Here is a 57,671-nt window from a genome sequence, read left to right on the forward strand (position 1 = left end):
AGGAGGGTCGTGGGATTACCGTCGCTGAACAGATCGATACGCCCTTCGCGAAATACCGAGCGATAGGTGTTTGGATCATCGTAGCTGTCGAGAAGGTTGATGTAGTCGCGCCCTTGCTTTCCCCAGGCAGCCAACAGCGGATGTGCATGCTGATGCAAAGTCTGCGAATCCAGGACATTTGGCATGCCGCTTTTTCGTGCCTGCCGTTTGTATTGGTGACGAAGCAGGTCCTTGTCGGCGACGATGTCCGCCCAATGGTAACGACAGGGGTTGTGAACACACAGTAAAACCTGGCTGAACCGTGAAAGACCGGCCAGGGCCTCAAGCGCTTGGGCTGGCAGTGAAGAAATACCGAACACGATTACGCGAGCCGGTAGGCCTTCGGGAGCGGCTTCAAGATGATTGATGCGCTCAAGATAGCGCTGGTGAACGCCGGCACGGCTTTGAGCCATGCCCTCTTCACCCACATCCAACAGCAGCGCTCGCCACAGCTCCGCTTGCCAGCAATTTGCCGGCGCGAGCGGCTTTGTTTCACCACGCACGCTCCTTGTCTGGTGCCGTCCCTGCGCCCAATCTTCAAGCCAGTCGGCTCGGTACACCTGATACTGGTCGAAAAGATCAGCCAGACGCTCGGACAATTGGTAGCGCTTACGTAAATCAGTGTCGTCAGACAGGAAACGTCGCAACGGTTCGAAATGACGCTGTTCAATTAGCTGCGGCAGGAGACGCATCAGCCTCCATGTGAGCGGCGCCTTATCCAGTAAGGATTTAGCCGGAATTTCATCACGGCCAAGCACCATTCGATAGAGCTGCCACATGAAACTGCCGGGCAGCTGCACCTCGATGGCAGCCGCAATTCCGCAGCCGCCACTGTCATCGTCTTCAGGATCTTCAGCCAGTGCCAGCTTCAGCCATTGGGCGATGCCGTTGCTTTGAACGAGGGCGATTTCATTTTCAAGCGGGCCTAGCGGATAGCGTCGCATCAGGCTGATAACCAGGCTGCGCAACTCATCAAGGCGATTCCCATGAACCACCATGAAAGCAGGGCTGAGGGACGTCGCGTCCGGCATAAAGGCATCCTTGAAAAGTGCAAAAGCTAGGGCAGAACCTTAGCACTGTCGGTGGGCTGTGGCAGCCGGGAGCTGTCCGCGCTTATCGTAAGAACTTTCCTGCGGGCAAAACAAAACCCCTACCTGCATCAGCAGATAGGGGTTTCGGAATTTAATCTTGACGATGACCTACTCTCACATGGGGAAACCCCACACTACCATCGGCGATGCATCGTTTCACTTCTGAGTTCGGGATGGGATCAGGTGGTTCCAATGCTCTATGGTCGTCAAGAAATTCGGTAGCCAGCGCGTGCCTTACGGTCACGTTCCAGCGAATGGGTATGTGATAGCGTGTTGCTTGTGAGTATCTCGAACTTTCGGTTCGTTTCGTCTTCACAACACCGCAATCTGGCCTCTTTCGAGTCTACAAATTGCTTGGGTGTTATATGGTCAAGCCTCACGGGCAATTAGTACAGGTTAGCTCAACGCCTCACAGCGCTTACACACCCTGCCTATCAACGTCGTAGTCTTCGACGGCCCTTCAGGGAGCTCAAGGCTCCAGTGAGATCTCATCTTGAGGCAAGTTTCCCGCTTAGATGCTTTCAGCGGTTATCTTTTCCGAACATAGCTACCCGGCAATGCCACTGGCGTGACAACCGGAACACCAGAGGTTCGTCCACTCCGGTCCTCTCGTACTAGGAGCAGCCCCTCTCAAATCTCAAACGTCCACGGCAGATAGGGACCGAACTGTCTCACGACGTTCTAAACCCAGCTCGCGTACCACTTTAAATGGCGAACAGCCATACCCTTGGGACCGGCTTCAGCCCCAGGATGTGATGAGCCGACATCGAGGTGCCAAACACCGCCGTCGATATGAACTCTTGGGCGGTATCAGCCTGTTATCCCCGGAGTACCTTTTATCCGTTGAGCGATGGCCCTTCCATACAGAACCACCGGATCACTAAGACCTACTTTCGTACCTGCTCGACGTGTCTGTCTCGCAGTCAAGCGCGCTTTTGCCTTTATACTCTACGACCGATTTCCGACCGGTCTGAGCGCACCTTCGTACTCCTCCGTTACTCTTTAGGAGGAGACCGCCCCAGTCAAACTACCCACCATACACTGTCCTCGATCCGGATAACGGACCTGAGTTAGAACCTCAAAGTTGCCAGGGTGGTATTTCAAGGATGGCTCCACGCAGACTGGCGTCCACGCTTCAAAGCCTCCCACCTATCCTACACAAGCAAATTCAAAGTCCAGTGCAAAGCTATAGTAAAGGTTCACGGGGTCTTTCCGTCTAGCCGCGGATACACTGCATCTTCACAGCGATTTCAATTTCACTGAGTCTCGGGTGGAGACAGCGCCGCCATCGTTACGCCATTCGTGCAGGTCGGAACTTACCCGACAAGGAATTTCGCTACCTTAGGACCGTTATAGTTACGGCCGCCGTTTACCGGGGCTTCGATCAAGAGCTTCGCGTTAGCTAACCCCATCAATTAACCTTCCGGCACCGGGCAGGCGTCACACCCTATACGTCCACTTTCGTGTTTGCAGAGTGCTGTGTTTTTAATAAACAGTCGCAGCGGCCTGGTATCTTCGACCGGCGTGGGCTTACGCAGCAAGTGCTTCACCCTCACCGGCGCACCTTCTCCCGAAGTTACGGTGCCATTTTGCCTAGTTCCTTCACCCGAGTTCTCTCAAGCGCCTTGGTATTCTCTACCCAACCACCTGTGTCGGTTTGGGGTACGGTTCCTGGTTACCTGAAGCTTAGAAGCTTTTCTTGGAAGCATGGCATCAACCACTTCGTCACCCAAAGGGCAACTCGTCATCAGCTCTCGGCCTTAAGATCCCGGATTTACCTAAGATCTCAGCCTACCACCTTAAACTTGGACAACCAACGCCAAGCTGGCCTAGCCTTCTCCGTCCCTCCATCGCAATAACCAGAAGTACAGGAATATTAACCTGTTTTCCATCGACTACGCTTTTCAGCCTCGCCTTAGGGACCGACTAACCCTGCGTCGATTAACGTTGCGCAGGAAACCTTGGTCTTTCGGCGTGGGTGTTTTTCACACCCATTGTCGTTACTCATGTCAGCATTCGCACTTCTGATACCTCCAGCAAGCTTCTCAACTCACCTTCACAGGCTTACAGAACGCTCCTCTACCGCATCACTTACGTGATACCCGTAGCTTCGGTGTATGGTTTGAGCCCCGTTACATCTTCCGCGCAGGCCGACTCGACTAGTGAGCTATTACGCTTTCTTTAAAGGGTGGCTGCTTCTAAGCCAACCTCCTAGCTGTCTAAGCCTTCCCACATCGTTTCCCACTTAACCATAACTTTGGGACCTTAGCTGACGGTCTGGGTTGTTTCCCTTTTCACGACGGACGTTAGCACCCGCCGTGTGTCTCCCATGCTCGGCACTTGTAGGTATTCGGAGTTTGCATCGGTTTGGTAAGTCGGGATGACCCCCTAGCCGAAACAGTGCTCTACCCCCTACAGTGATACATGAGGCGCTACCTAAATAGCTTTCGAGGAGAACCAGCTATCTCCGAGCTTGATTAGCCTTTCACTCCGATCCACAGGTCATCCGCTAACTTTTCAACGGTAGTCGGTTCGGTCCTCCAGTCAGTGTTACCTAACCTTCAACCTGCCCATGGATAGATCGCCCGGTTTCGGGTCTATTCCCAGCGACTAGACGCCCTATTAAGACTCGCTTTCGCTACGCCTCCCCTATTCGGTTAAGCTCGCCACTGAAAATAAGTCGCTGACCCATTATACAAAAGGTACGCAGTCACCCAACAAAGTGGGCTCCCACTGCTTGTACGCATACGGTTTCAGGATCTATTTCACTCCCCTCTCCGGGGTTCTTTTCGCCTTTCCCTCACGGTACTAGTTCACTATCGGTCAGTCAGTAGTATTTAGCCTTGGAGGATGGTCCCCCCATATTCAGACAAAGTTTCTCGTGCTCCGTCCTACTCGATTTCACTTCTAAGATCCTTTCGCGTACAGGGCTATCACCCACTATGGCCGCACTTTCCAGAGCGTTCCGCTAAAATCAAAGAAGCTTAAGGGCTAGTCCCCGTTCGCTCGCCACTACTAAGGGAATCTCGGTTGATTTCTTTTCCTCAGGGTACTTAGATGTTTCAGTTCCCCTGGTTCGCTTCTTGCACCTATGTATTCAGTACAAGATAACCATCTTATGATGGCTGGGTTCCCCCATTCAGACATCTCCGGATCACAGTCTGTTTGCCGACTCCCCGAAGCTTTTCGCAGGCTACCACGTCTTTCATCGCCTCTGACTGCCAAGGCATCCACCGTATGCGCTTCTTCACTTGACCATATAACCCCAAGCAATCTGGTTATACTGTGAAGACGACATTCGCCGAAAATTCGATCTGGCTCTAAGAGCCACTCACAAATTTTACCTTAGCCTGATCCGTTACCAGTGAAAGTAACGTTCAGTCTATCTTTCTATCACATACCCAAATTTTTAAAGAACGATCTAATCAAAAGACTAGAAATCAACATTCATCATCCCGCGGATGGAATGCTCATTTCTAAGCTTTAAACGTTGGAACCAATCTGTAATGGTGGAGCCAAGCGGGATCGAACCGCTGACCTCCTGCGTGCAAGGCAGGCGCTCTCCCAGCTGAGCTATGGCCCCGTATCGCTACAGGGTACACCATGAAATTGGTGGGTCTGGGCAGATTCGAACTGCCGACCTCACCCTTATCAGGGGTGCGCTCTAACCAACTGAGCTACAGACCCAATCGTCTTCTTCAATGAATCAAGCAATTCGTGTGGGAGCTCATGGAGCCGCTGCTGTCGTCGATTAAGGAGGTGATCCAGCCGCAGGTTCCCCTACGGCTACCTTGTTACGACTTCACCCCAGTCATGAATCACACCGTGGTAACCGTCCTCCCGAAGGTTAGACTAGCTACTTCTGGTGCAACCCACTCCCATGGTGTGACGGGCGGTGTGTACAAGGCCCGGGAACGTATTCACCGCGACATTCTGATTCGCGATTACTAGCGATTCCGACTTCACGCAGTCGAGTTGCAGACTGCGATCCGGACTACGATCGGTTTTGTGGGATTAGCTCCACCTCGCGGCTTGGCAACCCTCTGTACCGACCATTGTAGCACGTGTGTAGCCCAGGCCGTAAGGGCCATGATGACTTGACGTCATCCCCACCTTCCTCCGGTTTGTCACCGGCAGTCTCCTTAGAGTGCCCACCATAACGTGCTGGTAACTAAGGACAAGGGTTGCGCTCGTTACGGGACTTAACCCAACATCTCACGACACGAGCTGACGACAGCCATGCAGCACCTGTCTCAATGTTCCCGAAGGCACCAATCCATCTCTGGAAAGTTCATTGGATGTCAAGGCCTGGTAAGGTTCTTCGCGTTGCTTCGAATTAAACCACATGCTCCACCGCTTGTGCGGGCCCCCGTCAATTCATTTGAGTTTTAACCTTGCGGCCGTACTCCCCAGGCGGTCAACTTAATGCGTTAGCTGCGCCACTAAGAGCTCAAGGCTCCCAACGGCTAGTTGACATCGTTTACGGCGTGGACTACCAGGGTATCTAATCCTGTTTGCTCCCCACGCTTTCGCACCTCAGTGTCAGTATCAGTCCAGGTGGTCGCCTTCGCCACTGGTGTTCCTTCCTATATCTACGCATTTCACCGCTACACAGGAAATTCCACCACCCTCTACCATACTCTAGCTCGACAGTTTTGAATGCAGTTCCCAGGTTGAGCCCGGGGATTTCACATCCAACTTAACGAACCACCTACGCGCGCTTTACGCCCAGTAATTCCGATTAACGCTTGCACCCTCTGTATTACCGCGGCTGCTGGCACAGAGTTAGCCGGTGCTTATTCTGTCGGTAACGTCAAAACACTAACGTATTAGGTTAATGCCCTTCCTCCCAACTTAAAGTGCTTTACAATCCGAAGACCTTCTTCACACACGCGGCATGGCTGGATCAGGCTTTCGCCCATTGTCCAATATTCCCCACTGCTGCCTCCCGTAGGAGTCTGGACCGTGTCTCAGTTCCAGTGTGACTGATCATCCTCTCAGACCAGTTACGGATCGTCGCCTTGGTGAGCCATTACCTCACCAACTAGCTAATCCGACCTAGGCTCATCTGATAGCGCAAGGCCCGAAGGTCCCCTGCTTTCTCCCGTAGGACGTATGCGGTATTAGCGTCCGTTTCCGAGCGTTATCCCCCACTACCAGGCAGATTCCTAGGCATTACTCACCCGTCCGCCGCTCGCCACCAGGTACAAGTACCCGTGCTGCCGCTCGACTTGCATGTGTTAGGCCTGCCGCCAGCGTTCAATCTGAGCCATGATCAAACTCTTCAGTTCAAACATCTTTGGGTTTTGAGAAAACCCTAAACTTGGCTCAGCAATCGTTGGTTACATCTTTGATTTCTCGCGGAGTAACTTGTGATGCTGATAATCTGTTGACTAGCAGTCTGACTCCACAAGCACCCACACGAATTGCTTGATTCAGTTGTTAAAGAGCGGTGGGTTGAGCCTTTCGCCTCAACCGAGGCGCGCATTCTACAGCGCCCCGTGTATCTGTCAAGCGGTTATTTTAAGAAGTTTTCAAAGTTTCGCTTGGAAATCCTTAACAACTTCAACCACTTGCGCTTCCGATCTCTCGTTAGCGGGAGGCGAATTCTACAGCGTTACTCGCTGCTGTCAACACCTCTTTTTTACCGCTTTCGACCGAGAGGATCGAACCGTCGATAGCGCCCGAAAAACCGGCCTACCCACTCCTTCCGCGCTTCGATGAACTGAAGCAAAGCACTTACCGAAACTTGGTTAACTCGTTGAAACTCAAGGAGTTTTCCGTTTCGACTGCGCCGGAAGTGGGGCGAATTATAGACATCCAGAATTTGCCGTCAACCCTTTATTTTCATAATTCTGTCATATCAGTCAGAAACCCCGGAAATACAGAGGCCGACGCCCAGGGGCGCCGGCCTCTTCACTTACATGTTACAAACTGGGAAATGCAAACTGCGAAGCCTCATGGCTGGCACGCTGCGGCCAGCGTTGGGTAATGGCCTTGCGACGGGTATAAAAACGCACCCCGTCCGGACCATAGGCATGCAAGTCACCAAAAAGTGAACGCTTCCAACCACCGAAGCTGTGATAGGCGACAGGCACTGGCAATGGAACATTGACGCCAACCATACCGACTTCAATCTCATCGCAAAACAACCGCGCCGCTTCGCCGTCACGGGTAAAGATGCAGGTGCCGTTGCCATATTCGTGATCGTTGATCAGTTGCATCGCCTCTTCCAAGCTATTGACCCGGACGATACACAGCACCGGCCCGAAGATTTCTTCCTTGTAGATGCGCATCTCAGGCGTCACGCGGTCAAACAGGCAGCCACCCAGGAAAAAGCCTTCCTCGTGCCCAGCAACGCTCAAGCCACGACCATCGACAATCAATGATGCCCCCGCCGACACGCCCTCCTCTATATACCCACTGACCTTGTCGCGGTGCTGCCCGGTAACAAGCGGCCCCATGTCCAGTCCGCAAGAAGTCCCCGCACCGATCTTCAGTGCCTTGACCTGCGGCACCAACTTGGCCACCAGGGCATCCGCTACTTGATCGCCGACACATACCGCTACCGAAATCGCCATGCAGCGCTCACCGCACGAACCGTACGCCGCGCCCATCAAGGCGCTGACTGCGTTGTCCAGATCTGCATCCGGCATCAGCACCGCATGGTTCTTCGCCCCACCCAGCGCCTGGACGCGCTTACCTCGACGAGTACCTTCGGCATAGATGTATTCAGCGATTGGTGTCGACCCGACAAAACTCAGCGCTTTTACCTCCGGCGCCTCGATCAAAGCATCCACCGCCGCCTTGTCGCCATGGACTACGCTCAATACACCTTTGGGCAAACCGGCTTCCAGCAAAAGCTGGGCGATCAGCAGTGTCGAACTCGGATCGCGCTCCGACGGCTTGAGAATGAAACAATTCCCACAGACGATAGCCAGCGGGTACATCCACAACGGCACCATTGCCGGGAAATTGAACGGCGTGATACCCGCCACGACACCTAAAGGCTGGAAATCTGACCAAGCATCGATATTCGGCCCTACATTGCGACTGTATTCGCCCTTCAGGATTTCCGGCGCCGCACAGGCAAACTCAACGTTTTCGATACCCCGTTTGAGTTCCCCCGCCGCGTCTTCCAGGGTCTTGCCGTGTTCTTCGCTGATCAACTGGGCGATGCGCGACTCGTTCTGCTCCAGCAGTTGCTTGAAACGGAACATTACTTGGGCGCGCTTCGCCGCCGGCGTGTTGCGCCAGGCCGGGAAAGCGGCCTTGGCGCCATCGATCGCCTGCTGGACAGTTGCGCGATCCGCCAGCGGTACTTGATGGATTGCCTGGCCGGTGGACGGGTTGAACACATCGGCTGTACAGGCGTTATCGCTCAACAGTTCGCCATTGATCAAATGCGGGATGAGGCTCATGGGGACTCCAGGAAATTGATCACCAGACGCCCATTAACGAGCGTCTCTCTATATAGAAGAAATCAGTCGATCTTGTTCAGCACTTCACCAACTGCGTCGAACAGGCGATCCAGGTCCTGCGGCTTGCTGTTGAACGTCGGCCCGAACTGCAAGGTATCGCCGCCAAAGCGCACATAGAACCCAGCCTTCCACAGTGCCATTCCCGCCTCGAAAGGACGCACGATAGCGTCACCGTCACGGGGGGCGATCTGGATCGCCCCGGCCAAGCCAAAGTTGCGAATATCGATAACGTTTTTCGAGCCTTTCAAGCCATGCAATGCGGTCTCGAAATGCGGCGCCACCTCGGCCACACCCTGCACCAGATTCTCTTTTTGTAGCAGGTCCAACGCCGCCAGTCCCGCCGCGCACGCCACTGGGTGCGCCGAGTACGTATAGCCATGGGGAAATTCCACGGCATATTCAGGTGTCGGCTGGCTCATGAACGTCTGGTAGATTTCGCTACTGGCAATGACCGCCCCCATCGGAATTGCACCGTTGGTGACTTGCTTGGCGATGCACATCACGTCCGGCGTCACGCCAAAGCTGTCGGCACCAAACATCGCGCCGGTACGACCGAACCCGGTGATCACTTCGTCAAACACCAGCAAGATGTTGTGCTGGTCGCAGATTTCCCGCAGACGCTTCAGGTATCCCTCTGGCGGCACCAGCACACCGGCGGACCCAGCCATCGGCTCGACAAACACGGCGGCGATATTGGAAGCGTCGTGCAGCTCGATCAACTTCAACAGCTCATCGGCCAAGGCGATCCCGCCCTCCTTGGGCATGCCGCGGGAATAGGCGTTACTGGCCAGCAAGGTATGGGGCAAATGATCAACATCCATCATGGCTTGGCCGAACAATTTGCGGTTGCCGCTGACCCCGCCCAGGCTGGTGCCGGCAATATTCACACCGTGATAACCGCGGGCACGACCGATCATCTTGGTCTTGGTGGCCTGCCCCTTGAGGCGCCAATAAGCGCGAACCATCTTCACTGCGGTATCGGCGCACTCGGAACCTGAGTCGGTGAAGAACACATGGTTGAGGTTGCCCGGGGTCAGGTTGGTGATCTTTTCCGCCAATTGGAACGACAGCGGATGTCCGTACTGGAATCCCGGCGAGTAATCGAGCGTGCCCAGTTGCTTGCCGACCGCTTCCTGGATCTCCTTGCGGGTGTGCCCGGCGCCGCATGTCCACAATCCCGACAGCGAATCGTAGACCTTGCGTCCCTTGTCATCGGTCAGCCAGCTACCTTCGGCGGCGACGATCAGGCGAGGGTCGCGTTGGAAATTGCGATTGGCCGTATAAGGCATCCAATGAGCGTCCAGCTTGAGCTGGCTGGCCAGGGAACCGACAGCGTGTTCGGGCATGTTCATCGACAAAACCTCGCAAGACATAAACGGTATGAAATCAGGAGCGTTCTTGCGACTACGTTGCCACGGCGATAAAGTCGGTGAAACCCAGCTTTTCTAACCTTCAGTCAGCGGATTACTAAACTATGAGCATGCGTCGTTCCGATCCGCTGGCCCAGGTCAGCGACTTCGATATCCGCTTGCTGCGCATTTTCCGCAGCGTGGTGGAATGCGGTGGTTTTTCTGCCGCCGAAACGGTCCTCGGGATCGGCCGCTCGGCTATCAGCCAGCAGATGAATGATCTTGAACAACGCCTAGGGCTGCGCTTGTGCCAGCGTGGCCGCGCGGGCTTTTCCCTGACTGAAGAAGGCCGCGAGGTCTATCAGTCGGCGCTGCAACTATTAAGTGCGCTGGAAAGTTTCCGTACCGAGGTCAACGGCCTCCATCAACATTTACGCGGCGAATTGATCATTGGCCTGACGGACAACCTTGTCACCCTGCCGCATATGCGTATCACCCACGCCTTGGCCCAGTTGAAAGAACGCGGGCCAGACGTGCAAATCCAGATTCGCATGATCGCACCCAACGAAGTCGAGCAAGGCGTACTCGACGGTCGCCTTCACGTCGGCGTGGTCCCCCAGGCCAGCGCCCTTTCAGGTCTTGAATACCAACCGCTCTACAGCGAACGCTCGCTGCTGTATTGCGCGGTCGGTCATCCACTGTTTTACGTGGACGACCAGCAACTCGAAGACGCTCGCCTCAATACCCAAGACGCCATCGCGCCAACCTTTCGCTTGCCGGCCGACATCCAGGCCCATTACCAGGCACTGAACTGCACGGCCAGCGCATCGGACCGCGAAGGCATGGCGTTTCTGATTCTCACGGGTCGTTATATCGGTTATCTACCAGATCACTACGCCAATCTCTGGGTACAACAAGGTCGCCTACGCGCGCTCAAACCCTTCGCGCGTTTCTACGACCTGAGCCTGGCATCAGTCACGCGCAAGGGACGTCGCCCTCATTTGGTGCTGGAAAGCTTCCTCGAAAATCTCGCGGCAACACGCTGAATTTCTTCAACGTGCCGCTTTTATAGCCGCAGCACTTGTCTGATCCGCGCCGGTGCGCTATGAACGCATTTGCCCGCACCCACAGACCCAGCCCGGAAACGTCCATGACTTTTGAAGTTCCCGCCCATGGCGGCAAGCCTACCGGCCGCATTCGTCAACAGAACGAAGAGACCATCCTCAGGGCCGCCGAGGATGAGTTCGCTCGTCACGGTTTCAAGGGCACCAGCATGAATACGATTGCCTTGAAGGCTGGATTGCCCAAGGCCAACCTCCACTACTATTTCACCAATAAGCTCGGGCTCTACGTGGCGGTATTGAGCAACATCATCGAGTTATGGGACAGCACGTTCAATTCCCTGACGGCCGAAGACGATCCGGCGCAGGCATTGACCCGCTACATCCGCGCCAAGATGGAGTTCTCGCGGCGCCAACCTCAGGCGTCGCGGATTTTCGCTATGGAAGTGATCAGTGGCGGCGAATGCCTGAGCGAATATTTCAACCAGGACTATCAGGCCTGGTTCAAGGGCCGAGCGGCTGTTTTCCAGGCTTGGATCGATGCAGGAAAAATGGACCCGGTCGATCCGGTGCATCTCATCTTCCTGCTATGGGGCAGCACCCAGCATTATGCCGACTTTGCTACCCAGATCTGCCGCGTGACCGGTCGCAGCAAGCTGACCAAGCAAGACATGATCGACGCTGGCGACAACTTGATCCGTATCATTCTAAAAGGCTGCGGCCTGACACCTGACCTCTCATACAGATCCTAGGACTACATGCCTTATACCCTCGCCGGCTTTTGTGAGTACCGTGAAGAAATCCGCAAAAGCCGTTTCATTACCCTTGCCGCCGCCATCAACAGCCCTGCCGAGGCCCAGGCCTTTATCGAACAGCACAGCGACCTGGCCGCCACGCACAATTGCTGGGCCTGGAAATTCGGCAACCAGTACCGCAGCAGCGACGATGGCGAACCAGGCGGTACCGCCGGACGTCCGATCCTGGCAGCCATCCAGGCCCAAGCCTGCGATCAGGTGGTGGTGCTCGTGATCCGCTGGTACGGCGGAATCCAGCTGGGGACCGGTGGGTTGGCGCGGGCGTACGGCGGCGGTGCAAACAAATGCCTGCAAAACGCCGAGAAGATTGAATTGATCAGCCGCGTGGGGCTGCGCTGCGTTTGCGGGTTCGCGGAACTGGCTCTGGTGAAACTGCGCACAACCGAATGCGGGGGTTTGGTGAACGCCGAGCATTTCACCGCCGATGGTGTAGAGCTTCAATTGGCGGTGGGCGAAGAACACATTGAAACGCTGCAGGCACGGCTGGCCGACCTGAGTCGCGGGCACATACGCCTGGAGCGTGAGACCGCCGTGTGACGGCAAAACGCGGATTTGCCCACACGCGCTGTGCACCCGCTTGTGGATAACCTGGGCGTACCACGCTGTAACCCTTCTGTCATGCGGCTTTCGGGAATTTGTACATTTTTCGTACAGGGGCATCCAGACTTCAGAGATCCGTCAGCAAAACAATCACTTGCGGCGCTTTATCACCTTTAGAAGAAAGCCGCACGGGGCTTATTCCCGACCTTGGAGCTTGCGCACAATTACTGTGGAACAAGCTGTGGATAACCCGTTCATGGGTCCAGCAGCCTCAGTAACGGCATGGACCGCAGCCGCTTGATCAATTTTTAATCAATCGATACGTGATACAAACCCGACGCGTTGCGTCACGAGTTGAAACAACGGCTCGGGCAACGTTGTCCATTAAATCCATGGCCTTTTCTTTCAAGGATGCCTTCATGAATTCGGCGAAAAATGCATTGATCATCGGTGCTTCCAGGGGCTTGGGCCTGGGTTTGGTAAAAACGTTGCTCAGCGACGGCTGGAACGTCACTGCTACCGTGCGCAACCCGCAGCACGCGGACGCCTTGAAAGCGCTGGGTCCGGTGCGAATCGAAAGGCTCGACATGGACGACCAGCAAGCCGTCATCGCCTTGAGCCAGCAACTCAAGGGCGAAATCTTCGACCTGCTGTTCGTCAACGCCGGCGTAAAGGGCCCGGCCAATCAGAACCCTGGCGGCGCAACGCTGGCGGAGGTGGGCCAATTGTTCTTCACCAACGCAGTGGCACCGATCAATCTGGCCCAGCGCTTCGTCGGGCAGATTCGCGAACGTAGCGGCGTGCTGGCTTTCATGAGCTCCGTACTGGGCAGCGTGACCATGCCCGACGCGCCGGAACTGGCGTTGTACAAGGCAAGCAAAGCCGCCCTCAACTCAATGACCAACAGTTTCGTCAGTCAATTGGCCGAGCAGTCGCTGACCGTACTGTCCCTGCATCCGGGCTGGGTGAAGACCGACATGGGCGGTGAAGGTGCCGAGATAGACGTCCCGACCAGTACCCGTGGGCTGATCGACCAGGTCTATGCCTTCACCGGCAAGGGCGGGCATCACTTCGTCAATTATAGGGGCGAGACGATTCCCTGGTAAACGCCACCCATTACGTCGCCGGGGACTGGATATGTGCCGAACAACCTGAGTAAACTCCGACCCGCGCCCTCCCATGGCGCCCCTGGATCAGCAGACAGGGCATCACTGAGCTGGCTAACCTGAACCCACTTTCAGAGGAGCCGGCCATCATGCCTGCGACCCGTACCTGGTTAAAAAATCCCCTCGCCGTCTTCACGGCCAACGGCCTCGATGCCCGTGGCGGTCTCGTCCTGCAGGACGGTGCGATCGTCGAACTGCTGGGCCTCGGCCAGCAACCTCGCCAGCCCTGCGACCTAGTCTTTGACGCCCGCGATCATGTAATCCTGCCTGGGCTGATCAACACTCATCACCACTTCTATCAGACCCTCACCCGCGCCTGGGCACCGGTGGTCAACCAGCCGCTATTCCCTTGGTTGAAAACCCTCTATCCCGTATGGGCACGACTGACGCCGGAAAAACTCGCCCTGGCAAGCAAGGTGGCGCTGGCTGAACTGCTGCTCTCAGGCTGCACGACGGCGGCCGATCATCATTATCTGTTCCCGCAAGGCCTGGAAAATGCGATCGATGTGCAGGTTCAAAGCGTTCGCGAGCTGGGCATGCGCGCAATGCTGACTCGCGGCTCCATGAGCCTGGGCGAAGCCGACGGTGGCTTGCCGCCGCAACAGACCGTCCAGCAGGGCCAGGTGATTCTCGACGACAGCCAGCGATTGATTGCCCGCTATCACCAACGAGGCGATGGCGCGCGGATCCAGATTGCCTTGGCGCCGTGCTCGCCGTTTTCAGTCACGCCCGAGATCATGAGCGCCAGCGCCGAACTCGCGGAAAAACTCGACGTACGCCTGCACACGCACCTGGCCGAAACCCTCGACGAAGAAGATTTCTGCCTGCAACGCTTCGGCCTGCGCACCGTCGATTACCTGGACAGCGTCGGCTGGCTGGGCCCGCGCACCTGGCTGGCCCATGGCATTCATTTCAATCCGGACGAAATCGTCCGTCTCGGCGCCGCCGGCACCGGTATCTGTCATTGCCCCAGCTCGAACATGCGCCTGGCCTCGGGGATCTGTCCGACGCTTGAACTCACCGCCGCCGGCGCCCCGCTGGGCCTGGGGGTTGATGGCTCAGCCTCCAACGATGCCTCAAACATGATCCTGGAAGCCCGCCAAGCGCTCTACATCCAGCGCCTGCGCTACGGCGCACAAGCGATCACACCGGAACGGGTACTGGGCTGGGCGACCCGGGGTTCGGCGCAATTGCTGGGGCGCAGCGACATCGGTGAATTGGCGGTGGGCAAGCAGGCTGACCTGGCGCTATTCAAACTTGATGAGTTGCGCTTTTCCGGCAGCCACGACCCGATCTCGGCACTGCTGCTGTGCGGTGCTGATCGGGCGGATCGAGTGATGGTTGCAGGCGAGTGGCGTGTGATCGACGGACAGATCGAAGGCCTCGACCTGAAAGGGTTGATTGCCGATCACAGCCAGGCCGCGCGGGAGTTGATTGCGGCATCGTGACCCAATCAAAGGACGAATGTGGCAGCGAGTCTGCTCGCTCCCACAAGGATTCTGACAAGCTAAAGGCCCAGCAACGACAACATCACAAACGTCGCAAACAACACAAAATGGGTCATCCCCTCGATGGCGTTGGTTTCGCCATCGTTGAGGTTGATGGCGCTGACGATCAGGGTGATGAAAATCATCACCGTCTGCACCGGCGTCATCGCCATCTGGAAAGGTTGCCCGGTGTAGAGCGCCATCGCTTCCATCACCGGCACGGTCAGGATCACGGTGGACAACGACGCCCCCAGCGCGATGTTGACCACCGACTGCATGCGATTGGCCAAGGCTGCGCGCAGGGCCGTGAGGATCTCCGGCGCAGCGGAGATGGCCGCCACCAGGATTGCCGTGACCACCGGCGGCGCGCCGGAGCCCTCCAGCCCCAGGTCGATGGCTTTGGACATGACTTCTGCCAGCGCACCGATTACCACTACGCCAAACACCAATGCGCCGATGGAAAATGCCAGGCTGATGGGTTTCGGCTCGGTTTCCACGGGCTCTTTCCTGCGGCGCTTTTGCGGGTAGCTGTAGCTGAAAAAATAGCTGTGGGGTCCCACCTGCATCCGTAGGAACAAGGTATACAACACGACCATCGCGCCGATGGTGAACGCCGAATAATGTTTCCAGTTTTCCTGTGGAATGAACTCCGGCACCACCATCGACACGCCCATGGCGGTGAGAATCATCACGCTGTAGGTGCGCGCCGAGTCATCGTTATAGACCTGCTCGCCATGCTTGAGCCCCCCCATCAAAGCCGCGAGCCCGAGAATGCCGTTGATGTCGAGCATGACCGCAGAATAAATCGTGTCTCGTACCAGGGTGGGTGATGCCTCGTTACTCATCATGATCGCCAGGATCACGACTTCCACCAGCACCGCCGACAAGGTCAGGATCATGGTGCCGTAGGGATCGCCAACCTTTTCCGCCAACAGTTCCGCGTGATGAGCAACGCGCATGGACGCAGAAACAATAAAACCGATCAGCACCAACCCACTCGCCAGCGCCACGGCCTGCCCGCTGCCCAGAAACCAATGTTCAAGCGGGTAGGCGACGAAGGCGGCGAGCAGGGCCAACAACAGCAGTTTTTCTTGCTTGATCAACGAGAACATCGTGGGCCTGGCAATGGACGGGTCATGAGCTACTAGACTGTGACGGGCCGGGAACGTTTCGTGCGGATGCGGCCTGCGTAGTGGATCAGCCGGTCAGGTTTTACCAGACATCGGCGCCTACCCCTGTAGAATGCCCGCCATCGATTCGCTGATGAGAAAAAGACATGTACGACTGGCTGAACGCCTTGCCCAAGGCTGAACTGCACCTGCACCTGGAAGGCTCGCTGGAGCCCGAGTTGCTGTTTGCCCTGGCCGAACGCAACAAGATCGCCTTGCCATGGAACGACGTTGACACCCTGCGCCAGGCCTACGCCTTCAACAACCTGCAGGAATTTCTCGACCTGTACTACCAGGGCGCCGACGTGCTGCGCACCTCCCAGGATTTCTATGACCTGACCTGGGCCTACCTGCTGCGTTGCAAGGCGCAGAACGTGATCCACACCGAACCGTTCTTCGATCCCCAGACCCACACCGATCGCGGCATTCCATTCGAAGTGGTGCTCAACGGCATCGCCGCCGCCCTCAAGGACGGCGAACAGCAACTGGGCATCACCAGCGGCCTGATCCTGAGTTTCCTGCGCCACCTGAGCGAAGAACAGGCCGAGCAGACCCTCGACCAGGCGCTGCCGTTCCGTGACGCGTTCGTGGCCGTCGGCCTCGACAGCTCGGAGATGGGCCATCCACCAAGCAAATTCCAGCGGGTGTTCGACCGCGCGCGAAACGAAGGTTTCCTGACCGTCGCCCACGCTGGCGAGGAAGGTCCGCCCGAGTACATCTGGGAAGCCTTGGACCTGCTGAAGATCCAGCGCATCGACCACGGCGTTCGGGCAATCGAAGATGAACGGCTGATGCAGCGAATCATCGACGAGCAAATCCCGCTGACGGTGTGCCCGTTGTCCAACACCAAGCTCTGCGTGTTCGACGACATGTCGCAGCACAACATCCTCGATATGCTCGAACGCGGCGTGAAGGTAACGGTAAACTCCGATGACCCGGCGTATTTCGGCGGCTACGTCACCGAAAACTTCCATGCGCTGCATACGCATTTGGGCATGACTCAAGACCAGGCCAAGCGCTTGGCGCAAAACAGCCTGGATGCGCGACTGGTAAAACCTTAAGCCCGTCTCAACGCCTGTGGAAGCGAGCTTGCTCGCGATGGCGGTCGATCATTCAACATTGATGTTAGCTGACCCGGCGCTATCGCGAGCAAGCTCGCTCCCACAGGAGGCTGTGTTCAGTCAGCGACATTCGCTTCGCTCAACTCCTCCAGCGTTTTGCCCCGCGTCTCCATTCCGTACAACCAGACCACACCCGCCGCCACCGCAAAGCACAGCGCGCCCAGGGCAAACACACCGCCTTGCCCGGTGATCGGAAATACCAACCCTGTTACCAAGGGGCCAAGCAGCGAACCGATGCGTCCGACCGCCGAGGCAAAGCCCGATCCCGTGGCTCTCGCGGAGGTGGGGTAAAGCTCCGGTGTATAGGTATAAAGCACCGCCCACATGCCGAACAGGAAGAACTGCATCAACAGTCCGGTGCTTATCAGCAGGCCCACGTTGCCGCCAAACACCGCGCTCTGGCCATACAGAAATGCCATGACCCCGCCGCCCAGCAGCGTGATGATGCACACCGGCTTGCGCCCCCAACGTTCCACCAGCCAGGCCGCCATCAGGAAACCGGGGATCCCGCCCAGGGAAATCAGAACCGTGTAGTAGACCGACTGCGTCACCGCAAAACCCGATTGCTGCAACAAGGCGCTGAGCCAGGACGTCAGCCCGTAGAACCCGAGCAGGGCGAAGAACCAGACGCTCCAGATCATCACCGTGCGTTGGCGGTACAACGGTGACCAAATCTGCGCCAGGGCCGAGAAAAAGTTGCCAGGCACGGTCGCCAGCCTCGGCAGGCGAATGGGCTCGGGCAAATCGCGCGTGCCCAGCGAGGCGCGGACTTTGTCTTCGATCCGCTTGAGCACGGCATCCGCTTCATCGCCCCGGCCAGCCTGCTCCAGCCAACGCGGCGATTCGGGAATGAAAAAACGAATCACCAGGACGAAGACCGCCGGCACCGCCAATACCAGGAAAATGTCACGCCAGCCGATCACCGGCAGGAGGAAATACGACAACACGCCCGCCGCCACAAAGCCCAGCGGCCAGAAGCCGTCCATCAAGGCGATGTAGCGTCCACGGCGCTTCGCTGGAATAAGCTCCGAAAGCATCGACTGGGCGATTGGAAACTCCATGCCCATGCCGACGCCCAACAGGACACGAAACAACGTCAATGTCTCGATGTCCTGGGCGGTGGAACACAGGTAACTGGCCACCCCCCACAGTACGATGCTCCACTGGAACACCGGCTTTCGTCCAAATCGATCGGCCAACATGCCCGACAGCGAGGCGCCCACCACCATGCCAAAAAAGCTCGAGCTGGCCAGCAGCCCTGCCTGGGCCGAACTCAGGCCGAACTCGGTTTTGATCGACCCCAGCAAGAACGTCATCATGGCCAGGTCCATGGAGTCGAAGAAAAACGCCAAGGCGATGATGATGAATATGACCCGGTGATAGCCGCTGATGGGCAATCGCTCCAGTCGTTCCGCGGCACTGTAAACGTGAGTGTCCATTGCATTCCCCAATCCGAAAGAACCCCAGACCGAGTGTGCGCGAACCTCACAGGCGACTATTGCTGATAGCGACCTGCCGACAGCCCTAGAGCGCCATTTCCAAGGTGTCCTGCCTGGCGAACCGATGGATTTCCTGCTGGCCGAGGGTGGTCACCTGCAGGGCCCTCGAGTCATTTGGAAGGCTCAGCCAACCCGATTGCATGAACAACTGCAGCAACGCAGCCCCCAGCGCGCCACCCAAGTGCGGGCGCCGCTCACTCCAATCAGGGCAGGGGCAAGCAATGCGCGCGTTGCGATGAGCCAGTGCCTGGATGAACAGGCCACGCCCGGCCAACTGGTTCGCGCCCTTGTGCGTGACGATTACCCGCTGCTCAACCTGTTCAAGCCATCCGGCATCCAACAATCGCTGATACAGATCCGCCGCCAGGGTACCGCCCAGATGATCATCGCAAAGCCTGGCGCGCATCAGCGAAGCCGGTGCCGTCGGCGCCTTGGTTGGCATGAGGCCGCGTTTGAAAACTTCTGGAACCTGTCGCGGCGTGCTGGCAAGGGTTGCACTCGCCAACGCCTCGACGGCGGCACCGATCTCGGGGGCCGCCAGGCGAAAAAAACGCTTGCGGCCGCGGACTTCGACTTTCAACAGACCGCCCGTGGATAACCGCCCCAGATGGGCGTTGGCCGAAGAGGGCGAAAGCCCGGCCAGCAAAGCCAATTCATCGGCCTGTCGGGCCGTACCATCCATCAACGCCCACATCATCGCGCTACGCTTTGGGTCGGCCAGCAGCGTGGCAATCTGGCTGATGCAAGGTGCATGTTCCATGTATTCACTCCCTGTTGAATCGTCTGTCTACTGCTTTGGGGCATATTGACCCGTAAGAAGGTGCCGCCCAAAGCGGCTGACCGCCTGGAAGACCGGCATGCCCGTGCGGACTTCGCTTGCCGTCGTGCCCGTTTCAACGCTGACACAGGCGGCCGCTAGTATAAGCGTGCGGATCAAGGTTTCCTGTCCTCCAGAAACCTTTGGAGGCGATTGTGCGTGAGGGAAAAATCTCTATTTGCCCGCGACTAATGGTCATTATCAAAAAAACACTGAAAGAGCCTGTTGGTTTGGCCGCTTTTACCCCGCCCCCAAATCGCCAAACATGGGCGCCATCGTCCCTGCTCACGGAGCCGCTTCATGAAAGCCATCGCCTATTACCAATCACTGCCCATCAGCGATCCTCGCGCGCTGCAAGACGTCGAGCTGCCGGAGCCGGTTGCCGGCCCGAGAGACTTGCTGGTGGAGGTCAAGGCCATCTCGGTCAACCCCGTCGATACCAAGGTTCGGCAGAACGTGCAGCCAGAAGGCGGTGCCGGCAAGGTATTGGGCTGGGACGTGGCTGGAGTCGTCAAGGCCGTGGGCAGCGAAGTCACGCTGTTCAAGGCTGGCGACAAGGTGTTCTACGCCGGATCCATCGCCAGGGCCGGTGGCAACAGCGAAATGCATGTGGTGGATGAGCGTATCGTCGGCCACATGCCCAAGACCCTCGGTTTCGCCGAAGCCGCCGCGCTGCCGCTCACGGCGATCACCGCCTGGGAACTACTGTTCGACCGGCTGCAGATAAAAGAAGGCCAGGATGACCAGGGCCAGACCCTGCTGATTGTCGGCGCCGCCGGGGGCGTGGGTTCGATCCTGACGCAACTGGCCAGCCAGCTCACCGGCCTCAAGGTCATCGGTACCGCGTCCCGACCGCAGACAGTGGATTGGGTGCGTGACCTGGGTGCCGACCTGGTGGTCGATCACAGCCAGCCGCTGAGCGAAGTCCTCAAGCAGGCAGGCCAGGCTCAAGTGACTCACGTGGCCAGCCTGACCCAGACCGACCAGCACCTGGATCAATTGGTCGAAGCCTTGGCGCCCCAAGGCAAGCTGGCCCTCATCGACGACCCGAAATCCCTGGACGTGACCAAGCTCAAGCGCAAGAGCCTGTCCTTGCATTGGGAGTTCATGTACACCCGTTCCCTGTTCGAGACAGCCGACATGCTTGAACAGCACAAGCTGCTCAATCGCGTGGCGGGATTGATCGACGCCGGCACCTTGAAAACAACGGTGGGCGAACATTTTGGCGTGATCAATGCAGAGAACCTGCGCCGAGCCCACGCATTGCTTGAAAGTGGGAAGGCCAAGGGTAAGATCGTGCTTGAAGGATTCTGATGCCGGGCAGTCGCCCGTGGCGAGGGAGCTTGCTCCCTCGCCACATAAGCCTGCACCGTCAGTCCGACAATTGACCGTTGTCACAACTGCGCTCGCAATCGGGTCTACACTCGAGGCCTTTGCAACGCAATCTTTTACACGAGGAGGTCAGCAATGAAGATCCTGATAAAAGAGGTGGCAAAATCTCAATGGCAAGTGCGCCTTGACCAGCATGTCGTGACCTTTCGCTCCGAAGCCGAAGCCCAGGCTTTCGCGAACACCCTGCAAGCGCGCATTCGAGCGCCCCATCACTTTCCCGAACATCAGCAGCGCGCGGCCGGTTGAATCAGCTTCGCTGACTCGCCTGGGCAAGCGCCAAAGCGTTTTGCAGACGACGGGTCAGCATTGCCGCGCCGACCACCAACAATCCACAAAGGCTGATGACGATCGCCATCGGCACCGCCGTGCCGTCATGTAGCGCTGCCACCAACGCGGCGGCACCCGCAGCGACGGAAAACTGCAGGCATCCCAACATGGCCGAGGCGCTCCCCGCCCGGGCACCCTGCCCGTTCATGGCGCAAGCCGACGCATTGGGGATGATGCAACCCAGACTGGCGATGCAGATAAAGAGCGGGATCAACAACGGCCACAACCGCTCCGGCTGGAAGGCGCTGATGGCCAACAAACTCAGCCCGGCAATCCAATAGACCCAGACCGCGCGGGCCAGCAGGAAGGCCGGACCGCGTTTGGACAACAGCCTGGCATTGACTTGCGCCACCAGGATGAAGCCCGCCGCGTTGGTACCAAACAGCCAGCCGAAGTGCTCAGCGGGCACGCCATAGAGCTTGATGAAAACGAACGGCGAACCGGCGATGTAGGCAAACATCCCGGCAATCGCGATGCCGCCTGTCAAGGCATGACCAAGGAAAACAGAGTCCTTGAGAAGGCGACCGTATTGGCGCAACGCCCCGGACAACGGTTGCCGTGGCACATACTCAGGCAGGCTTTCCGGCAACCACAAGGCAACCGCCGTCGCCGCAAGCGCACTGAACAACGTCAACCCAATGAAAATGGATTGCCAACCGTAAACGTTCACCAGCAGGCCGCCGAGCATCGGCGCCAGGATCGGCGCCAGGCCCATTACCAGCATCAACTGCGAAAACACCTTGGCCGAGCCCACTGCGTCGCATTTGTCGCTGACCACCGCCCGGGAAATCACCATTCCCGCGCATCCGCCCAAGGCCTGCACGAAGCGGGCGCCGATCAGCCATTCGAGGCTTGGCGCGTAGGCGCAGGCCAGGGATGCCACGGTGAACAAGCCGACCCCCGCCAGCAGCGGGATACGCCGTCCGAAGCGATCCGCCACCGGCCCGTAGGCCAGTTGGCCGAGGGACAGCCCGAGGAAATAAGCCGCCAGGGTCAGTTGGATATGTTTTTCATCGGTGCCAAAAGCGATTGCCATCGCCGGGAACGCCGGCAGATAAAAATCGATCGCCAAGGGACCGAAAGCGCTCAAGGCGCCAAGAATCAGAATGGTACGGAGGTTCATCAGGCGTCCAGATCAGCGTCAGTCGGCAGCCCGACAGTTTAGCCGGGCTGAGCGCTCTTGAACATTCCGATAGGTCGCTAACGATTAAGAATCTCAGGCGGGACTGGCTTCGTAGCCCTCCTCCCTTATCGCATCGATCACCGTCTTCTGCGGCAACGTGCTTTGGACCTGGACGGTCCCAGCCCCCAGATCCACTTGCACCCGCGCGGTTGGATCCTGAGCCTGCACAGCCTGGGTAACGGCCTTTACGCAATGACCGCAAGACATTCCTCGAACATTGAAGATTTGCATGAAATGACTCCTTGGGATTGGAATTGACCACAGTTTCAAGCTTGCCATCATGGCAAGGTCAAGTTTTGGCAAAAACTGCCGGGCTGGCAATCGGCGTCCTGCTCGGCCAAGCTGCACCTATCAGGATTTCATACCGGAGGTTCAGCCATGCGCTGGTCAGCGTTCAGCCTGTTTTGCATGCTCGGTCTTTCAGCAGTGGCCCCCCAGGCATCGGCTGTTGGCGAAGATTATGGTGTGCTGATCATTTCTCGTGAGCGCCTGGAAGTGCCGACCAGTTGCGAAATCGGCATCTACATCGAGGATCAGCTCTCGGCCAGGCTATTCCAAGAGCAAAGCACCTCCTTCAATCTGCCGCCCGGTCGGTTTTCCTTGCGCCTGAAACTGCTGCCTGGCCAGGCCGCGGGTTGCGCCCCGGGCATGCTCGCTCCGGGATCGCAGGACATCACGCTCAAGGCCGGCGACATTCTGAAATACCGAATCGCAGCGAATGGGGAAGGCATGTACCTCAAGCAGGCTGACCTCGGATACTGACGTTGCCCCTAACATGGGGGAGCGAACTTGCTCCCACAGTGCAACGTGCAAGCTTTTGCATTGGCGCTTGACCTTGCCAACATGGCAAGGTTGATCCTGTGGTCGTCCACTACAGGGAGCCTGCCCCATGCCTGAACCCACTATTTTCGATCTGCCGATCTGCGGCATGACCTGCGCCAGCTGCGCCGGGCGAGTCGAGCGAGCGTTGCGCAAGGTGACCGGTGCCAGTGCCGTCAGCGTCAACCTGGCGACGGAACAGGCGCGGGTCCAGGCGCCAGAAGGAAGCCTGCCCGCCTTGATGGAGGCAGTCGAACAAGCAGGTTACGGCGTTCCCGTGCAGACCCTGGAATTGAGCATCGAAGGCATGACCTGCGCCTCTTGCGTTGCACGGGTCGAGCGAGCATTGAGCAAAGTCGCCGGCGTGCATCGCGCCAGCGTGAACTTGGCCAATGAGCGGGCTCACCTCGAATTGCTGGGCCAGATCGACCCGCAAACGCTCCTCGAAGCGGTCAAGCGCGCCGGCTATGACGCCAGTGTCTGGCAGGTGGAACAACCGCGAAAAAACCAGGGCGATCGACTGAACCGCGAGCGGCTGGCACTGATACTGGCAATTCTGCTGTCCCTGCCCTTGGTATTGCCGATGATGTTGCAGCCCTTCGGCGTGAGCTGGATGCTGCCAGCCTGGCTGCAGTTCGCGTTGGCGACGCCCGTCCAATTCATCTTCGGTGCACGTTTCTACGTCGCGGCTTTTAAAGCTGTCCGCGCCGGGGCCGGGAATATGGACCTATTGGTCGCCCTGGGCACCAGCGCCGGTTATGGCCTGAGTCTCTACGAATGGGCGATTGCCCAGCCCGGGAGCATGCCGCACTTGTACTTCGAGGCCTCGGCCGTGGTGATTGCCCTGGTATTGCTCGGCAAATATTTGGAAAGCCGTGCCAAACGACAAACCGCCAGCGCCATCCGCGCCCTCGAAGCCCTGCGACCGGAGCGGGCTGTTCAGGTGATCGACGGCGAGGAACGGGATGTTGCCATCAACGCGCTGCGCTTGAATGACTGGGTGTTGGTCAAGCCTGGCGAGCGATTCCCGGTGGACGGCGAAGTGATCGAAGGCCAGAGCCATGCCGACGAGGCACTGATCAGTGGCGAAAGCCTGCCCGTGCCCAAGCAACCCGGTGACAAGGTCACCGGTGGCGCGATCAATGGCGAAGGTCGTTTGCTGGTGCGCACCCAGGCCCTTGGCGCAGAGACGGTCCTGGCGCGCATCATTCGCCTTGTGGAAGACGCCCAGGCGGCCAAGGCCCCCATCCAGAAGCTGGTGGACAGAGTCAGCCAGGTCTTCGTGCCGGTTGTGTTGCTTTTGGCCCTTGCGACATTGGCGGGCTGGTGGCTCTACGGAGCGCCGCTGGAGACAGCACTGATCAACGCCGTCGCCGTGCTGGTGATCGCCTGCCCCTGTGCCCTGGGCCTGGCGACGCCGACAGCGATCATGGCCGGCACCGGCGTCGCCGCGCGCCACGGCATCTTGATCAAAGACGCCGAGGCGCTGGAGCGCGCCCATGACGTGGACACAGTGGTGTTCGACAAAACCGGAACCTTGACGTCCGGCGCGCCGCGCATTGATCACTTGGCGGCGCTCGAAGGTGAAGAAAATGCGCTGCTGACAATGGCCGGCGCCCTGCAACGGGGCAGCGAGCATCCGCTGGCCAAAGCAGTGCTGGACGCCTGCGCCGAGCGCGGCTTGAACGTACCGGACATCAGCGATAGCCAGTCGCTTACCGGGCGCGGCATCGCCGGCAGCCTCGACGGGCGCCGACTGGCGCTGGGCAATCGGCGTTTGCTGGAAGAGCTCGGTCCAGACCCCGACTCGCTGGCCGAGGCGGCGCAGGCCTGGGAAACCGAAGGTCGGACGTTGTCCTGGCTGATCGATCAAGGCTCGATACCTCGCGTCCTCGGCCTGTTTGCCTTCGGCGACACACTCAAGCCGGGCGCCTTGGCGGCGGTGGAGGCCTTGAACCAGCGTCATATCACCATCCATCTGCTCACCGGCGATAACCGAGGCAGCGCTCGGGTTGTGGCCCAGGCGCTGGGAATCAACAACGTCCACGCCGAAGTATTGCCGGCCGACAAATCCGCCATCGTCGAGCGACTGAGGGGCCATTCGGTGGTGGCGATGGTTGGCGACGGCATCAATGACGCCCCGGCCCTGGCCGCAGCCGACATTGGCATCGCCATGGGCGGCGGCACCGACGTGGCGATGCACGCCGCCGGCATCACGCTGATGCGCGGCGACCCTCGCCTGGTGCCGGCGGCGCTGGATATCAGCCGCAAGACCTACGCAAAGATCCGCCAGAACCTGTTCTGGGCCTTCGTCTATAACCTGGTCGGGATTCCCCTGGCCGCGTTCGGCCTGCTCAACCCGGTGCTGGCCGGCGCGGCCATGGCGCTGTCGAGCGTCAGCGTGGTCAGCAATGCATTGCTGTTGAAGTTCTGGACACCCGCAGATCTGGAGGACAAGCGATGAACATCGGCCAAGCGGCCCGCCAGAGTGGGCTTAGCGCGAAGATGATCCGGTATTACGAATCCATTGGCTTGCTCAAGGCGGCCCATCGCACGGACAGCGGCTACCGGATCTACGGCACCGATGATTTGCACACGTTGGCTTTCATCAAGCGCTCTCGGGACCTGGGGTTTTCCCTGGAAGAAGTCGGCAAACTGTTGACGCTGTGGCAGGACCGCCAACGTGCCAGTGCCGACGTGAAGACCCTGGCCAAGCAACACATCGATGAACTGAACCAGAAAATCCGTGAACTCGCGGAGCTGCGCGATACCCTCCAAGACTTGGTGGAGCACTGCCAGGGCGATCACCGGCCCGACTGCCCGATCCTCAAGGAGCTGGAATCGGGGTGTTGCAAGAAGTGATGCCCGATACCGAACACAAATAAAAAACCCGGCCTGGGCCGGGTTTCTGGGACAACCGATCACTGCATCCAAGGCGGAGGCGGCTCCTCGGTCTTGCCTGGCGGCGCATCGTCGGCGGCGCGCACAGCCTGGCGTCGTTCTTCGTCCAGGCGCGCGGCCTCGATCTCGCGCATGATCCCGCCAACATCCGCCAGCTCTTCGGGCTCGTCGAACTCACCGGTCAACACACTGCCCGGGTGCAACGTGCCGGCTTCATAAAGCGCCCACATTTCCTTGGCGTACCGGGTGCGTTTCAGCTCCGGAGCGAAACGGCCGAAGTAGGACGCCATGTTGCCGACATCCCGCTCCAACATGCTGAAGGCGTGGTTGTTGCCAGCGGCGTCCACCGCTTGCGGCAGATCGATGATGACCGGGCCTGTCGGCGTGAGCAGCACGTTGAACTCCGACAGGTCGCCGTGCACCAGGCCGGTACACAGCATCAGTACGATCTGAGAAATCAGATAGGCGTGATATTCGCGTGCCTGGTCCGGCTCCAGCACGACATCGTTCAGGCGTGGCGCGGCATCGCCATACTCGTCGGCCACCAGTTCCATCAGCAGCACGCCTTCAAGGAAGTCGTACGGCTTGGGCACTCGCACACCGGCGTTGGCCAACCGGAACAACGCAGCCACTTCGGCGTTCTGCCAAGCGTCTTCAGTTTCCTTGCGCCCGAACTTCGAACCTTTTGCCATGGCGCGGGCCTGACGACTGTTACGGACCTTGCGACCTTCCTGGTATTCGGCCGCCTGGCGAAAACTTCGCTTGTTCGCCTCCTTGTAGACCTTGGCGCAACGCAGCTCATTGCCGCAGCGCACCACATAAACAGCTGCTTCTTTGCCACTCATGAGTGGGCGCAGCACCTCGTCGACCAGACCGTCCTCGATCAGGGGTTCAATGCGTTTTGGAGTCTTCATCAGCTTTTATTCTGGGTCCTTTATTACCAAACACGCGAATGACAGGTCGTTATACGGCAATCCTCCCTTCACGGGGAGGGGTTCCGACCTATGAACCCTGAATGCACACACTGTGCCGGATCAGATCAACCGCGCAAGATCATAGCCGAGACCCGGCCCGTCGCAGGTCATTGGATAAGCAAGTATTTGCGACAAGAACTGACAAGGGCTCAATGCGTGAACAGTTCGCCCGGGGTGAAACCGAACAATCCCTTGAATGCCGCGATGAAAGCGGACGTCGACTCATACCCGCAAGACAGCGCCGCGCTGGTCACACTGTCGCCTTTCTCCAGCGATCCCAAGGAGGACAACAGCCGCATGCGTTGGCGCCACGCGCGAAAGTTGAGGCCGGTTTCACGTAGAAACAAACGGGTCAGGGTCTTTTCCGATGTGCCCAGTCGCTCGGCCCAGGCTTGCAGGGTGACGCAGGATTCGGGCTGTTCGATCAACTCGTTGCACAGCTCCAGCAGGCGGGCATGCCGTGGCAGCGGCAGGGAAAAACCCACTTCCGGCAATGCCGCCAACTGGTCCAGCAGCACTTGCACCAGCCGCGCCTCCTGGGTATCGCCTTGCGGGTAGGCGGCGGGAAATTGGCAGAAGACCTTGATCAGCTCTCGCGCCAAGGGCGTGACCTCCAGCACCCGGCAACGCCCATCGCCCCACGGGCAAGCCTGGCGATGCACATAAAGGCTGCGCATTTCCGCACGGGTGGATGTCACGACGTGATGTTCGAGGTCGGCCGGGATCCAGATGCCCCGTTGCGGCGGCGCGAAGAAACTGCCCTCGGCGGTATGAACGCCGAGCACACCGCTGATGGCATAGGAAAACTGCACCCAATCGTGTCGATGCACCTGGGTCCATGAACCCGCATCCAGGCTTTCGACCCGAGCATAAAGTGGCCGAGGCAGTTCCGTCAGATCGGGAATGCGCCGTTCAAGCTGCTGCTGTCCGTTAGTCGGCATTGATTGGCCTTATATCGCAAGACGACTGTTCAGGCCGACGTTAGGCTAAGTAGACTTCTCATACAACTTGCGGTGCCCTATGCACATCCTCAGACACCTCAAACGCCTGGTGACCGACTGGTTCCTGTGCGGCATGTTGCTTGCCACCTTGTTGGCGTATTTCTTTCCCGGATTCGGCGCCACGGGCGGCGCGATGCATGCGGAGTGGGTGGTCAACATCGGCATCTTCGTGGTGTTTTTCCTCCATGGGATCAACTTGTCCGGGGAGCAGGTCCGCCACGGCTTGAAGAACGTCCGGCTGCATTTGATGGTGCAAGGTTTTACCTTCGTCGTGTTTCCCTTGATCTGGCTGATCGGTGATTGGTCATTGGGCCGCCATGTGCCGTCGCTATTGATGCTGGGGTTCTTTTACCTGTGCGCCCTGCCCTCGACCATCTCCTCGTCGGTGGCCCTCACAGGCAGCGCGGGCGGCAACGTGCCGGCGGCGATTCTCAACGCCAGCCTGTCCAGCGTGCTCGGGATTTTCCTGACGCCACTGCTGGTCAGCCTGGTGGTCGGCAGCGGTGCCGGTGGCATCGACCTGGGCTCGACCCTTCTCGATCTGTGCCTGATGTTGCTGCTGCCATTGGTGCTTGGGCAATTCCTGCGGCGCTGGCTGGCCGGTTTCTTCGCCCGATACAAGCGCTATACCAGCATCATCGACAAATTGGTCATCCTGCTGCTGGTGTACGCCGCGTTCTGCAATTCGATGGTTTCCGGGATCTGGCGACAACAAGGCAATGGCGTGCTGGTTAGCGCGGTGCTCGGCAGCGCCGTACTGCTGGCCATTATCCTGTGGATGACCACCCGCACCGCCCGCGCTCTGCGGTTCAGCAACGCCGATGAAATCGCTGCAGTGTTCTGCGCGAGCAAAAAATCCCTGGCCGCCGGGGTGCCGATGGCGGCGTTGATCTTCGGCACCGATCCCGGCCTGGGGCTGATCCTGCTGCCGATCATGATCTATCACCCCATGCAACTGATCGTCTGTTCGATCCTCGCCGAACGCTACGCCAGCCGCCAGCGAGCCCAGGCTGCGCCCACGCGCGAGGCGATGGTCAGCGCTCGATGATCGCCGTCACACCTTGGCCGGCCGCCGCGCAGATGGAAATCAGGCCCCGGCCCTTCCCGGCCGCGTCCAGCAGTTTGGCCAGGTTGGCGACGATACGGCCGCCCGTCGCGGCGAATGGATGCCCGGCGGCCAATGAGCTGCCTTTCACATTCAATCGGCTGCGGTCGAGGGCGCCCAGCGGCGTGTCGAGGCCCAGCCGGGATCTGCAGTAATCCGGGTCCTCCCAGGCCTTCAATGTACACAAGACCTGGGCCGCGAACGCCTCGTGGATTTCGTAGTAGTCGAAATCCTGCAACGTCAGGCCGTTGCGTGCCAACAAGCGCGGCACCGCATAGACCGGCGCCATCAGCAGGCCTTCAGCGCCGTTGACGAAATCCACCGCTGCCGTTTCACCGTCACGCAGGTAGGCCAGGATTGGCAGTCCGCGGGCGTTCGCCCACTCTTCGCTGCCCAACAATACCAGGGAGGCACCATCGGTCAGCGGCGTGGAATTGCCTGCGGTCAGCGTGCCCTTGGCGCTTTTTTCAAAGGCCGGCTTGAGGGACGCGAGCTTGTCCAGGGTCAGGTCCGGGCGCAGGTTGTTGTCGCGGGTCAGGCCCAGGAACGGCGTCATCAAATCGTTATGCCAGCCTTCGGCATAGGAAGCGGCCATTTTCTGATGACTTTCCAGGGCCAGACGGTCCTGCTCGTCTCGGGGAATCTGCCAGGTCTGCGCCATCAACTCGCAATGCTCGCCCATGCTCAGGCCCGTGCGCGGTTCGTTGATGCGCGGCAGGTCGGGAACCAAGTGTTGGGGACGCAGTTGCAGAAAAGCCTTGATCTTATCGGCGGTGGTCTTGGAGCGATTGGCTTGCAGCAGGATCCTGCGCAGCCCCTCATTGACACCGATGGGCGCGTCGGAGGTAGTGTCCACGCCGCCGGCGATGGCGCTGTCGATCTGGCCCAGGGCGATTTTGTTCGCCACCAGCAGCACGGTTTCTAGCCCCGTGCCGCACGCCTGTTGCACGTCATAGGCCGGGGTGCTGGGTGCCAGCCGTGAGCCGAGCACGCATTCGCGAGTCAGGTTCATGTCCCGGGAAAACTTGAGCACCGCCCCCGCGGCCATTTCCCCGATGTGAGCACCGTGCAGGTTGTAGCGCTCGATCAAACCTTCGAGCGCAGCCGTCAGCATCGCCTGGTTGCTGGCGGTGGCATAGGGCCCGTTGGAGCGGGCGAACGGAATGCGGTTACCACCGATGATCGCGACGCGGCGTAGCTGTGCCATGAAGAACTCCCCTGTATGCGCGAATGTGTGAAATTGGCCTGCGGTAACGTGCCCAGCCACAAGCTTAGGCTTTATCCGGGCGATCGAACGACCAATTGCCAAACATGGTCCACACTTGGAACCTCATCAGCCGGAGTGTGTTCCATGTCAGACCGTTACATAGACTTCGCCAACTCGCCCATTGGCCTGCGTCTGGTTGGCGCTCTGGGCTTGCCCTCCCCGGTGCGCCTCGAACGCTGGCAGGCCGGGCGGCTGCGGCCTATCGAGGGCGCCTTGCTGTTGGGCGGTGGCCCCCTGACCGAACAGGTCGCCACGTTCGCCAAGCGCTTGACCGACGCGATTTTCATCTACGGTGGCGAACCGACGCTGGCGACCGAATGGATCCCCGGCCACGGCCCGAAAATCAAGGCGGTGGTGTACGACGCCAGCCATCTGGTGCAGGTCGAGCAGCTCAAGCAGTTGCGCGAATTCTTCCAGCCCCTCATGAAAAACCTCGACCACAGCGCCCATGTCGTCATCCTCGGTCGCGCCCCGGAAAGCCTCGATGACCCGTTTGCCGCCAGTGCGCAACGGGCGCTGGAAGGCTTCAGCCGCTCCCTGGCCAAGGAGTTGCGCCATGGCGGGACGCTGCAGTTGCTTTATGTCGGTGACGGCGCCGAAGCGCAGTTGGAGGGGGCCCTGCGGTTTTTCCTGTCGCCCAAGAGTGCCTACGTTTCCGGGCAGGTTATCCGCCTCAAGGTCTGCCAGACCCAGGTCCAGGATTGGACGCGACCGCTCACCGGGCTCAAGGCGCTGGTAACCGGCGCCGCCCGTGGCATCGGCGCGTCCATCGCCGAAACCCTGGCCCGTGACGGCGCCGATGTGATCCTGCTCGATGTCCCGCAAGCCAAGGCCGACCTGGACGCCCTGGCCGCGCGCCTGAGTGGGCGCAGCGTGACGCTGGACATCTGCGCCGAAGATGCCGCCGCGCAGTTGATCGAACACCTGCCCGACGGCGTCGACATCGTGGTGCACAACGCCGGCATCACCCGGGACAAGACCCTCGCCAACATGACGCCCGAGTTCTGGGACGCGGTGCTGGCGGTCAACCTCAACGCGCCGCAGGTGCTGACCAAGGCCCTGCTCGACAGCGGCACCCTGCGGGACAATGGCCGGATCGTGTTGCTTGCCTCCATCAGCGGCATCGCCGGCAATCGCGGCCAGACCAACTATGCCGCGAGCAAGGCCGGCCTCATCGGCCTCGCCCAAGCCTGGGCGCCTGGCCTGGAGGCGCGGGGAATCAGCATCAACGCGGTGGCACCGGGCTTTATCGAGACACGCATGACCGCCGACATTCCCTTCGCCCTGCGTGAAGCCGGGCGCCGCATGAGTTCGCTGGGCCAGGGCGGCTTGCCCCAGGACGTCGCCGAAGCCGTGGCCTGGCTGGCACAACCAGGCACCGGCGCCGTAACCGGGCAGGCGCTGCGCGTGTGCGGGCAAAGCTTGTTGGGGGCGTGACCATGACGATCCAATGGCAGGAAATAAACACCGCCCCTTCGATGTCAGGGCTGTACGCCAAGGCCGCGACTCGCCGCAAGATCACCGGCACGGTCCTGCCTGACGTCGGGCTGCGCCAAGTGATCCAGGTCGACCAAAAGAACCTGGCGGCCTATCGCAAAGTGTGTGGTTTCAGCGAAAGCGGACTATTGCCGCCGACCTATCCACACGTGCTGGCGTTCGCCTTACAGATGCAATTGCTGACCGCCCGGGATTTCCCGTTCCCATTGCTGGGCTTGATCCACCTGAACAACCGCATCCGCGTGCTGCGGCCCATGGGCGGTGTCAGCCAGGTGCGGGCGAGCGTCAACGTCGAGAACCTGCAGCCTCATGCCAAGGGGGCGGTATTCGATCTGGTGACCCGTATCGAAGATCAGTTGGGCCCCTTGTGGCAGGCACAAAGCCAGATGCTCTGCAAAGGCGTCCAGCTTGACGGCGCATTGGCCGAGGACTCATCCGAGGACAGCCCCGAGTTGACGCAAGTGACACGCTGGACCGCACCCGTGGATATTGGCCGGCAATACGCCAAGGTGTCAGGCGACTACAACCCGATCCACCTGAGCGGCGCCAGCGCCCGGTTGTTCGGCTTCCCCACTGCCATCGCCCATGGTCTGTGGAACAAGGCAAGGACGTTGGCGGCGCTCGATGATCATTTGCCCGAAGCCAATATCGAAATCGACGTAACGTTCAAGAAGCCGGTGCGCCTGCCCAGCGAGGTGACATTGTTGGCGAGCGCGGCCGGTTCTAGCGGGCAATTGCGATTGGTGGGGGCTGGTGAGCTGGAGCATATGCTGGGAAGTTGGCAGCCGGTTGCTTGAGTATTTCCACCCAACCTATAGGTCAACCAATCAACGCGGTGGGTAGTTGGACAGGATCCGCCCCACCGTCTCGCGCACCTTCGCGCTGCGATCCATCGGGTTGGGTGAATCACTGAGCAATTGCTCGTCGCTGCCACGCCAGACAAGCTTGCCATCCTTGCCGTCGAGCAGGTCGATCTGCACGGTGGCGACCTTGTAGCTGAGGTTACGGGTTTCGTTGTACATCGGTCCGCCCCAATAACCATTCCATGGGCCGCCCCAACCGCCGCCATAGTTGGTCGTCACCTGTTGCTGGCGATCCTCGACGATCAGGTAGGCCTGGACCTGCACATCGCCCCGCGCGCCGCCCGTAGCCGGACGCAGGCCACGCTGGTCGAGTTGATCGGCGACCGCCTGGCGGATGCGCTGTTCGGTCAGGTCGCTCTTGATGCGCGGATCGTCCGGGCGATATTGCAACGCCGGCTCCTTCCAGCTCCAGCTGCGGTAGGCCGCGAAGTCGCGGCTGGTGTCGAAATCATGATTGACCTGGTTGGAAGCGCAGGCGCTAAGCAACAGGGCAAGGGCAAGCGGGACAAGACGGCGAAACATGGTTTTTTCTCCGTTGTTTGAATCAACTGGGAGGATAGGCCGACATGGCCTTTTCCACCGCGTCACGAATGGCATCGGTGCGCTCGCTCTGATTGCCGCGCTGGCTGGTCTCGGCGCTGGCGCTCCACACGGGCTGGCCATTTCGGGCGTCGAACAGATCGACCCGAACCACCACGACCTGCTCCTGATAGGTGCGCATCACGGGAATGGTGTTGTACATGCCATAACCCGGCCCGTAGCGGTTGTAGCCGCCGTAATAGCCCGCGTCATAGTCGTCCCGGACCTGCCGCAGCCGGGTTTCCAGGCGCAGGTCGGCACTGACGAAGAGGTCCGCCGGGCGATTGTCATGCAGCGGACGCAGCCCGCGTTGGTCCAACGCTGCGCTTACCGCTTCGGCCACCTGGGCCGAATCCGCCCAGGCAGTACCCGGCGGCAACCGACCGTTGAGCCAGGCCCAACTGCGATAGCGGCCATAGTCACGGGGCGGCGCCGGATAGGCGCTGCGATCGAACACTTTGGCGGCCTCGGGCGGTGCCGGCGGCAACGGATTGGAAGTCGCGACATACGGATTGTCGCTCTGGCAGGCTGCCAGCCCGAGGCATAACACCAATAATCCTGAACGACCTTTCATTTCGCTCTCCGACTGCTCTTCCGGATCAGAGGGGACGACAGACCCAATGCAGGTAGCGTCCCAACCCGGCAAACGCTGGGTGGCGCCGGTGGGCCAGTTCCATTTCCAGCAATTGCGCGAGTTCTACGCGGCCCTGGAATTGCACCGGCATGTAGTCATGAAAAACCCGCACGCCACTTTGAATTTCGACCTGCCACAGGTCTTCAAGTTGCGCCGCCAATTGGCGAGGATCAAGGGGTTGTTGCGGGGTCAGGCTCTGTTTTTCACCGGCCAGGTCGTTTTTGCGCAACTTGCGGAAATGCCCTTTGAGCAAGTTTCGATAAACCAGCGCGTCGCGGTTGTAGAACGCCAACGACAACCAGCCGCCAGACGCCGTCAGTTGATGCAGAACCGGCAGGATCGCGTGGGGCTCGGCCAGCCACTCCAGCACCGCGTGACACAGCACCAGATCGTACGGTTCGGTGAGCTGGCCGAGCAGGTCCTGCCACGGCGCCTGAATGAACGTTGCGTCCTGGCCGGCCTCGGCAAACCGCTGACGGGCACCCTCAAGCATGGGCTCGGCCGGTTCAGCCAAGGTCACCTGGTGACCACGCTCGGCCAGCCACAGTGACATGTGCCCCAGGCCCGCGCCAACATCCAGAATACGCAACGGGCGGTCAGGCAAGGCTTCAAGCAAATCGGCCTGGAGCACCGCCAGGCGGATCGCCCCCTTGGCCCCGCCGTAGATTTTTTCCGCGAAACGCGTGGCGAGCTGGTCGAAATGACGGTCACTCATGGGGCGAACCGCCGCTCGCTGTCGGCCAATTTGCCGCGCACCACGGCGTCCATATCCAAGCCCAACTCGCTGCACAGCAGCAACAGGTACAACACAATGTCACCGACTTCCTGCCCGGCGTGGGCCAGTTTATCCGCGGGCAGCTGGCGCGACTGGTCCTCGGTCAGCCATTGGAAAATCTCGACCAGCTCGGCCATCTCGACGCTGGCGGCCATGGCGAGGTTCTTCGGGCTGTGGAATTGCCGCCAATCGTTACGGTCACGAATGGCATGCAGGCGTTCGGTCAGTTCAACAAGGTTCATCGGGTTCTCCTGAATGCGCATAGCTTCGGGGCGATGACGAGGGAAGGCAAGCGTCTCGGTACGAAGCGGTGAATTGCTCCATAATCGAACGATCGCAGCCGCCACAACTCCTACAGTCAGGAGCCGACGGCTCGATTCCGATTCCTCTCCATCAGGATGCAAACATGCAGGTAGAAAGTTTCTTCGAATGGCTCGGCCAGGCGCTCGGTTCGGTGATCCGTTTCATCGTCGACCTGCTCAGCGGGCTGTTCAACACCTTGGCCAATGCCGGTGGCAATTTTGTCGATGGCCTGTCCCGCACGCTTGGCATGGACACCTCGATCATCAGCATCGTCGCACTTATCCTCGGGCTGATGCTGCTGTATTCGGCGATCCGCGCCTTCATGCGGGCCTCGATTGTCATGGGCATTATCTGGCTGGTATTGGGGTTGTGGTTGCTGAGCTGGATCATCCACTGAAGACAAACAGGGCGACATCAGGAACGAACGCTGCGATAACGCTACAATCGCGCTCCATCAAGGAGCCACCATGTCCAACCTGATCGCCGACTGGCGCGACCGCCTCACCCACCGTCGGGTATGGGCGCTGGCCGCGCCAATGATTCTCTCGAATATATCCGTACCGCTGGTAGCACTGGTGGACAGTACCGTCATCGGCCACTTGCCCCATGCCCATCAGTTGGGCGCGGTGGCGGTCGGGGCGAGTCTGTACACGGTGCTGGCCTGGGCCATGGGGTTCTTGCGCATGGGCTCGACCGGGTTCGCCGCCCAGGCAGCCGGGCGTGGCGATGGCGCTGCGCTGCGGCAGGTCTTGCTGCAAGGACTCTTGCTGGCGTTGGGGCTGTCGGTGGTGCTCGGGGCGGTCGGGGTTCCGTTGAGCGACGTGGCATTGCACTTCATGCAGCCCTCGGCCGAGCTCGACCAATTGACCCGGGATTTCTTCCACACCCGGCTTTTCGGCTTGCCGGCGGCGCTGGCCAGTTACGCGCTGGTGGGCTGGTTCCTTGGCGCCCAGAACGCCCGCGCACCGTTGACGATCCTGTTGGTCACCAACCTGGTGAACATCGCCTTGAACCTGTGGTTCGTGATCGGCCTGGATTGGGGCGTGACGGGTTCGGCACGCGCCTCGGTCATCGCCGAGTGGGCGGGCGCGCTGGTGGGCCTGGCCCTGGCCCGAAGGACGCTGCGCGCCTGGCCAGGGCGGATCGCCTGGGCCGCCCTGAGCCTGTGGCAGAGCTGGCGACCGCTGCTGGCGGTAAACCGGGACATTTTCATCCGCAGCCTGGTGCTGCAATCGGTGTTTTTCCTGATCACCGTGCAAGGCGCGCGGCTGGGGGACGCGACGGTGGCGGCCAATGCGCTGCTGCTCAATGGCCTGCTGCTTACCGCCCATGCCCTGGATGGCCTGGCCCATGCGGTGGAAGCGCTATGCGGCCACGCCATTGGCGCTCGCGACCGCCTGGCCCTGCGCCGTTCGCTGGTAGTCGCCTGCGGTTGGTCCTTGATCGCGAGCGTCGGGTTCGCACTGCTGTTTCTGCTGGCCGGACATTTGTTCATCGACATGCAGACCGACATTGCCGACGTGCGCGACACCGCTTACCGCTACCTGCCTTACCTGGCAACGCTGCCATTGATTGCCGTGTGGAGCTATCTGCTCGATGGCCTGTTCATCGGCGCCACCCGCGCCCGGGAAATGCGCAACGGCATGCTCCTGACCCTGTTGCTGGTGTTGCCGCTGGCCTGGGCGCTGCAAGGACTCGGCAACCACGGACTGTGGATCACTTTCCTGTTGTTCATGACGGTGCGCAGCCTGACGCTCGGGACGGTCGCCTGGCTCTTGCACCGTCGGGGCGGCTGGGTCGATGCCGAAACTCGATGATGTTCAGCCCTGTTTGCCTTGCCAGAGGCGTCGCAAATGATCGAGACGTTCTCGCTGGGAACCACCAGGCAGCCCCGGCACGGGCTCGGCATCGGGGTATTGCAAGCGCAGCCATAACCAGCCGTCGAGAACGGCCTGCTCGCTGAACCCCAGCTTGCGCCCCTGTTGCACGTAGTCCCAGAGCACCCAATAGTCATGGCCAGTGGAGCGAGACCATCGCCAGACGTGACGTTCCAGGAAGCACTCCTGCAATTTGACCTGTTGCCTGTCGCTGAGGCCATGCTCGTTTTCCAGCGCAGGCACCGCAAGCCTGGGATTGGAGAGCTGTTGCCACCCCTGGCACCCCATCGTCCGATCGGACCAGGTGCCACCGAACCAGCGCAACAGGCTGATCGGTCCCAGCCAGCAACTGAGCTCCCGGGGATCGCAGGCATCGAAGAAATAGCTGGCGGTGTGCGGGTTGTAATAACTCAGGAAGGCCTTGTAATGCAGGCCCAGCGTCACCGTCAGCATGCGCCGCAAATGTACCAGCAAGGACTCGGCTGGCGTCGAGGTCACCAACAGCAACCCGGGCCAGGATCGAGCGTCCAGATGGCACAGGCTGGCCAGCGCAGGCGATTGCCTAAGATCCACCAACAATGGGCCGTGTGATCTCGCTCCGTCGAACTCGGTTCCCTCGAACAGGGCAAAACGCGGCACCTCGGCAAACTGTTCCTTCAGGCGCTGTGCGGCCTCGGGCGCGTCCGGAACGTCTAACAGCAGCCATTGGGGAGCGGGACCCGGCAAGGTGGCCACATTCATGGCGCCGCGCCCGCGCCCTGTCCCATCACCATGCGACAGGTACACACCGGCTGCGCACAAGGGCTGAAACGCCCCCCGCCTGGCAAAAGGCACAGCAAGACCAGTGGCTCACCATCCTTGATTGCGGACAACATGGATGAATCGACTCCCGAAGCCCCGGGAATTTCCCCGGCAGGCGCGGTGGGAGGAAGCGCCTGCGTTGACTGCGCGCCGGGGGCGCCACCCAGGAATGCGCTGACCAGGGGACGGTCCGGGTCGCCCTCGATAAAACTCACCAGAACCTCGGTGCCCTCGGCAATCGTCCCCACGCCACGCGCCGCAAGCTCGGGTGCCAAGGGCAGCCAGCAATGGCTGGGGATGGCGCCCTCTCCCTGATAGGCCCAGTCGAACTGCACCGCCACTCGCCCGGCCACTCGCGGCTCATCCACTTCCACGACCCAGCCGCGTTGCCTGCTCACCATGACAGGCTTGTCCGGCGCCCTGTCCACCAAGAAGGGCATCCCCCAGGGAATGGCCTGGAAAAGATTGCCATAACCGCCCGCATGACCGTGGTGTTCAACCTGCGTCAATAACCAGCCCTGGTTCCACTTTCCATGAGGATGGCCCTTCAGCGACAGGATCTGGCCGGCGTGCAAGTGCGTCAGATCGCTACGGCCCTGGGCGACCAAAGCTCCGTGGATATCCGCCTTCACCGTGAACGCACGCACTGCGCGGGCCCGCCCTTCAACACTGTACAAAGCCTTGTCCATCGTCGGAACGTTGCCCGCCGTATCCGCAAAAACCAGGCATTTCCCGTCCCGGGTGTGATCGAAATGAAAGTGGATACCCGCCTGGGCGCACATTCGTTGTAGGAAATGCAGGTCGGATTCGCGGTACTGGGTATACAGATCCAACGAAGGATAAGCGTTGCTCAGATCCAGGCACAGGCTGCGGCCGTTGATACCATGCCCGCCCAGGACCTGGCGGATGATCTGTGGCACCGAGCAGGCATTGAAGACCCGTTGACTGAAACGCTGCGCAAGGCTCGCCAGCTTCGGCCCGATGCGTACCCGGCAGCTCTCGCCATGGCGGTGGACGATTTCGTGAAGTCGCCCGTGGATGCCTTGATCCTTGGTTCCGAAGCTCAGCCAGACGTTGCGGTACAGCAACCCGGCCATGTCCAGGGCCATGTCGCTGACCGACAGCTCCACTTCGAAAACGAAGGGTTCGCTGATGGCTTCATTGCCTGTTAAGGCTACGACGACGAAAGGTTCGGACAGACCGGCTATCTCCAGACGAAAAGGTAGCTCGCAGGCTGGATCGGACATCGGCGTTTTCTCTACAGGAGGGGCGACCGGGCATTCTCGCCGACAGCAGAGGACGAGTAGAGGGCTCAAGGACTATTTAGGAAAGGGACTACATGAAATTAGGACGCCGTCAGCTAAACGGCATCAATAGGCCAATAAACGCTGCGCACGGGTTTGCAATGCAGATACAACGTGGCGAGGGTAGCTTGCTCCCGCTGGCGCGCATCTGGCCCCATCGGGACCATTGCGCGCCAGCGGGAGCGAGCTACCCTCGCCACGATGAATCGCTCTAGCCTGCAACAGCGGCCCCGCAAGGGGCCGCCGTCAGGAAGAAAGGTAGGACGAACGCGTCAGCCCCAGTCGCAGCGCATCCAGGAACTGAGTGCGCTCGGCTGCCGTGATCCGGGCGCTGGCGCACTTGTCACGGTAGTGAGTCATCAACTCCTCCGGCGACAGGTGCACATAGCGCAACATGTCTTCGATGGTGTCGTGGGTTTCGATACCGGCGTGGTACACGCTGCCATCGGCGTTCTGGTAGATGTTCACCGAGTCGGTGTCACCAAACAGGTTGTGCATGTCACCCAGGATTTCCTGGTAGGCACCCACCAGGAAAATACCCAACAAATAATCCTCGCCTGGATTGAGCGAGTGGACCGGCAGGCTGGTCTCGATGCTCTGCTCGTCGACGTACTGCTTGATCTTGCCATCGGAGTCGCAGGTCAGGTCTTGCAGCACGGCACGGCGCAGTGGCTCTTCGTCGAGGCGATGCAGCGGCAGGATCGGCAATACCTGGCCGATCGCCCAAGTGTCCGGCAGGCTCTGGAAGACAGAGAAGTTGCAGATGTACTTGTCGGCCAGCTTGTCGTTGAGCTCGTCCAACACCTGGCGGTGCGAACGCTGGCGGGCCTTCAGCGAATTGTGCAGGCGACGGCACACCGCGAAGTAGCACTGCTCGGCCAAAGCTTTTTCCGCCAGGGTCAGCTTGCCATCGGCGTATTGGGCTGCCACGTCACTCATGTAATGGGTGGCTCGCCAGTAAGTCTCGGTGACCATCTCGATATCGGTCGGGCCCAGCAGGTCCACCAGCCACTGCACGGTTTCCGGCAGGCTTTCCTTGTTCTCGATGACCGGGACGTCATCGTGGTGTTTCTCGACGTCGGTCACTTGCACCACCAACATGGCGTGGTGCGCGGTCAGCGAACGACCGCTTTCGGAAAAGATGTGCGGATGCGGCAGGCTCTGGGCATCGCAGAACTCCTTGAGCATGCCCACCACGACACCGGCGTAATCGTCCATGTCGTAGTTGATGGAGCTGGCGTTGCGCGAGTGCGTGCCGTCGTAGTCCACGCCCAGGCCGCCGCCGACGTCGATGTGATCCACCGGCAGCCCAAGGTTGCGCAGCTCGCCGTAATAACGGATCGCTTCCTTGAAGCCATGCTGGTAGTCCGCCAGGTTGGCGATCTGCGAACCCATGTGGAAGTGCAGCAGGCGGATGCCCTGGTCCAGGCCCGCGCCACGGAAGCGCTCGACCACCGACAACAGCTGCGCGGCCGACAAGCCGAACTTGGATTTTTCGCCACCGGTGTCGGCCCACTTGCTCGACGCCAGGGACGACAGGCGAACCCGCAGGCCGACCTGTGGCTTGACCTTGAGCGACGCGGCTTCTTCGATCACCAGGCCGACTTCGGATTCTTTCTCGATCACGATGAAAACGTTATGGCCCAGCTTCTGGCCCATCAGCGCCAGGCGGATGAACTCGCGGTCCTTGTAGCCGTTGCAGACGATGGTCCCGCCCTTCGGCGCCAGGGCCAGCACCGCCAGCAGCTCGGGCTTGGAGCCGGCTTCCAGGCCGATCGACACGTTCTGTGTCGCGATGATGTTTTCGATCACCGCTTCCTGCTGGTTCACCTTGATCGGGTAAAGCGCGGTGTACTGGCTCTGGTATTCCAGGCGCGCGATGTTGCTGTCGAACGCGCCGGTGAGCTGACGCACCCGGTCTTGCAGGATGTCGGGGAAGCGCACCAGCAAGGGCAGCGAAAGGCCGCTCTGGCGCAACTGGTCGACTTGCTCGTACAAATCGATGGGCGAACTGTCGGGGCCGTTCGGACGGACTTCGACGCGACCGGCTTCATTGATCGCGAAATACCCGGCCCCCCAATGGCGAATCCCGTAAACACTGCGGCTGTCCGCAACTGTCCATTGGCTGCCATCGTCTTTGCGTGTGCGTCGTACGGACATCGAAGTCCCCTATAAAGAAGTCAAAATGCACCCACCCGGTCGCAGGCTGGCGCAGTGTAGAGAATGGAAATGACGATTTGCCTGTAAGCACGGTAGACCCTGCCCGCAGCGCTGAGTTTAGAACCCGTTCAGAACAGGCTCTGTGAAAACCATGTAGGCGACCCCGAACCGGGGTTCGGATCAAGCCGGGGTGGTTTTCACAGAGGCTGCTAGCCGCCGGATTTCTTTGCCTTGAAACCGTGTTTGGTGAGTTCCGCCAACAGCAGCTCGACGTGATCGCCCTGGATCTCGATGACGCCGTCCTTCAACGCGCCACCCGTGCCACAGCGTTTTTTCAACGTCGTCGCCAGTTCTTTGAGGGCGTCTTCGGCCAGCGGCACACCGGTAATGGTCGTCACCGTCTTGCCGCCGCGACCTTTGCTTTCGCGGCGCACGCGAGCGATACCGTCCCCTTCGGGGATGATCGTCTGTTTGCAGATGCAGGCATCCACCGGTTGGCGGCAATCGGGGCAATGACGACCGGCGTCGGTAGAAAATACCAGGCCACCCAGGGCGGCGAAGGATGCGGCTTTTTTGGCCACCGGCAATCCTCTTCGGAGGACAAAGACTGGTCAAGGGGCGAAAGCCTCGACCGCGAAGCCCCACTCAGGCAGGGGCAGCGCAACTGGGCCGAACGATGTCGGCCAAGCTTGAAAAGTCGCGCAGTGTAACGGCAAAAAGGCGACTTGCTAAGGGCCAATCGGCGCCAATTTAGAGCTTCTTTGCGACACCGGCTTCGCAGGCGCGCAAATAGCGCCCAAGAGCCGCCAGGGAGTCCGGGCAATAAGGCTTGTGGCGGATTTCATCGAGCACCTGCTCGACGGGCAGAAAACGCGCCTCCAGCACTTCTTCGGGCTGCAGCACCAACGGACCATCCCACACGGCCGAGAACGCCGAGCACCACAGGCGGCTGCCGGTGTCTTCGAAATAGAAATGGTCGTGGGCGACCAGCTCCACGCCGCTGACACCGAGCTCTTCGGCAAGCTCGCGGGCCGCCGACTCGGCGTAGCTCTCGTGCGCCTGCACCATGCCGCCGGCCGCGACATCCCAGTAACCGGGATAGATGGCTTTGCTCAGCGTCCGCCGATGGACACACAACTCCCCGGCCGAATTGAACAGCATGATGTAGGTGCCCCGCCCGATCAGGCCGCGCTCGCGCAGATCCGAGCGCACCAGGCTGCCGAGCAGGTTGTCATGCTCGTCGACCCAAGCGATGAGCTCGGCATCCGAAGCCGCTCGGTGAGCCGCCTCCCGAGTGCTTTCGTCCATCGATCAGCCTTGGTTCAGCAACTGACGCAGGTCGATGACCGCCGCGTTGGCGCGGGAAATATAGTTGGCCATGACCAGCGAGTGGTTCGCCAATACACCGAAACCGCTGCCATTGAGGATCATCGGGCTCCAGACCGGCTCTTGCGAGGCTTCCAGCTCACGAATGATCTGCCGCACGCTGACCGTGGCGTTCTTCTTGGCCAACACGTCGGCGAAGTCCACCTCGATGGCGCGCAGCAAATGAGACAGCGCCCAGGCCTGACCACGGGCTTCGTAGAACACGTTGTCGATTTGCAGCCATGGGGTTTCAACCACTTCTTCGTCGACCTGCGGCACTTGGCCGGGCGCGGGGATTTCGGTTTTCAGCGACGTGTTGAGCTTGACCCGGCCGACGCTGGCGGACAGCCGCTGGGACAACGACCCCAGGCGAGTGCCGACATCGCCCAGCCAGTTGTTCAGGTTGTCGGCGCGGGCATAGAACAATGCGCTCTTCTGGCCTGGATCGGAGAGGCGCGCCTGGTAACGACTCAAGGAATTGATGCCTTCCTGGTACTCCGACTCACTGGAGGGCAGCACCCAGCTGCGGTTGTCGAAGTTGAAGCGCGGCTCGGCCTTGGCGAGGTCCGCATCTTCGGCGGACTGTGACTGCGAGCGGGCGAAATCCTTGCGCAAGGCGCGGCTCAGGTCGCGCACCTGCACCAGCACGCCGTATTCCCAACTCGGCATGTTGTCCATCCACAGGCCCGGCGGGAAGCGGTCATTGGAAATGTAGCCACCCTGCTTGGTCAGCAAGGTTCCGGCCACGGTCTTGAGGGTTTCGACGGTGGTGTAGCCGACCACCATTTGCCTGCCGTCCTTCTCGGCCGCCGCCTGGGCGTTCTGCTGCACGGGAAACAGCGCCGGCTCCTGGCTCCAATACCAACCCACCGCAATGGTCACCAGCAGATACAAACCAATGAGCGTGGCCAGTGCCCGGCTGAAAAACAGCCCGCCCAGGTAGCTGCGGGTGTCCGATTTCGGCTCGGCGGCGCGTTCAGGCGCGCTGCCCGCGCGGTTTTTCCAGTCCAGCATGGCGATGTTCCTTCAATCACTTGAGTTCACGGTTCGACCACAACCTTACATCAACGTGCCTTGGCCGGCATCCGTCGTTGGGCTTATAGGACAATTACCGCCACCAGACCAGGAGCCACCTAAGGGTTTCCCTTAACCCTGCCAGTCATGATTTGGTAGCGAGCTGACTCGATATCAGCGAATCGAATCGTGCTTGCGCACCCAACGAAGCAACTGGACAAATAGTCCAAAAAACCCCCGAAAGCCTCTATTCTCGGCCCCCGGTGCATGACAGGCCGCCAATCGAAGACCGTGCGGTCGAAAACTGAATCGCATCTCTTGGCAGTTTATTGACGTACGACACTCATGTAAGGGAAAAGAGGTGCTAGCATAGAGCCACCAGTCGACCTCAGCATGCCCCCTAACTAGTAGTCAGGATATGACCGAGTCAGAAGACCCCAGCCGTGAGCGCCTCAAGCACCACTTTGCCCAGCGGGTAATTCATCAGGCTCGCCAGATCCTTGAGATATGGCAGCGCCTGCAACGCAGCGAGTGGTCGAGTAACGACCTGTCTGAGCTCAGCGAAGCCAATCTGCGCCTGCTGCGCTTTGCCGAGCGTTTCGAACAGCCCGAGCATTGCCAGCTTGCCCACGGCATCAGCCAGTCGCTGCAAGCGGTGGATGCCAATCGCGGCCGCCTGAGCAGCCAGTTGATCAGCGACATCAACCGTTTGATGCAACGCCTGTCCCGCACCGGCCTGCGCCACGGCGATCAACTCGAGCAGACCTTTCTGCCACCGCTGCGCAAGCCCATCTACGTGATGCTGCAAGACCATGACCGCGCGGAACGGCTGGCCAAGCAGTTGGTATTCTTTGGCCTCAGCGCCCATGCGTTGAACAGTATCGCCGCGTTCCGCTCCGCGATGGTCGAGCGCCTGCCCGCGGCGATCGTCATGGACGTGGATTTCAGCGGCCCTGGCGTGGGCCTGACGTTGGCGGCCCAAGCCCAGGAAGGCCTCGACCAGGCCATCCCGCTGCTCTTTTTCAGCCTGCTTGAAACCGATACGCCCACCCGCCTGGCGGCGGTGCGCGCCGGCGGCCAGGAATTTCTAACCGGCACGCTCGAGGCGTCGAGCCTGCTGGAAAAAATCGAAGTGCTGACCTGCGTCGCCCAGTACGAGCCCTATAAAGTGCTGATCATCGATGACTCCCGCGCCCAGGCCTTGCACACCGAACGGCTGCTGAACAGCGCCGGCATCATCACCCGGACGTTGATCGAGCCGATCCAGGCAATGGCCGAACTGGCGGACTTCCAGCCCGACCTGATCATTCTCGATATGTACATGCCCGCTTGCACCGGCACGGAACTGGCCAAGGTAATTCGCCACAACGACCGTTATGTCAGCGTGCCGATCATCTACCTGTCCGCCGAAGACGACCTGGATAAGCAGCTCGACGCCATGAGCGAAGGCGGCGACGACTTCCTGACCAAGCCGATCAAACCCCGGCACCTGATCACCACCGTGCGCAACCGCGCGGCCCGGGCGCGCAATCTCAAGGCGCGAATGGTGCGCGACAGCCTCACCGGCCTCTACAACCACACCCATATCCTGCAATTGCTCGAGGATTGCAGTTTTCGCGCCCGCCGCGAAGGCAAGCCCTTGAGTTTCGCCATGCTGGACATCGATCATTTCAAGCGGGTCAATGACAGCCACGGCCACCCCATGGGGGACCGAGTGATCAAGAGCCTGGCGCTGTTTCTCAAGCAGCGCCTGCGCAAGACCGATTTCATCGGGCGCTATGGCGGCGAAGAGTTCGCTATCGTCATGCCCGACACCGATATTGATGCAGCCTGCCAGGTGCTGGACGAAATCCGCCAACGCTTCGCCGAAATCCATTACCCGGCCCAACCCCAGGACCTGTGGTGCACCTTCAGCGCCGGCGTGGTGGAAATGAGCGAAGCGTCCGACAGCCTGATGATGGCCAGCCAGGCGGACGAAGCGTTGTACCGCGCCAAGCATGCCGGACGCAACCGGGTACAGAGCGCCACACAATCAAAGCAAAGTGCCACCTTTTCATCGGATTCCACTGATTCGGTCATAAACGTGTAACGCAAACGCAATAACTTCAGGCACTTCGATTCTGCCCCCGGTAGACCCTTGATGCGCCTGAAGCTGCTGACCAATCTCAACACCCTTCTCTTAGTTGCCGTATGCCTTGGCCTTGGCGCGACCCTTTGGTGGTCGCAGATTGCCTTGGAGCGACCCTACCTGTTGATGGAACGCTACCTCGGCCTGTCGCGGCAGTTCCAGAGCGAAGTGGCGCGCAACATCGAGGACTACCTGGCCAGCGGCGACGCCCTGCGCCTCAGCGCGGCTACCCAAGCATTGGAAAGCCTGCAAAAGGAGCTGGACCAGTTCCCACCGGACCTGGCCAAGACCCTGCGCCCAAGCCTGTCCAACCTCGACAACTTCAGCAGGACCGACCTGCTGGCCGCCGGCAAGCTGGCCGGCGACCCTCAGGCCCTGCTGTTGCAGGCCGAACGGGAACTGAGCGCCAGTCTCGATCGACTCGCCCAGTACGCAAGTGGCGCCCCGGCCTACTCGCCTCCATTGTTCGCCGCTTCACAGCACCTGGGTCGGTTGTCCCTCACCCGTGACAAATTGGTCAGCAGCGGTCGCAGCGAACTGGCCGCCGATGTCGAGCGGGAACTGGCAGGCATCCGTGTGCAAGCAGAACGCCTCGAGAGCCTGCCTCTGCTGGGCGTAACCGCCAGCAGCGAATCGGGTAGCGATGATTTTGCCGCGCTGATGGGCCTGCAAACCCAGGAAAAAACTGTCAGCGAGGACGCCGGCATCGGTCTCAAGCGTGAGCTCAACAGCCTGCTCGGCCGCTACCCTGCGGAATTGACCCGCACTCGGGAGCTGATCCAAAAGCGCACCGAACTGAGCCGCGCCACCCACCTGAAAATCGCTGATGCACAGACGGCCATCGACACCCTGGAACCGGCGGTACGTGCCCAGCATGGGCAGATTCAGAGGGAGGTTCGCTTGATCCAGGGCGTGATGATCGGCTTGATCCTGCTGATCGCGCTGCTCATCGACACCTTGCAACGACGCCTGGCCCGCACCTTGACGCACCTGGCGCCGGCCTTGTCCACCTGGGCCGAAGGCGACTTCAGCCGGGGCATCCACATGGGCGCCAGCAACCGTGAAATGCAAGACATCGAGGCGTCCCTCAATCGCCTGCGCGCTTATCTGGTGGACCTGGTGGGCACCATTCGGGTGAACGCCGAACAGGTCGCTGGCAGTAGCCGCGCCCTGGCCGAGTTGAGCGGCGAACTGCACAGTGGCGCCGAGGACCAGGCCGGCGACACCGCATTGATCCGTGATTCGCTCGGCGAACTGGAGGCGACCATCCAGCAAGTGGCTGGCGATGCCAGCCAGGCCGCGCAGGCCAGTCGCAGCGCCGGTAACGCCGTGGAACATGGCCAGCAAGTCATCGGCTTGAGTCTCGCCGGCCTCCATGCGTTGGTGGGCGAAGTGCAAGGCAATGCGCAAATGATCGAACAACTGGCCGAGGAGTCGGCAACCATTGGTGGCGTATTGACGGTCATTCGCTCGATTGCCGACCAGACCAACCTGCTTGCCCTCAACGCCGCCATCGAAGCCGCCCGCGCCGGGGAAATGGGCCGGGGCTTTGCGGTGGTGGCTGAAGAAGTCCGTTCCCTGGCCCAACGCACCGCTGGCGCCACCTCGGAAATCCAGGCGCTGATCGCCCGCTTGCAACTGGCCGCGCGCCAATCAGTGGACGGCATGCGCGCCCAGGTTGAACACGCCGAGGCCACCGCCAGCCAGGCCCAGGCGGCTGACGGCGCCTTGGATGAAATCGTCGCAGCCATCCAGACCATCGCCGATACCGCCGTGCGAATCGCCGATGTCACGGCTCAGCAAAGCGGCGCTGTCAGCGAAATCCGCGACCACAGCGAGCGCATTCACCAACTGGGCGGGGATAACCTGCTGCGCATCGGCCAGGGTCGCGAGCAAGGCGACAACCTCCTGGTGCTCGGCGGGCGGTTGCACACCGCAGTCCAGGCATTTCGGGTATGACCTCAGCAAACACCACAAACCCATTGTGGGAGCGAGCCTGCTCGCAATAGCGGTGGCTCAGTTTGCATGGGTAATGAATGTGCCGGCGTCATCGCGAGCAGGCTCGCTCCCTCATTTATTGGGTATGGTCCAAGGAAGATGCTCACCGCACATCCCCCTGTGGGAGCGAGCCTGCTCGCGATAGCGGTGGGTCAGTTCAACCGAATGACCGGATGATAAAGCTCAGTCACAAACTTCGCGTAAACATCGGTCAACGTGCTGGCTATTGCCGAGAACTGGACAGTCATAAAGGCTTTGCGGCATAGTCTCCGGGTTCTGACACCTGCTCACAGATAACAAGGAACAGCAGATGGCGACCCTATTGGTCCTGCACGGACCCAACCTGAACCTGCTTGGCACCCGTGAACCGGGCGTTTATGGCGCCGTGACGCTGGCCCAGATCAACCAGGACCTGGAACAGCGGGCCCGGGACGCCGGCCATCATTTGCTTTATCTGCAAAGCAATGCCGAATACGAGTTGATCGACCGCATCCATGCCGCGCGTGGCGAAGGCGTGGACTTCATTTTGATCAATCCAGCAGCTTTTACACATACAAGCGTCGCATTACGTGACGCGCTGCTGGCGGTGAGCATCCCATTCATCGAAGTGCATTTGTCCAACGTGCACAAACGCGAACCTTTCCGCCATTACTCCTACTTCTCCGATGTAGCGGTGGGAGTGATCTGCGGCCTTGGCGCCAGCGGTTACCGACTGGCCCTGGAGGCCGCCCTAGAGCAGCTTGAAAAACAGGCAACAGCTTGAACAACAAGCGTTAAACGCCCCTGACCGACCCTTGGGAGTTGATGATTCATGGATATCCGTAAAGTTAAGAAACTGATCGAGTTGCTGGAAGAGTCCGGCATCGACGAGCTCGAGATCAAGGAAGGCGAAGAGTCCGTACGCATCAGCCGTCACAGCAAGACCCCGGCCCAGCAGTTCTACGCACCTGCACCGATGCAGGCTCCAGCCGCTGCGCCTGCTCCCGCAGCAGCTCCGGCCGCCGCCGCAGCGCCAGCCGCACCTGCCGCGCCAGCGCTGAACGGCACCGTTGCCCGCTCGCCAATGGTGGGCACGTTCTATCGCAAGTCTTCCCCAACCTCGCCTTCCTTCGTTGAAGTTGGCCAGACCGTGAAGAAAGGCGACACCCTGTGCATCGTCGAAGCCATGAAGATGATGAACCACATCGAAGCTGAAACCAGCGGTGTGATCGAAGCCATCCTCGTTGAAGACGGCCAGCCGGTTGAGTACGACCAACCGCTGTTCACCATCGTTTGAACCGCGGAGAGCCTTTGATGACTGCGAAGTTGGAAAAAGTTCTGATCGCTAACCGCGGTGAGATCGCCCTGCGGATTCTGCGTGCCTGCAAAGAGATGGACATCAAGACCGTCGCCGTTTACTCCAAGGCCGACAAAGAACTGATGCACCTGGGCCTGGCGGACGAATCCGTCTGCATCGGTCCCGCGTCGGCTGCGCACTCTTACCTGCACATCCCGGCGATTATCGCCGCCGCCGAAGTGACCGGCGCCACCGCCATTCACCCTGGCTACGGCTTCCTGGCGGAAAACGCCGACTTCGCCGAACAGGTCGAAAACTCCGGTTTTGCCTTCATCGGCCCGAAAGCCGAGACCATCCGCCTGATGGGCGACAAGGTTTCCGCCAAGCACGCCATGATCGCCGCAGGCGTACCCACCGTTCCGGGTTCCGACGGCCCGCTGCCTGAAGACGAAGAAACCGCTTTGCGCATCGGCCGCGAAGTCGGCTACCCGGTGATCATCAAAGCCGCCGGCGGCGGCGGTGGTCGCGGCATGCGCGTGGTTCACAAGGAAGAAGACCTGATTTCCTCGGCAAAACTGACCCGCTCCGAAGCAGGCGCGGCGTTCGGCAACCCGATGGTCTATCTGGAAAAATTCCTGACCAACCCACGCCACGTCGAAGTGCAAGTTCTGTCCGACGGCCAGGGCCAGGCCATCCATCTGGGCGACCGCGATTGCTCGCTGCAGCGTCGTCACCAAAAGGTCCTCGAAGAGGCACCGGCACCGGGCATCGACGAGCAGGCTCGCCAGGAAGTCCTGGCTCGCTGCGTCAAGGCTTGCATCGACATCGGCTACCGTGGCGCCGGCACCTTCGAGTTCCTGTACGAAAACGGTCGTTTCTACTTCATCGAAATGAACACCCGTGTTCAGGTGGAGCACCCGGTTTCGGAGATGGTCACCGGTATCGACATCGTCAAGGAAATGCTCAGCATCGCCGCCGGCAACAAACTGTCGTTCACTCAAGATGACGTCGTTATTCGCGGCCACTCGCTGGAGTGCCGGATCAACGCTGAAGATCCGAAGACCTTCATGCCGAGCCCAGGCACGGTCAAGCATTTCCACGCACCAGGTGGCAACGGCGTTCGCGTCGATTCGCACCTGTACAGCGGTTATGCGGTTCCGCCGAACTACGACTCGCTGATCGGCAAGCTGATCACCTACGGGGCGACCCGTGAAGAAGCCATGGCGCGCATGCGCAATGCGCTGGATGAAATCGTGGTGGACGGGATCAAGACCAACATCCCGCTGCACCGCGATCTCGTCCGCGACGAGGGTTTCTGTGAGGGTGGCGTCAACATTCATTACCTGGAACACAAGCTGGGCAACCAGCACTGATGCTCCAAGGGATGTGAAAAGACCCCGGTCCGTTTGGCCCGGGGTCTTTTTTTGCCCATCGTCGGGCTAGAAGACCCACTCAGTTCAGGCTCACCATCGAGAACCTGTTCATCGCAAGTTGCGCCGTTGTCGCCGGCCTGCCCTGGCGGGTGCGGACGGCACCGTTGGCGTTTGCCATCAAAGGTTCGCTGCGCGTGCGCGTCATGAATCTACGCGCACGTATCGATACCGGATCGGTACTGTACTTGGCCCGTGACAGCACTGGGACGTAATAACGCTCGACTTGGGTCTGCGACATCTTGAAGACCGAAGTGATGCCGCTCTTGAGGTTCAGCGATACACCATAGGTATTACCGAAGCAGGAAGAATACGACCAGAAGTCCCAGGTTGGCTCAAGGCCTTTGCGCCGCATCACGGTCCTGACCGGCTCGCCAATGTCCAGACCCGTCAACCAGTCCCCACCTACAAGCGTGACGCGGATATCCTTTGCGGATCCGCCAAGGCGCCGCAACAGAGCCTCGACACCTTCCTCTATGAGCCTGCCAATATTGTGATCGAAATGAATGACCGCCCCCACTCGGGTAACGGGGTTATATAACGAAGCGATCACGCATGTCTGGGCGTTGAGCGAGAACAGATACCCGTCAGCCGTCGCCTCATTGAAGCGTGCTACTACGGCCTCGCCCTGCAACGCGCCTCTTGTCACGTCAGGATCGACGCGCCCCGGGAACGCCTCCCGTAGATCGTCGACTCGCCCCAGGTTACGCACGCCATCATTACCCCCTCTCAAGCCAACGCTGTTATGCGTCCACTTGCCATTCGTCATCCTGCGTATGGGCATGTTGTATAGCGCGCCGGGACGACTGGCATCCACCAGGCATAGACCGCCAAAGTAAGCGTCCTCCTTTACCTGGAAGTACCGGCCCCGGCTGCGTATGTAATAGGTACTTCGTGGCTGCGATGCGCTGGGCGGACTGCGGTAGGTGCCGTAGAAAATCCCCTCCTCGCTCACCCATTGCAGATGTTCAGGGGTTGCCTCGACCGCCTGCCTTGGCTTCAAACGGATGGGCTGGACCAGCGGCCCGGTATCCTGGTTCACAGCGGATACCGCAGCGCCTTTAAGGCGTTGCGCCGACAACGACAACGGCTTGGCCGCACGCTTGAGACTCATCACCGAACGGCGCAGCAATGCAGCCATGCCGGTCACCCCTGGCACCGCCAGCAGCGCGCCCCAGGAAACCTCCAGCCAATGCTCGAGAGCCTCCTGGGTATCGCCCTGCCTATGCGCCTCGATTGCCTGCTTGGAGCTGAGGCCGATAAATACGATATCCAACAGCAGGGCAAACGGCGGGAAGACCATGCACACCGGCGCAGCCGCAAAGAGCAGCCCTTTCTGAATCTGCTGCGTGATGGCCTCTGCACGACGGGTGGTGACATCTTCCACGTCGGCGATAGCCCGCTCGATACAGGCATCGAACTCAGCGTCGATGTCGACCACACGGCTGAATTCACGCAGGGTATCGACGCGCGTGGTACCTGCCCCCAATGCCCGCAACGATTGTTCGACGGAACCGCGCGCGATCAATGCCACCCGCTCCACGACATAATCGTGCAGTTGCGCCGCGGTGCGCCCGGTGAAGGCCAGGTAGTTGCGAAAACGGATGCCGTCCGGGGCATCGGGCGTGTACAGCCAGTAGGAGCCCTTCGGTTCGAAGTAGGCGAAAACGTAGACGCCCAACACGACATGTCCGTTGACCGTAAACTTGAACACACCCTCACGCGTGACCGCCGTCGCTGGATAGATGGGGCCGCCAGCCGGTCTCCTGTCGCTCAGCAACGTGACTTGCCGCGTGAGCCAGTTGAACGCGTCGGTGCTCAACACTGACCGGCCATACGCGATACGTAGGTCGCGATCCATCTTCGCCAGCAGCATGTAGCGACAGGCATCGCGACGCTTCTGGTATTGCGCGTCATTGGCATCGAGAAACCTGGCACGGATTTCCTTGGCGTATTTTTCGCCCAGGTAGGCCCCACGAACATAAAGCGCCAGGTCGGCGCTGCGGACCTGGCCCAAATCCTGTCCAACGGACGAGCGCACACCTTGTTTCGGGTTGTCTATCCCAGCGTTGTCGTCGTACCCATAAATCGCGAGTTCCAGCAGGCTGGTTACCCTCCTGTCACTTCCCAGACCCGGGAAGTAGTCGATAAGAACCGTTTCCGGATCCACCGGTTCTCGTACGCCCTTGCTGCGCATATACGGAGCAATCGCTTGCGTGACGGTACGCTTGGCAAAGTCGACAAAAAGTTCATAACCCGCCAACTGCTCATCGAAGACCTGCTGATGGACCAGGGACTCTTGCTTCAAGCCACTGATGCTTCGCCGCGATTCAAGTGGCAAGGCCGAGTACCAGCGAGGCGAGTCGTGCCATTCCACCTGCTGCAGATTGTGGTTCAGCCCTGTCAGGACAGCCTGCTCAAGACAATGCCTGAGCCCTTTTTGCGTCCCTCTGGGGTCCCTGCTCAGATCCCATGTGGTCGGCTTTTGCCTCACGCCGACAAAATATTCCCGAGCGCTGTCACGTTCAACCGGGGATATCTGCTGCACCAGGTATTCACGACCCGTTTCGCTCGCAATCCAGCTACCGATCTCGGCGCTCACGGCCCGAAGCGAAGGCAGGGCGATCCACTCCTGCCCATCGGGCTTACCAGGGGCATACAGTAGGGGGGCGCTGACTTGTCCCTGTGCATCGTCGTGGTAGAACAGCAGCAGATCGGCGCATCGGAACGAATTGGGCAGTTCGACATTGGTAACCTGCAATCCACCCACGCCTTGTCCAGCAAATGAGCTGTTCAGCAAGGTGTAGAGCTCGTCGTGGCTGGACACCGTGACTAGGCCCGCGCACCGCGCGACAAATGCGCTGTGTCGCAATCGCGCCATGAACCAATCGAGCAGGGCGTCCTTGAGGTCCGCGCGGTTGTACCGACTCGACAATGCAGAAAAGTAACCGGCAGGTGCGTCCAGGCTCGACAACATCTGCCCCACGAATGCCGAGGCAAGGGGCTCGTTGCGCAGCATGCCGCCATTCTCCACCAGGCGCACCGTCACCGCATCGGGCCTGACCGGCCCCGCCGCCACCAGTTCACTCAGGTTATAGGTTCGCACAGGCTGGCCAATGACCGCTCGCCACTGCAGCTGCACGCGAACCCTGTCAGGTTCGACTTCCATGTCCAGCTCGCGCCTGATGTAGCCTTGGGCCTGGCGCCGAGCGAACGCTTCCAGGGAGCCCAAGCCGTCGAGCAATTCATCGACCATTGCCTGGGTTTGCCCAGCATGTTCGCTCAACGCCTCCAACCGTTTACGGTCGGCTGCACCCAACCCCCGTAGCCAATCAGGCAATTGCGCACGCATTATCGCTTCCAATGCCCGTCGCTCCCGAGGGGTCGCCAGCGCATTCGCTTTCCCCATGTGGCGCCAGGATTGTTGCAGCTCCTCTATCCTTGCGCGCAGTTGCTCGACATCCAACCCAACCAACCTTTGCGGTTGAAGGATGGCGTCGATTGCCGCCACATGCTCGTTGAGTTTTTCCTGGACGATGCTTTCGAGCGCAGCATCGTGTCCGGCCATTTTCCAATGGCGCCGAAGATAGTCCTCGTAATGGTTGAGGATGGTCGAAGCGGTCCCTTCGAGGACCTGCTCGAGGATATCCCGACGTTCAGCCGAGAACCCCAGGTCAGCCCCCCCTTCCCAGCGATAAGGCGCATCCTGATGCTCGTCATAAACCGCGGGCGACGGGTCGATCTTGCGTTGCAACACCGCGTCGAGCAGCGTGCCAATGAAGTCTGAATCGATGTTGCCATGACGATAATGGGTACGCAGCCCGACCAGCAGATAAACTTCCAGCTCCTCCAGAAAAGTATTCTGGGCCTGCATCTTTGCCTCGATAACAGTCTGCCAGCCCGTCAGCTTTTCCAGAATCGCCTGGGCAGATGCCTCTTTCCGGTCAGATAACGACGTCGCGCCATCCCTGTCTTGTTGCCACTCGGCCATGTCGTCCATGCACATCCTTCCCTGTTGTGTGGATGCGCACCTTATCCGCCCTGCGGCAGGCCAATGTCATACATATATATATCGAAACACCAACCGGGCCAGTCCAGGCCTCGCTTATCCACTTTGGGAGCGACCTGGCGTACACTGCGCGCCTTTGCAGCCTCCTGCTGCCCCCTATCGATTTTTCAAAGGTGCCCGCCATGCCTTGGCTGCAAGTACGCCTGGCCATCAGCCCGGAACAAGCCGAAACCTACGAAGACGCCTTTCTTGAAGTAGGTGCCGTATCGGTGACTTTCATGGACGCCGAAGACCAGCCGATCTTCGAGCCTGAGCTCAACACCACCCCGCTGTGGTCCCACACCCACCTGCTGGCGCTGTTCGAAGGCGGCACCGAGGCGGCCAGCGTGCTCGCCCATTTGGAGCTGCTCACCGGCGGCCCGTTGCCCGAACATCACAGCGAAGTGATTGAAGACCAGGATTGGGAACGCAGTTGGATGGACAACTTCCAACCCATGCGTTTCGGCCAGCGCCTGTGGATCGTGCCGAGCTGGCATGCAGCGCCGGAACCGGACGCGGTGAACCTGCTGCTGGACCCGGGCCTGGCCTTCGGTACTGGCACTCATCCCACCACCGCGCTGTGCCTGGAATGGCTCGACGGCCAGGACCTGGACGGCTGCAATGTGCTTGACTTCGGCTGCGGCTCGGGGATCCTGGCCATCGCCGCCCTGCTGCTGGGTGCCAAGGAAGCGGTCGGCACCGACATCGATGTCCAGGCCCTGGAAGCCTCCCGCGACAACGCCGGGCGCAACAACATCGACGAAGCGCTGTTCCCGCTGTACTTGCCCGAGGATCTGCCGAAGGTACAGGCCGACGTGCTGGTGGCGAACATTCTTGCCGGCCCGCTGGTGTCCCTGGCGCCGCAATTGTCGAGCCTGGTCAAACCGGGCGGACGCCTGGCATTGTCGGGCATCCTCGCCGAACAGGGTGAAGAAGTCGCTGCCGCTTATGCCGCGGATTTCAACCTGGACCCGATCGCCAATCGCGATGGCTGGGTGCGCATCACTGGACGTCGGCGCTAGAATGACCGCCTGTATCGACCGGATTGCCGCATGACCGACAGCTTCGTCACTCAGTGCCCGCATTGCCACACCAGTTTTCGCGTCAGCCATGCTCAATTGAGCGTCGCACGCGGGGTGGTTCGTTGCGGCTCGTGCCTGCAAGTGTTCAATGCCGCGAAGCAATTGCTGGAGCAACGCGCCACCAAGGACGTCGCTACTGCTCCAGCTTCCCCGGCAAAACCCGTGGTCGAAGCGCCACGGGCGATCAGCCAGAAACAATGGACTGCCGCCGAACTGGATCTCGATGACCTGGACAAGGAACTGGCTCGTCTGGAACGGCGCGACAAACGCGCACCCGACACCTTCGGACGGCGCCGCGAAGACAACCTGAGCGCACTGCGCGAGCATCCTTCGAGCGACCAGGAGCCCTGGGCTGACAGCCTGTACAGCGAATCCACCGCCGAGCGCGCCGAGACCGCCATCCAGCCCCCTCTCGAACCGTTCGAGCCCCATGAACCGGCCCGCCCGCCGCGAACCGAGCCATCCTTGTCCCTGGCCCTCGAGCCGCTGGAACCGGACGATGAGCCCGTCGCCCCGCTGAGCCTGGCGCCGGACGAGGAGACCGACGAGCACCTGGAGCGACTGTCCGCCACGGACGACCTGGACGACGAGCCGGAGCCGCTGGCGACACCGCGCAAGAAACGTGATCGCCAGGAGCCCGGCATACGCGCCGAAGCCCTCCAGGACCTGGACGACGACCCGCTGCAACTGGATTGGCGCAAACGCCGCTCGCCCTGGGGCCGGCGCTTGCTTTGGGGTTTGCTGGTGCTGCTCGCCGCCGCCGCCCTGGGCGGTCAGTACATCGCCTATCACTTCGAGGAATTGGCTCGCCAGGACCAGTACCGCCCGTGGTTCCTGCAAATCTGCCCGGCCATCGGCTGCGACGTCCCCTCCAAGGTCGACATCGCCAAGATCAAGAGCAGCAACCTGGTGGTGCGCAGCCATCCAGAGTTCAGCGCAGCCCTGGTGGTGGATGCGATCATCTACAACCGCGCGCCCTTCTCCCAGCCCTTCCCACTGCTGGAGCTGCGCTTTGCCGACCTCAACGGCCACCTGATCGCCAGTCGCCGTTTCAAGCCGGGTGAGTATTTGGGCGGCGATCTCGAAGGCCGGGGGGAAATGCCGCCGCAGACGCCGATCCATATCGCCCTGGACATCCTCGATCCGGGACCGAAGGCGGTGAACTACAGCCTGAGCTTCCATTCGCCCGAATGAAGGCTGCGGGGTCGATCGATTGACGACGGCATTCTGACTCGCCCGACCCAAACCAAACCGCTGGCGATAACGGAATAGCTGTTCAGATTTTATCCAATTCGACCTTTATCCAGTCATCGAGAGCGGGTATCATGCCAACCCTTTTTCGAAGTCTCATGATCCGGCCCCACTTCAGGGAACTCCTATGTCGGCGGTACGCATCGGCCCATATACATTGCAGAACGGTCTGGTCCTGGCCCCTATGGCGGGCGTCACCGACCAGCCCTTCCGTCAGTTGTGCAAACGATTGGGCGCAGGACTCGTGGTTTCGGAAATGGTCACCAGCGACATGAGTTTGTGGAACACCCGCAAATCGCGCCTGCGCATGATCCACGAAGGTGATCCCGAGCCGCGCTCGGTACAGATCGCCGGTGGTGATGCACAGATGTTGGCGGAAGCGGCCCGAGCCAACGTAGAGCTGGGGGCGCAGATTATCGACATCAACATGGGCTGCCCGGCGAAGAAGGTCTGCAACAAGGCCGCAGGCTCGGCACTGTTGAAAGACGAAGCGCTGGTCACCGAGATCCTGCAGGCGGTTGTCGCCGCGGTCGATGTGCCGGTGACCCTGAAGATCCGCACCGGATGGGACCGGGAGAACAAGAACGGCCTGACGGTGGCGAAGATCGCCGAACAGGCAGGTATCACGGCGCTTGCGGTCCATGGCCGCACCCGTGCCGACCTGTACACCGGCGAAGCCGAG

At 60.2% G+C, this 57,671-nt stretch carries 46 protein-coding genes, 2 tRNA genes and 3 rRNA genes (2 of these 51 cut by a window edge); 24 read left to right on the top strand and 27 right to left on the bottom strand.

Annotated features, from left to right (window positions below):
• The 8 genes from recC to J3P92_RS21975 form a co-directional block, all read right to left on the bottom strand.
• Positions 1 to 1,070, bottom strand: the beginning of a protein-coding gene (gene recC / locus J3P92_RS21940; RefSeq protein ID WP_434649034.1) for an exodeoxyribonuclease V subunit gamma. Its footprint begins 2,383 nt before the window's first position; the window shows 1,070 of its 3,453 coding nt (coding positions 1-1,070); the start codon lies at positions 1,068 to 1,070; its stop codon lies off the left edge, out of view.
• Positions 1,071 to 1,225: 155 nt separating this feature from the next.
• Positions 1,226 to 1,341 (bottom strand): 5S ribosomal RNA (gene rrf, locus J3P92_RS21945).
• Between the two features lie 154 nt (positions 1,342 to 1,495).
• Positions 1,496 to 4,387, bottom strand: a 23S ribosomal RNA gene (locus J3P92_RS21950).
• Positions 4,388 to 4,637: 250 nt separating this feature from the next.
• Positions 4,638 to 4,713 (bottom strand) — tRNA-Ala (locus tag J3P92_RS21955).
• Between the two features lie 27 nt (positions 4,714 to 4,740).
• A tRNA-Ile gene (locus J3P92_RS21960) sits at positions 4,741 to 4,817 on the bottom strand.
• Between the two features lie 65 nt (positions 4,818 to 4,882).
• Positions 4,883 to 6,421, bottom strand: a 16S ribosomal RNA gene (locus J3P92_RS21965).
• The 16S, 23S and 5S rRNA genes sit together here with 2 tRNA genes alongside, the layout of an rRNA operon.
• 636 nt (positions 6,422 to 7,057) lie before the next feature.
• The gene (locus tag J3P92_RS21970) at positions 7,058 to 8,551 is read right to left on the bottom strand and encodes a CoA-acylating methylmalonate-semialdehyde dehydrogenase (protein ID WP_434649036.1); all 1,494 of its coding nucleotides are present in this window, start codon (positions 8,549 to 8,551) and stop codon (positions 7,058 to 7,060) included.
• A 62-nt stretch (positions 8,552 to 8,613) separates the two neighbouring features.
• A complete protein-coding gene (locus J3P92_RS21975; RefSeq protein ID WP_434649038.1) occupies positions 8,614 to 9,963 on the bottom strand; it encodes an aspartate aminotransferase family protein in 1,350 nt (449 codons plus the stop codon).
• Between the two features lie 122 nt (positions 9,964 to 10,085).
• Between J3P92_RS21975 and J3P92_RS21980 the strand changes: the two genes are divergently transcribed.
• The 5 genes from J3P92_RS21980 to J3P92_RS22000 all read left to right on the top strand — a co-directional run bounded on the left by J3P92_RS21980 (position 10,086) and on the right by J3P92_RS22000 (position 14,990).
• Positions 10,086 to 11,006, top strand: coding sequence for a LysR family transcriptional regulator (locus J3P92_RS21980; protein ID WP_434560819.1), 921 nt, complete (start codon positions 10,086 to 10,088; stop codon positions 11,004 to 11,006).
• A gap of 104 nt (positions 11,007 to 11,110) precedes the next feature.
• Complete coding sequence (locus J3P92_RS21985; RefSeq protein ID WP_420766309.1) at positions 11,111 to 11,773, top strand: TetR/AcrR family transcriptional regulator; 663 nt, start codon at positions 11,111 to 11,113, stop codon at positions 11,771 to 11,773.
• A gap of 6 nt (positions 11,774 to 11,779) precedes the next feature.
• Positions 11,780 to 12,373 carry an IMPACT family protein gene (locus tag J3P92_RS21990; protein WP_420766308.1) on the top strand — a complete coding sequence of 198 codons (594 nt, stop codon included), beginning with the start codon at positions 11,780 to 11,782 and terminating at the stop codon, positions 12,371 to 12,373.
• A 422-nt stretch (positions 12,374 to 12,795) separates the two neighbouring features.
• Complete coding sequence (locus J3P92_RS21995) at positions 12,796 to 13,482, top strand: SDR family oxidoreductase (protein WP_434649040.1); 687 nt, start codon at positions 12,796 to 12,798, stop codon at positions 13,480 to 13,482.
• Positions 13,483 to 13,631: 149 nt separating this feature from the next.
• On the top strand, positions 13,632 to 14,990 hold the full coding sequence (locus J3P92_RS22000) for an 8-oxoguanine deaminase (protein ID WP_434649041.1): 1,359 nt from the start codon (positions 13,632 to 13,634) through the stop codon (positions 14,988 to 14,990).
• 59 nt (positions 14,991 to 15,049) lie between these two features.
• Here J3P92_RS22000 and J3P92_RS22005 read toward each other — a convergent pair whose 3' ends face one another.
• Complete coding sequence (locus J3P92_RS22005) at positions 15,050 to 16,141, bottom strand: calcium:proton antiporter (protein ID WP_420766305.1); 1,092 nt, start codon at positions 16,139 to 16,141, stop codon at positions 15,050 to 15,052.
• A 164-nt stretch (positions 16,142 to 16,305) separates the two neighbouring features.
• Here J3P92_RS22005 and J3P92_RS22010 point away from each other — a divergent pair, with 164 nt between their 5' ends.
• Positions 16,306 to 17,259, top strand: coding sequence for an adenosine deaminase (locus J3P92_RS22010; RefSeq protein ID WP_420766304.1), 954 nt, complete (start codon positions 16,306 to 16,308; stop codon positions 17,257 to 17,259).
• Between the two features lie 116 nt (positions 17,260 to 17,375).
• Here the strand turns inward: J3P92_RS22010 and J3P92_RS22015 are convergent, their stop codons facing one another.
• A complete protein-coding gene (locus J3P92_RS22015; protein ID WP_434649043.1) occupies positions 17,376 to 18,758 on the bottom strand; it encodes an MFS transporter in 1,383 nt (460 codons plus the stop codon).
• A gap of 85 nt (positions 18,759 to 18,843) precedes the next feature.
• Positions 18,844 to 19,578 carry an ArsR/SmtB family transcription factor gene (locus tag J3P92_RS22020; RefSeq protein WP_420766302.1) on the bottom strand — a complete coding sequence of 245 codons (735 nt, stop codon included), beginning with the start codon at positions 19,576 to 19,578 and terminating at the stop codon, positions 18,844 to 18,846.
• 357 nt (positions 19,579 to 19,935) lie between these two features.
• Here J3P92_RS22020 and J3P92_RS22025 point away from each other — a divergent pair, with 357 nt between their 5' ends.
• Positions 19,936 to 20,949 carry a zinc-binding alcohol dehydrogenase family protein gene (locus J3P92_RS22025; protein WP_434649045.1) on the top strand — a complete coding sequence of 338 codons (1,014 nt, stop codon included), beginning with the start codon at positions 19,936 to 19,938 and terminating at the stop codon, positions 20,947 to 20,949.
• Between the two features lie 153 nt (positions 20,950 to 21,102).
• A complete protein-coding gene (locus J3P92_RS22030; RefSeq protein ID WP_420766300.1) occupies positions 21,103 to 21,273 on the top strand; it encodes a hypothetical protein in 171 nt (56 codons plus the stop codon).
• Position 21,274: 1 nt separating this feature from the next.
• On the opposite strand, the gene J3P92_RS22035 is transcribed toward J3P92_RS22030, so the two are convergent.
• Together J3P92_RS22035 and J3P92_RS22040 are read right to left on the bottom strand one after the other, a co-directional pair.
• Positions 21,275 to 22,477: a multidrug effflux MFS transporter gene (locus J3P92_RS22035; RefSeq protein WP_434649047.1), complete on the bottom strand. Its 1,203-nt coding sequence runs from the start codon at positions 22,475 to 22,477 to the stop codon at positions 21,275 to 21,277.
• A 93-nt stretch (positions 22,478 to 22,570) separates the two neighbouring features.
• Positions 22,571 to 22,768, bottom strand: coding sequence for a heavy-metal-associated domain-containing protein (locus tag J3P92_RS22040; protein WP_434649049.1), 198 nt, complete (start codon positions 22,766 to 22,768; stop codon positions 22,571 to 22,573).
• A gap of 147 nt (positions 22,769 to 22,915) precedes the next feature.
• Between J3P92_RS22040 and J3P92_RS22045 the strand changes: the two genes are divergently transcribed.
• The 3 genes from J3P92_RS22045 (at position 22,916) to cueR (ending at position 26,218) form a co-directional block, all read left to right on the top strand.
• Positions 22,916 to 23,299 (top strand): hypothetical protein, encoded by a 384-nt coding sequence (locus J3P92_RS22045; RefSeq protein ID WP_434560831.1) that lies wholly within the window; start codon positions 22,916 to 22,918, stop codon positions 23,297 to 23,299.
• A 127-nt stretch (positions 23,300 to 23,426) separates the two neighbouring features.
• The gene (locus J3P92_RS22050; protein WP_434649051.1) at positions 23,427 to 25,820 is read left to right on the top strand and encodes a heavy metal translocating P-type ATPase; all 2,394 of its coding nucleotides are present in this window, start codon (positions 23,427 to 23,429) and stop codon (positions 25,818 to 25,820) included.
• Positions 25,817 to 26,218, top strand: coding sequence for a Cu(I)-responsive transcriptional regulator (cueR, locus tag J3P92_RS22055; protein ID WP_434649053.1), 402 nt, complete (start codon positions 25,817 to 25,819; stop codon positions 26,216 to 26,218). The genes J3P92_RS22050 and cueR overlap by 4 nt, the downstream gene beginning before the upstream one ends.
• A 59-nt stretch (positions 26,219 to 26,277) precedes the next feature.
• On the opposite strand, the gene J3P92_RS22060 is transcribed toward cueR, so the two are convergent.
• On the bottom strand, positions 26,278 to 27,171 hold the full coding sequence (locus J3P92_RS22060; protein WP_039593547.1) for a PA4780 family RIO1-like protein kinase: 894 nt from the start codon (positions 27,169 to 27,171) through the stop codon (positions 26,278 to 26,280).
• A 209-nt stretch (positions 27,172 to 27,380) separates the two neighbouring features.
• The gene (locus tag J3P92_RS22065; protein WP_434607943.1) at positions 27,381 to 28,172 is read right to left on the bottom strand and encodes an AraC family transcriptional regulator; all 792 of its coding nucleotides are present in this window, start codon (positions 28,170 to 28,172) and stop codon (positions 27,381 to 27,383) included.
• Between the two features lie 79 nt (positions 28,173 to 28,251).
• Between J3P92_RS22065 and J3P92_RS22070 the strand changes: the two genes are divergently transcribed.
• Entirely contained in the window at positions 28,252 to 29,280 is a 1,029-nt protein-coding gene (locus J3P92_RS22070) for a bile acid:sodium symporter family protein (protein ID WP_434607947.1), read from the top strand.
• On the opposite strand, the gene J3P92_RS22075 is transcribed toward J3P92_RS22070, so the two are convergent.
• Positions 29,267 to 30,544, bottom strand: coding sequence for an acetyl-CoA C-acetyltransferase (locus J3P92_RS22075; protein ID WP_420766292.1), 1,278 nt, complete (start codon positions 30,542 to 30,544; stop codon positions 29,267 to 29,269). The two genes, J3P92_RS22070 and J3P92_RS22075, sit on opposite strands and share 14 nt — an antisense overlap.
• 144 nt (positions 30,545 to 30,688) lie before the next feature.
• Between J3P92_RS22075 and J3P92_RS22080 the strand changes: the two genes are divergently transcribed.
• Complete coding sequence (locus tag J3P92_RS22080) at positions 30,689 to 32,041, top strand: 3-oxoacyl-ACP reductase (RefSeq protein WP_434649055.1); 1,353 nt, start codon at positions 30,689 to 30,691, stop codon at positions 32,039 to 32,041.
• Positions 32,042 to 32,043: 2 nt separating this feature from the next.
• Positions 32,044 to 32,898 (top strand): MaoC/PaaZ C-terminal domain-containing protein, encoded by an 855-nt coding sequence (locus tag J3P92_RS22085; protein ID WP_434649057.1) that lies wholly within the window; start codon positions 32,044 to 32,046, stop codon positions 32,896 to 32,898.
• Between the two features lie 30 nt (positions 32,899 to 32,928).
• On the opposite strand, the gene J3P92_RS22090 is transcribed toward J3P92_RS22085, so the two are convergent.
• From J3P92_RS22090 to J3P92_RS22105, 4 genes are read right to left on the bottom strand one after another with little or no spacing between them, the layout of a single operon-like run.
• Positions 32,929 to 33,486, bottom strand: coding sequence for a DUF4136 domain-containing protein (locus J3P92_RS22090; protein ID WP_434649059.1), 558 nt, complete (start codon positions 33,484 to 33,486; stop codon positions 32,929 to 32,931).
• Between the two features lie 22 nt (positions 33,487 to 33,508).
• The gene (locus J3P92_RS22095; protein ID WP_434607954.1) at positions 33,509 to 34,117 is read right to left on the bottom strand and encodes a DUF4136 domain-containing protein; all 609 of its coding nucleotides are present in this window, start codon (positions 34,115 to 34,117) and stop codon (positions 33,509 to 33,511) included.
• A gap of 25 nt (positions 34,118 to 34,142) precedes the next feature.
• A complete protein-coding gene (locus tag J3P92_RS22100; protein WP_434607957.1) occupies positions 34,143 to 34,892 on the bottom strand; it encodes a methyltransferase in 750 nt (249 codons plus the stop codon).
• Positions 34,889 to 35,194: a MazG-like family protein gene (locus tag J3P92_RS22105; RefSeq protein WP_420766286.1), complete on the bottom strand. Its 306-nt coding sequence runs from the start codon at positions 35,192 to 35,194 to the stop codon at positions 34,889 to 34,891. The genes J3P92_RS22100 and J3P92_RS22105 overlap by 4 nt, the downstream gene beginning before the upstream one ends.
• A 164-nt stretch (positions 35,195 to 35,358) precedes the next feature.
• On the opposite strand from J3P92_RS22105, the gene J3P92_RS22110 reads away from it, so the two are divergent.
• Positions 35,359 to 35,652 carry a hypothetical protein gene (locus J3P92_RS22110; protein WP_420766285.1) on the top strand — a complete coding sequence of 98 codons (294 nt, stop codon included), beginning with the start codon at positions 35,359 to 35,361 and terminating at the stop codon, positions 35,650 to 35,652.
• Between the two features lie 70 nt (positions 35,653 to 35,722).
• The gene (locus J3P92_RS22115; RefSeq protein ID WP_420766284.1) at positions 35,723 to 37,072 is read left to right on the top strand and encodes an MATE family efflux transporter; all 1,350 of its coding nucleotides are present in this window, start codon (positions 35,723 to 35,725) and stop codon (positions 37,070 to 37,072) included.
• A 3-nt stretch (positions 37,073 to 37,075) separates the two neighbouring features.
• Here J3P92_RS22115 and J3P92_RS22120 read toward each other — a convergent pair whose 3' ends face one another.
• The 6 genes from J3P92_RS22120 to J3P92_RS22145 all read right to left on the bottom strand — a co-directional run bounded on the left by J3P92_RS22120 (position 37,076) and on the right by J3P92_RS22145 (position 43,776).
• Positions 37,076 to 37,873 (bottom strand): DUF4123 domain-containing protein, encoded by a 798-nt coding sequence (locus J3P92_RS22120; protein ID WP_434560851.1) that lies wholly within the window; start codon positions 37,871 to 37,873, stop codon positions 37,076 to 37,078.
• On the bottom strand, positions 37,870 to 39,180 hold the full coding sequence (locus J3P92_RS22125; protein ID WP_434649061.1) for a type VI secretion system Vgr family protein: 1,311 nt from the start codon (positions 39,178 to 39,180) through the stop codon (positions 37,870 to 37,872). Before J3P92_RS22125 ends, J3P92_RS22120 begins: the two co-directional genes overlap by 4 nt.
• 303 nt (positions 39,181 to 39,483) lie before the next feature.
• On the bottom strand, positions 39,484 to 41,397 hold the full coding sequence (gene speA, locus J3P92_RS22130; RefSeq protein WP_039593533.1) for an arginine decarboxylase: 1,914 nt from the start codon (positions 41,395 to 41,397) through the stop codon (positions 39,484 to 39,486).
• A 209-nt stretch (positions 41,398 to 41,606) separates the two neighbouring features.
• Positions 41,607 to 41,978, bottom strand: a complete 372-nt coding sequence (locus J3P92_RS22135) for a translation initiation factor Sui1 (RefSeq protein ID WP_420766281.1) — start codon at positions 41,976 to 41,978, stop codon at positions 41,607 to 41,609.
• Positions 41,979 to 42,147: 169 nt separating this feature from the next.
• Positions 42,148 to 42,705, bottom strand: a complete 558-nt coding sequence (locus J3P92_RS22140) for an NUDIX hydrolase (RefSeq protein ID WP_434560855.1) — start codon at positions 42,703 to 42,705, stop codon at positions 42,148 to 42,150.
• Positions 42,706 to 42,708: 3 nt separating this feature from the next.
• On the bottom strand, positions 42,709 to 43,776 hold the full coding sequence (locus J3P92_RS22145) for a DUF2333 family protein (protein ID WP_420766279.1): 1,068 nt from the start codon (positions 43,774 to 43,776) through the stop codon (positions 42,709 to 42,711).
• A 418-nt stretch (positions 43,777 to 44,194) separates the two neighbouring features.
• Between J3P92_RS22145 and J3P92_RS22150 the strand changes: the two genes are divergently transcribed.
• The 5 genes from J3P92_RS22150 (at position 44,195) to accC (ending at position 50,551) form a co-directional block, all read left to right on the top strand.
• Positions 44,195 to 45,865, top strand: coding sequence for a diguanylate cyclase (locus J3P92_RS22150; protein ID WP_434649062.1), 1,671 nt, complete (start codon positions 44,195 to 44,197; stop codon positions 45,863 to 45,865).
• A 1,104-nt stretch (positions 45,866 to 46,969) separates the two neighbouring features.
• Positions 46,970 to 47,863, top strand: coding sequence for a methyl-accepting chemotaxis protein (locus J3P92_RS22155; protein ID WP_434611671.1), 894 nt, complete (start codon positions 46,970 to 46,972; stop codon positions 47,861 to 47,863).
• 349 nt (positions 47,864 to 48,212) lie between these two features.
• The gene (gene aroQ / locus J3P92_RS22160; protein ID WP_434649063.1) at positions 48,213 to 48,665 is read left to right on the top strand and encodes a type II 3-dehydroquinate dehydratase; all 453 of its coding nucleotides are present in this window, start codon (positions 48,213 to 48,215) and stop codon (positions 48,663 to 48,665) included.
• Positions 48,666 to 48,713: 48 nt separating this feature from the next.
• On the top strand, positions 48,714 to 49,178 hold the full coding sequence (accB, locus tag J3P92_RS22165; RefSeq protein WP_434560857.1) for an acetyl-CoA carboxylase biotin carboxyl carrier protein: 465 nt from the start codon (positions 48,714 to 48,716) through the stop codon (positions 49,176 to 49,178).
• A 17-nt stretch (positions 49,179 to 49,195) separates the two neighbouring features.
• Entirely contained in the window at positions 49,196 to 50,551 is a 1,356-nt protein-coding gene (gene accC, locus J3P92_RS22170; RefSeq protein WP_434649064.1) for an acetyl-CoA carboxylase biotin carboxylase subunit, read from the top strand.
• Positions 50,552 to 50,630: 79 nt separating this feature from the next.
• Here accC and J3P92_RS22175 read toward each other — a convergent pair whose 3' ends face one another.
• Positions 50,631 to 54,608 (bottom strand): dermonecrotic toxin domain-containing protein, encoded by a 3,978-nt coding sequence (locus J3P92_RS22175; RefSeq protein WP_434649065.1) that lies wholly within the window; start codon positions 54,606 to 54,608, stop codon positions 50,631 to 50,633.
• A 191-nt stretch (positions 54,609 to 54,799) separates the two neighbouring features.
• On the opposite strand from J3P92_RS22175, the gene prmA reads away from it, so the two are divergent.
• The 3 genes from prmA to dusB form a co-directional block, all read left to right on the top strand.
• Entirely contained in the window at positions 54,800 to 55,678 is an 879-nt protein-coding gene (prmA, locus tag J3P92_RS22180) for a 50S ribosomal protein L11 methyltransferase (protein WP_420766273.1), read from the top strand.
• A gap of 30 nt (positions 55,679 to 55,708) precedes the next feature.
• Entirely contained in the window at positions 55,709 to 56,932 is a 1,224-nt protein-coding gene (locus J3P92_RS22185; RefSeq protein ID WP_434607976.1) for a DUF3426 domain-containing protein, read from the top strand.
• 184 nt (positions 56,933 to 57,116) lie between these two features.
• Positions 57,117 to 57,671 carry the 5' portion of a tRNA dihydrouridine synthase DusB gene (gene dusB, locus J3P92_RS22190; protein WP_434560863.1) on the top strand. Its footprint extends 453 nt past the window's final position, so 555 of the gene's 1,008 nt are visible here — the first part of the coding sequence; the start codon lies at positions 57,117 to 57,119; its stop codon lies off the right edge, out of view.

The sequence above is a fragment of the Pseudomonas sp. D3-27 genome (genome assembly GCF_051132165.1).
Lineage (GTDB): Bacteria > Pseudomonadota > Gammaproteobacteria > Pseudomonadales > Pseudomonadaceae > Aquipseudomonas.

Excerpts from the sequence above, each read along its gene's own strand:
- J3P92_RS21970 (WP_434649036.1), bottom strand. The coding sequence starts at position 8,551 with ATGAGCCTCATCCCGCATTTGATCAATGGCGAACTGTTGAGCGATAAC.
- J3P92_RS21975 (WP_434649038.1), bottom strand. The coding sequence starts at position 9,963 with ATGAACATGCCCGAACACGCTGTCGGTTCCCTGGCCAGCCAGCTCAAG.
- J3P92_RS21980 (WP_434560819.1), top strand. The coding sequence starts at position 10,086 with ATGAGCATGCGTCGTTCCGATCCGCTGGCCCAGGTCAGCGACTTCGAT.
- J3P92_RS21985 (WP_420766309.1), top strand. The coding sequence starts at position 11,111 with ATGACTTTTGAAGTTCCCGCCCATGGCGGCAAGCCTACCGGCCGCATT.
- J3P92_RS21990 (WP_420766308.1), top strand. The coding sequence starts at position 11,780 with ATGCCTTATACCCTCGCCGGCTTTTGTGAGTACCGTGAAGAAATCCGC.
- J3P92_RS21995 (WP_434649040.1), top strand. The coding sequence starts at position 12,796 with ATGAATTCGGCGAAAAATGCATTGATCATCGGTGCTTCCAGGGGCTTG.
- J3P92_RS22000 (WP_434649041.1), top strand. The coding sequence starts at position 13,632 with ATGCCTGCGACCCGTACCTGGTTAAAAAATCCCCTCGCCGTCTTCACG.
- J3P92_RS22005 (WP_420766305.1), bottom strand. The coding sequence starts at position 16,141 with ATGTTCTCGTTGATCAAGCAAGAAAAACTGCTGTTGTTGGCCCTGCTC.
- J3P92_RS22010 (WP_420766304.1), top strand. The coding sequence starts at position 16,306 with ATGTACGACTGGCTGAACGCCTTGCCCAAGGCTGAACTGCACCTGCAC.
- J3P92_RS22015 (WP_434649043.1), bottom strand. The coding sequence starts at position 18,758 with ATGGACACTCACGTTTACAGTGCCGCGGAACGACTGGAGCGATTGCCC.
- J3P92_RS22020 (WP_420766302.1), bottom strand. The coding sequence starts at position 19,578 with ATGGAACATGCACCTTGCATCAGCCAGATTGCCACGCTGCTGGCCGAC.
- J3P92_RS22025 (WP_434649045.1), top strand. The coding sequence starts at position 19,936 with ATGAAAGCCATCGCCTATTACCAATCACTGCCCATCAGCGATCCTCGC.
- J3P92_RS22030 (WP_420766300.1), top strand. The coding sequence starts at position 21,103 with ATGAAGATCCTGATAAAAGAGGTGGCAAAATCTCAATGGCAAGTGCGC.
- J3P92_RS22035 (WP_434649047.1), bottom strand. The coding sequence starts at position 22,477 with ATGAACCTCCGTACCATTCTGATTCTTGGCGCCTTGAGCGCTTTCGGT.
- J3P92_RS22040 (WP_434649049.1), bottom strand. The coding sequence starts at position 22,768 with ATGCAAATCTTCAATGTTCGAGGAATGTCTTGCGGTCATTGCGTAAAG.
- J3P92_RS22045 (WP_434560831.1), top strand. The coding sequence starts at position 22,916 with ATGCGCTGGTCAGCGTTCAGCCTGTTTTGCATGCTCGGTCTTTCAGCA.
- J3P92_RS22050 (WP_434649051.1), top strand. The coding sequence starts at position 23,427 with ATGCCTGAACCCACTATTTTCGATCTGCCGATCTGCGGCATGACCTGC.
- cueR (WP_434649053.1), top strand. The coding sequence starts at position 25,817 with ATGAACATCGGCCAAGCGGCCCGCCAGAGTGGGCTTAGCGCGAAGATG.
- J3P92_RS22060 (WP_039593547.1), bottom strand. The coding sequence starts at position 27,171 with ATGAAGACTCCAAAACGCATTGAACCCCTGATCGAGGACGGTCTGGTC.
- J3P92_RS22065 (WP_434607943.1), bottom strand. The coding sequence starts at position 28,172 with ATGCCGACTAACGGACAGCAGCAGCTTGAACGGCGCATTCCCGATCTG.
- J3P92_RS22070 (WP_434607947.1), top strand. The coding sequence starts at position 28,252 with ATGCACATCCTCAGACACCTCAAACGCCTGGTGACCGACTGGTTCCTG.
- J3P92_RS22075 (WP_420766292.1), bottom strand. The coding sequence starts at position 30,544 with ATGGCACAGCTACGCCGCGTCGCGATCATCGGTGGTAACCGCATTCCG.
- J3P92_RS22080 (WP_434649055.1), top strand. The coding sequence starts at position 30,689 with ATGTCAGACCGTTACATAGACTTCGCCAACTCGCCCATTGGCCTGCGT.
- J3P92_RS22085 (WP_434649057.1), top strand. The coding sequence starts at position 32,044 with ATGACGATCCAATGGCAGGAAATAAACACCGCCCCTTCGATGTCAGGG.
- J3P92_RS22090 (WP_434649059.1), bottom strand. The coding sequence starts at position 33,486 with ATGTTTCGCCGTCTTGTCCCGCTTGCCCTTGCCCTGTTGCTTAGCGCC.
- J3P92_RS22095 (WP_434607954.1), bottom strand. The coding sequence starts at position 34,117 with ATGAAAGGTCGTTCAGGATTATTGGTGTTATGCCTCGGGCTGGCAGCC.
- J3P92_RS22100 (WP_434607957.1), bottom strand. The coding sequence starts at position 34,892 with ATGAGTGACCGTCATTTCGACCAGCTCGCCACGCGTTTCGCGGAAAAA.
- J3P92_RS22105 (WP_420766286.1), bottom strand. The coding sequence starts at position 35,194 with ATGAACCTTGTTGAACTGACCGAACGCCTGCATGCCATTCGTGACCGT.
- J3P92_RS22110 (WP_420766285.1), top strand. The coding sequence starts at position 35,359 with ATGCAGGTAGAAAGTTTCTTCGAATGGCTCGGCCAGGCGCTCGGTTCG.
- J3P92_RS22115 (WP_420766284.1), top strand. The coding sequence starts at position 35,723 with ATGTCCAACCTGATCGCCGACTGGCGCGACCGCCTCACCCACCGTCGG.
- J3P92_RS22120 (WP_434560851.1), bottom strand. The coding sequence starts at position 37,873 with ATGAATGTGGCCACCTTGCCGGGTCCCGCTCCCCAATGGCTGCTGTTA.
- J3P92_RS22125 (WP_434649061.1), bottom strand. The coding sequence starts at position 39,180 with ATGTCCGATCCAGCCTGCGAGCTACCTTTTCGTCTGGAGATAGCCGGT.
- speA (WP_039593533.1), bottom strand. The coding sequence starts at position 41,397 with ATGTCCGTACGACGCACACGCAAAGACGATGGCAGCCAATGGACAGTT.
- J3P92_RS22140 (WP_434560855.1), bottom strand. The coding sequence starts at position 42,705 with ATGGACGAAAGCACTCGGGAGGCGGCTCACCGAGCGGCTTCGGATGCC.
- J3P92_RS22145 (WP_420766279.1), bottom strand. The coding sequence starts at position 43,776 with ATGCTGGACTGGAAAAACCGCGCGGGCAGCGCGCCTGAACGCGCCGCC.
- J3P92_RS22150 (WP_434649062.1), top strand. The coding sequence starts at position 44,195 with ATGACCGAGTCAGAAGACCCCAGCCGTGAGCGCCTCAAGCACCACTTT.
- J3P92_RS22155 (WP_434611671.1), top strand. The coding sequence starts at position 46,970 with ATGCAAGACATCGAGGCGTCCCTCAATCGCCTGCGCGCTTATCTGGTG.
- aroQ (WP_434649063.1), top strand. The coding sequence starts at position 48,213 with ATGGCGACCCTATTGGTCCTGCACGGACCCAACCTGAACCTGCTTGGC.
- accB (WP_434560857.1), top strand. The coding sequence starts at position 48,714 with ATGGATATCCGTAAAGTTAAGAAACTGATCGAGTTGCTGGAAGAGTCC.
- accC (WP_434649064.1), top strand. The coding sequence starts at position 49,196 with ATGACTGCGAAGTTGGAAAAAGTTCTGATCGCTAACCGCGGTGAGATC.
- J3P92_RS22175 (WP_434649065.1), bottom strand. The coding sequence starts at position 54,608 with ATGGACGACATGGCCGAGTGGCAACAAGACAGGGATGGCGCGACGTCG.
- prmA (WP_420766273.1), top strand. The coding sequence starts at position 54,800 with ATGCCTTGGCTGCAAGTACGCCTGGCCATCAGCCCGGAACAAGCCGAA.
- J3P92_RS22185 (WP_434607976.1), top strand. The coding sequence starts at position 55,709 with ATGACCGACAGCTTCGTCACTCAGTGCCCGCATTGCCACACCAGTTTT.